At 66.1% G+C, this 44,126-nt stretch carries 57 protein-coding genes; 22 read left to right on the top strand and 35 right to left on the bottom strand.

The annotated features are described in order from the left end of the window. Positions 1 to 101 precede the first annotated feature (101 nt). The 16 genes from RTO53_RS06730 to RTO53_RS06655 all read right to left on the bottom strand — a co-directional run bounded on the left by RTO53_RS06730 (position 102) and on the right by RTO53_RS06655 (position 7,926). Positions 102 to 506, bottom strand: a complete 405-nt coding sequence (locus RTO53_RS06730; RefSeq protein WP_312237062.1) for a hypothetical protein — start codon at positions 504 to 506, stop codon at positions 102 to 104. A 203-nt stretch (positions 507 to 709) separates the two neighbouring features. Continuing rightward, entirely contained in the window at positions 710 to 1,048 is a 339-nt protein-coding gene (locus tag RTO53_RS06725; protein WP_312237061.1) for a hypothetical protein, read from the bottom strand. Further along, positions 1,048 to 1,338 carry a hypothetical protein gene (locus RTO53_RS06720; RefSeq protein WP_312237060.1) on the bottom strand — a complete coding sequence of 97 codons (291 nt, stop codon included), beginning with the start codon at positions 1,336 to 1,338 and terminating at the stop codon, positions 1,048 to 1,050. The genes RTO53_RS06725 and RTO53_RS06720 overlap by 1 nt, the downstream gene beginning before the upstream one ends. A gap of 162 nt (positions 1,339 to 1,500) precedes the next feature. After that, a complete protein-coding gene (locus RTO53_RS06715; RefSeq protein WP_312237059.1) occupies positions 1,501 to 1,800 on the bottom strand; it encodes a DUF1064 domain-containing protein in 300 nt (99 codons plus the stop codon). Between the two features lie 56 nt (positions 1,801 to 1,856). Beyond that, on the bottom strand, positions 1,857 to 2,327 hold the full coding sequence (locus RTO53_RS06710) for a lysis system i-spanin subunit Rz (RefSeq protein WP_312237058.1): 471 nt from the start codon (positions 2,325 to 2,327) through the stop codon (positions 1,857 to 1,859). Further along, positions 2,327 to 2,644, bottom strand: coding sequence for a hypothetical protein (locus tag RTO53_RS06705; protein WP_312237057.1), 318 nt, complete (start codon positions 2,642 to 2,644; stop codon positions 2,327 to 2,329). The genes RTO53_RS06710 and RTO53_RS06705 overlap by 1 nt, the downstream gene beginning before the upstream one ends. Next, positions 2,641 to 3,129: a glycoside hydrolase family 104 protein gene (locus RTO53_RS06700; protein WP_312237056.1), complete on the bottom strand. Its 489-nt coding sequence runs from the start codon at positions 3,127 to 3,129 to the stop codon at positions 2,641 to 2,643. Before RTO53_RS06700 ends, RTO53_RS06705 begins: the two co-directional genes overlap by 4 nt. Before the next feature lie 162 nt (positions 3,130 to 3,291). Further along, positions 3,292 to 4,068, bottom strand: coding sequence for a hypothetical protein (locus RTO53_RS06695; RefSeq protein ID WP_312237055.1), 777 nt, complete (start codon positions 4,066 to 4,068; stop codon positions 3,292 to 3,294). Between the two features lie 234 nt (positions 4,069 to 4,302). Next, positions 4,303 to 4,803 (bottom strand): hypothetical protein, encoded by a 501-nt coding sequence (locus tag RTO53_RS06690; RefSeq protein ID WP_312237054.1) that lies wholly within the window; start codon positions 4,801 to 4,803, stop codon positions 4,303 to 4,305. Next, complete coding sequence (locus RTO53_RS06685) at positions 4,800 to 5,168, bottom strand: Ref family recombination enhancement nuclease (RefSeq protein WP_312237053.1); 369 nt, start codon at positions 5,166 to 5,168, stop codon at positions 4,800 to 4,802. The genes RTO53_RS06690 and RTO53_RS06685 overlap by 4 nt, the downstream gene beginning before the upstream one ends. After that, a complete protein-coding gene (locus RTO53_RS06680; RefSeq protein WP_312237052.1) occupies positions 5,168 to 5,398 on the bottom strand; it encodes a hypothetical protein in 231 nt (76 codons plus the stop codon). The genes RTO53_RS06685 and RTO53_RS06680 overlap by 1 nt, the downstream gene beginning before the upstream one ends. 2 nt (positions 5,399 to 5,400) lie before the next feature. Beyond that, the gene (locus RTO53_RS06675) at positions 5,401 to 5,640 is read right to left on the bottom strand and encodes a hypothetical protein (protein ID WP_312237051.1); all 240 of its coding nucleotides are present in this window, start codon (positions 5,638 to 5,640) and stop codon (positions 5,401 to 5,403) included. Further along, positions 5,640 to 6,293 (bottom strand): hypothetical protein, encoded by a 654-nt coding sequence (locus tag RTO53_RS06670; RefSeq protein WP_312237050.1) that lies wholly within the window; start codon positions 6,291 to 6,293, stop codon positions 5,640 to 5,642. Before RTO53_RS06670 ends, RTO53_RS06675 begins: the two co-directional genes overlap by 1 nt. Further along, entirely contained in the window at positions 6,283 to 7,173 is an 891-nt protein-coding gene (locus RTO53_RS06665; protein ID WP_312237049.1) for a helix-turn-helix domain-containing protein, read from the bottom strand. Before RTO53_RS06665 ends, RTO53_RS06670 begins: the two co-directional genes overlap by 11 nt. Position 7,174: 1 nt before the next feature. Continuing rightward, positions 7,175 to 7,486: a winged helix-turn-helix domain-containing protein gene (locus tag RTO53_RS06660; protein ID WP_312237048.1), complete on the bottom strand. Its 312-nt coding sequence runs from the start codon at positions 7,484 to 7,486 to the stop codon at positions 7,175 to 7,177. Beyond that, entirely contained in the window at positions 7,483 to 7,926 is a 444-nt protein-coding gene (locus RTO53_RS06655) for a phage regulatory CII family protein (protein ID WP_312237047.1), read from the bottom strand. The genes RTO53_RS06660 and RTO53_RS06655 overlap by 4 nt, the downstream gene beginning before the upstream one ends. Before the next feature lie 142 nt (positions 7,927 to 8,068). On the opposite strand from RTO53_RS06655, the gene RTO53_RS06650 reads away from it, so the two are divergent. After that, positions 8,069 to 8,296, top strand: coding sequence for a hypothetical protein (locus RTO53_RS06650; RefSeq protein WP_312237046.1), 228 nt, complete (start codon positions 8,069 to 8,071; stop codon positions 8,294 to 8,296). A 155-nt stretch (positions 8,297 to 8,451) separates the two neighbouring features. Here RTO53_RS06650 and RTO53_RS06645 read toward each other — a convergent pair whose 3' ends face one another. Continuing rightward, entirely contained in the window at positions 8,452 to 8,931 is a 480-nt protein-coding gene (locus RTO53_RS06645; protein WP_312237045.1) for a YdaS family helix-turn-helix protein, read from the bottom strand. Positions 8,932 to 9,018: 87 nt separating this feature from the next. On the opposite strand from RTO53_RS06645, the gene RTO53_RS06640 reads away from it, so the two are divergent. Beyond that, entirely contained in the window at positions 9,019 to 9,717 is a 699-nt protein-coding gene (locus RTO53_RS06640; protein ID WP_312237044.1) for a S24 family peptidase, read from the top strand. 386 nt (positions 9,718 to 10,103) lie between these two features. On the opposite strand, the gene RTO53_RS06635 is transcribed toward RTO53_RS06640, so the two are convergent. Then, complete coding sequence (locus RTO53_RS06635; RefSeq protein ID WP_312237043.1) at positions 10,104 to 10,685, bottom strand: hypothetical protein; 582 nt, start codon at positions 10,683 to 10,685, stop codon at positions 10,104 to 10,106. Positions 10,686 to 10,920: 235 nt separating this feature from the next. On the opposite strand from RTO53_RS06635, the gene RTO53_RS06630 reads away from it, so the two are divergent. Genes RTO53_RS06630 through RTO53_RS06580 form a run of 11 tightly spaced genes read left to right on the top strand, consistent with a single transcriptional unit; the run spans position 10,921 to position 16,244 of the window. Next, a complete protein-coding gene (locus RTO53_RS06630) occupies positions 10,921 to 11,172 on the top strand; it encodes a hypothetical protein (RefSeq protein ID WP_312237042.1) in 252 nt (83 codons plus the stop codon). Then, a complete protein-coding gene (locus tag RTO53_RS06625) occupies positions 11,169 to 11,405 on the top strand; it encodes a hypothetical protein (RefSeq protein ID WP_312237041.1) in 237 nt (78 codons plus the stop codon). Before RTO53_RS06630 ends, RTO53_RS06625 begins: the two co-directional genes overlap by 4 nt. Further along, the gene (locus RTO53_RS06620; protein ID WP_312237040.1) at positions 11,402 to 11,572 is read left to right on the top strand and encodes a hypothetical protein; all 171 of its coding nucleotides are present in this window, start codon (positions 11,402 to 11,404) and stop codon (positions 11,570 to 11,572) included. Before RTO53_RS06625 ends, RTO53_RS06620 begins: the two co-directional genes overlap by 4 nt. After that, the gene (locus RTO53_RS06615) at positions 11,569 to 11,712 is read left to right on the top strand and encodes a hypothetical protein (RefSeq protein ID WP_312237039.1); all 144 of its coding nucleotides are present in this window, start codon (positions 11,569 to 11,571) and stop codon (positions 11,710 to 11,712) included. The genes RTO53_RS06620 and RTO53_RS06615 overlap by 4 nt, the downstream gene beginning before the upstream one ends. Further along, positions 11,709 to 12,260 (top strand): hypothetical protein, encoded by a 552-nt coding sequence (locus RTO53_RS06610; RefSeq protein WP_312237038.1) that lies wholly within the window; start codon positions 11,709 to 11,711, stop codon positions 12,258 to 12,260. Before RTO53_RS06615 ends, RTO53_RS06610 begins: the two co-directional genes overlap by 4 nt. Then, complete coding sequence (locus RTO53_RS06605) at positions 12,257 to 13,243, top strand: hypothetical protein (RefSeq protein ID WP_312237037.1); 987 nt, start codon at positions 12,257 to 12,259, stop codon at positions 13,241 to 13,243. Before RTO53_RS06610 ends, RTO53_RS06605 begins: the two co-directional genes overlap by 4 nt. Further along, the gene (locus RTO53_RS06600) at positions 13,236 to 13,631 is read left to right on the top strand and encodes a hypothetical protein (RefSeq protein WP_312237036.1); all 396 of its coding nucleotides are present in this window, start codon (positions 13,236 to 13,238) and stop codon (positions 13,629 to 13,631) included. The genes RTO53_RS06605 and RTO53_RS06600 overlap by 8 nt, the downstream gene beginning before the upstream one ends. Next, a complete protein-coding gene (locus RTO53_RS06595) occupies positions 13,624 to 14,556 on the top strand; it encodes a hypothetical protein (RefSeq protein WP_312237035.1) in 933 nt (310 codons plus the stop codon). Before RTO53_RS06600 ends, RTO53_RS06595 begins: the two co-directional genes overlap by 8 nt. Further along, positions 14,553 to 15,731, top strand: coding sequence for a phosphoadenosine phosphosulfate reductase family protein (locus tag RTO53_RS06590; RefSeq protein WP_312237034.1), 1,179 nt, complete (start codon positions 14,553 to 14,555; stop codon positions 15,729 to 15,731). Before RTO53_RS06595 ends, RTO53_RS06590 begins: the two co-directional genes overlap by 4 nt. Next, a complete protein-coding gene (locus tag RTO53_RS06585) occupies positions 15,728 to 16,015 on the top strand; it encodes a hypothetical protein (RefSeq protein ID WP_312237033.1) in 288 nt (95 codons plus the stop codon). The genes RTO53_RS06590 and RTO53_RS06585 overlap by 4 nt, the downstream gene beginning before the upstream one ends. A 13-nt stretch (positions 16,016 to 16,028) precedes the next feature. After that, entirely contained in the window at positions 16,029 to 16,244 is a 216-nt protein-coding gene (locus RTO53_RS06580) for an AlpA family transcriptional regulator (protein ID WP_312237032.1), read from the top strand. Positions 16,245 to 16,479: 235 nt separating this feature from the next. Here RTO53_RS06580 and RTO53_RS06575 read toward each other — a convergent pair whose 3' ends face one another. Together RTO53_RS06575 and RTO53_RS06570 are read right to left on the bottom strand one after the other, a co-directional pair. After that, complete coding sequence (locus RTO53_RS06575; protein WP_312237031.1) at positions 16,480 to 17,751, bottom strand: ricin-type beta-trefoil lectin domain protein; 1,272 nt, start codon at positions 17,749 to 17,751, stop codon at positions 16,480 to 16,482. Positions 17,752 to 17,976: 225 nt separating this feature from the next. Next, positions 17,977 to 18,288 carry a hypothetical protein gene (locus RTO53_RS06570; protein WP_312237030.1) on the bottom strand — a complete coding sequence of 104 codons (312 nt, stop codon included), beginning with the start codon at positions 18,286 to 18,288 and terminating at the stop codon, positions 17,977 to 17,979. A 168-nt stretch (positions 18,289 to 18,456) separates the two neighbouring features. Here RTO53_RS06570 and RTO53_RS06565 point away from each other — a divergent pair, with 168 nt between their 5' ends. The 3 genes from RTO53_RS06565 (at position 18,457) to RTO53_RS06555 (ending at position 20,580) form a co-directional block, all read left to right on the top strand. After that, a complete protein-coding gene (locus RTO53_RS06565) occupies positions 18,457 to 18,867 on the top strand; it encodes a g-type lysozyme inhibitor (protein ID WP_312237029.1) in 411 nt (136 codons plus the stop codon). 55 nt (positions 18,868 to 18,922) lie between these two features. Next, positions 18,923 to 19,591: a hypothetical protein gene (locus RTO53_RS06560; protein ID WP_312237028.1), complete on the top strand. Its 669-nt coding sequence runs from the start codon at positions 18,923 to 18,925 to the stop codon at positions 19,589 to 19,591. Positions 19,592 to 19,713: 122 nt separating this feature from the next. Next, on the top strand, positions 19,714 to 20,580 hold the full coding sequence (locus tag RTO53_RS06555) for an endonuclease/exonuclease/phosphatase family protein (RefSeq protein WP_312237027.1): 867 nt from the start codon (positions 19,714 to 19,716) through the stop codon (positions 20,578 to 20,580). A 24-nt stretch (positions 20,581 to 20,604) separates the two neighbouring features. Here the strand turns inward: RTO53_RS06555 and RTO53_RS06550 are convergent, their stop codons facing one another. The 8 genes from RTO53_RS06550 to RTO53_RS06515 all read right to left on the bottom strand — a co-directional run bounded on the left by RTO53_RS06550 (position 20,605) and on the right by RTO53_RS06515 (position 30,192). After that, complete coding sequence (locus RTO53_RS06550) at positions 20,605 to 21,861, bottom strand: sorbosone dehydrogenase family protein (protein WP_312237026.1); 1,257 nt, start codon at positions 21,859 to 21,861, stop codon at positions 20,605 to 20,607. Between the two features lie 100 nt (positions 21,862 to 21,961). Next, complete coding sequence (locus tag RTO53_RS06545; RefSeq protein ID WP_312237025.1) at positions 21,962 to 22,228, bottom strand: hypothetical protein; 267 nt, start codon at positions 22,226 to 22,228, stop codon at positions 21,962 to 21,964. Positions 22,229 to 22,382: 154 nt separating this feature from the next. Next, the gene (locus RTO53_RS06540) at positions 22,383 to 23,813 is read right to left on the bottom strand and encodes an efflux transporter outer membrane subunit (RefSeq protein ID WP_312237024.1); all 1,431 of its coding nucleotides are present in this window, start codon (positions 23,811 to 23,813) and stop codon (positions 22,383 to 22,385) included. Further along, entirely contained in the window at positions 23,807 to 24,544 is a 738-nt protein-coding gene (locus tag RTO53_RS06535; RefSeq protein ID WP_312237023.1) for an SDR family oxidoreductase, read from the bottom strand. Before RTO53_RS06535 ends, RTO53_RS06540 begins: the two co-directional genes overlap by 7 nt. Positions 24,545 to 24,569: 25 nt before the next feature. Next, positions 24,570 to 27,740 carry a multidrug efflux RND transporter permease subunit gene (locus RTO53_RS06530; protein WP_312237022.1) on the bottom strand — a complete coding sequence of 1,057 codons (3,171 nt, stop codon included), beginning with the start codon at positions 27,738 to 27,740 and terminating at the stop codon, positions 24,570 to 24,572. A gap of 160 nt (positions 27,741 to 27,900) precedes the next feature. After that, a complete protein-coding gene (locus RTO53_RS06525; protein WP_312237021.1) occupies positions 27,901 to 29,103 on the bottom strand; it encodes an efflux RND transporter periplasmic adaptor subunit in 1,203 nt (400 codons plus the stop codon). A 91-nt stretch (positions 29,104 to 29,194) separates the two neighbouring features. Then, positions 29,195 to 29,968, bottom strand: coding sequence for an SDR family NAD(P)-dependent oxidoreductase (locus RTO53_RS06520; RefSeq protein ID WP_312237020.1), 774 nt, complete (start codon positions 29,966 to 29,968; stop codon positions 29,195 to 29,197). Next, positions 29,965 to 30,192 (bottom strand): hypothetical protein, encoded by a 228-nt coding sequence (locus tag RTO53_RS06515; RefSeq protein ID WP_312237019.1) that lies wholly within the window; start codon positions 30,190 to 30,192, stop codon positions 29,965 to 29,967. Before RTO53_RS06515 ends, RTO53_RS06520 begins: the two co-directional genes overlap by 4 nt. A 143-nt stretch (positions 30,193 to 30,335) precedes the next feature. Here RTO53_RS06515 and RTO53_RS06510 point away from each other — a divergent pair, with 143 nt between their 5' ends. Beyond that, positions 30,336 to 31,358, top strand: a complete 1,023-nt coding sequence (locus RTO53_RS06510; RefSeq protein ID WP_312237018.1) for a LysR family transcriptional regulator — start codon at positions 30,336 to 30,338, stop codon at positions 31,356 to 31,358. A 544-nt stretch (positions 31,359 to 31,902) separates the two neighbouring features. Here the strand turns inward: RTO53_RS06510 and RTO53_RS06505 are convergent. Together RTO53_RS06505 and RTO53_RS06500 are read right to left on the bottom strand one after the other, a co-directional pair. Continuing rightward, on the bottom strand, positions 31,903 to 32,598 hold the full coding sequence (locus RTO53_RS06505) for an OmpA family protein (protein WP_312237017.1): 696 nt from the start codon (positions 32,596 to 32,598) through the stop codon (positions 31,903 to 31,905). A gap of 136 nt (positions 32,599 to 32,734) precedes the next feature. Then, positions 32,735 to 34,150: a deoxyribodipyrimidine photo-lyase gene (locus tag RTO53_RS06500; protein WP_312237016.1), complete on the bottom strand. Its 1,416-nt coding sequence runs from the start codon at positions 34,148 to 34,150 to the stop codon at positions 32,735 to 32,737. 143 nt (positions 34,151 to 34,293) lie between these two features. Between RTO53_RS06500 and RTO53_RS06495 the strand changes: the two genes are divergently transcribed. The 5 genes from RTO53_RS06495 (at position 34,294) to RTO53_RS06475 (ending at position 37,778) form a co-directional block, all read left to right on the top strand. After that, positions 34,294 to 34,872: a hypothetical protein gene (locus tag RTO53_RS06495; protein WP_312237015.1), complete on the top strand. Its 579-nt coding sequence runs from the start codon at positions 34,294 to 34,296 to the stop codon at positions 34,870 to 34,872. 126 nt (positions 34,873 to 34,998) lie between these two features. Then, positions 34,999 to 36,126 carry a catalase family protein gene (locus RTO53_RS06490; RefSeq protein WP_312237014.1) on the top strand — a complete coding sequence of 376 codons (1,128 nt, stop codon included), beginning with the start codon at positions 34,999 to 35,001 and terminating at the stop codon, positions 36,124 to 36,126. Between the two features lie 107 nt (positions 36,127 to 36,233). After that, positions 36,234 to 36,863, top strand: coding sequence for a superoxide dismutase (locus RTO53_RS06485; protein ID WP_312237013.1), 630 nt, complete (start codon positions 36,234 to 36,236; stop codon positions 36,861 to 36,863). Positions 36,864 to 36,898: 35 nt separating this feature from the next. Beyond that, positions 36,899 to 37,411, top strand: a complete 513-nt coding sequence (locus tag RTO53_RS06480; RefSeq protein ID WP_312237012.1) for a flavin reductase family protein — start codon at positions 36,899 to 36,901, stop codon at positions 37,409 to 37,411. Positions 37,412 to 37,451: 40 nt separating this feature from the next. After that, positions 37,452 to 37,778: a hypothetical protein gene (locus RTO53_RS06475; RefSeq protein WP_312237011.1), complete on the top strand. Its 327-nt coding sequence runs from the start codon at positions 37,452 to 37,454 to the stop codon at positions 37,776 to 37,778. Positions 37,779 to 37,784: 6 nt separating this feature from the next. Here RTO53_RS06475 and RTO53_RS06470 read toward each other — a convergent pair whose 3' ends face one another. The 5 genes from RTO53_RS06470 to RTO53_RS06450 form a co-directional block, all read right to left on the bottom strand. Next, positions 37,785 to 38,186: a hypothetical protein gene (locus RTO53_RS06470; RefSeq protein ID WP_312237010.1), complete on the bottom strand. Its 402-nt coding sequence runs from the start codon at positions 38,184 to 38,186 to the stop codon at positions 37,785 to 37,787. A gap of 79 nt (positions 38,187 to 38,265) precedes the next feature. Beyond that, complete coding sequence (locus RTO53_RS06465) at positions 38,266 to 38,901, bottom strand: inorganic diphosphatase (RefSeq protein WP_312237009.1); 636 nt, start codon at positions 38,899 to 38,901, stop codon at positions 38,266 to 38,268. A 49-nt stretch (positions 38,902 to 38,950) separates the two neighbouring features. Next, on the bottom strand, positions 38,951 to 40,303 hold the full coding sequence (locus RTO53_RS06460; protein ID WP_312237064.1) for a metallophosphoesterase family protein: 1,353 nt from the start codon (positions 40,301 to 40,303) through the stop codon (positions 38,951 to 38,953). A gap of 26 nt (positions 40,304 to 40,329) precedes the next feature. Then, positions 40,330 to 41,451, bottom strand: coding sequence for a phytase (locus RTO53_RS06455; protein ID WP_312237008.1), 1,122 nt, complete (start codon positions 41,449 to 41,451; stop codon positions 40,330 to 40,332). After that, the gene (locus RTO53_RS06450) at positions 41,451 to 43,952 is read right to left on the bottom strand and encodes a TonB-dependent receptor (protein ID WP_312237063.1); all 2,502 of its coding nucleotides are present in this window, start codon (positions 43,950 to 43,952) and stop codon (positions 41,451 to 41,453) included. The genes RTO53_RS06455 and RTO53_RS06450 overlap by 1 nt, the downstream gene beginning before the upstream one ends. Positions 43,953 to 44,126: the final 174 nt, after the last annotated feature.

Raw genomic sequence — 44,126 nt, 5'->3', positions numbered from 1 at the left:
TCTCGGGGCCCTGCATCAGGTCCTGGAGGTGGCGCCTGCAGGCGTTGCGGACGTGCGGCCCGGCCACAATGCGACCGGCGAGCACGTCCAAGGCGTAGGCCTTAGTGCGATCGACCGGCGCCGGCGCCCCCGAAGAACTCATCGTCGGGGTCGTCTTCGTCTGTGCCATGCGAAACCTTTGACTCATCCACCGGTGTGGCGCCCAGCTTCGAAAGGATCGAGCTAAGCGCTTGGGTCGCAGACACACCGAAATCAGCCTCGGGGTCGTCCATCTTGGCCGTCCAGAAACACGCCAGCCTGAGCAGGACACGGTGCGATGCGTTGAGCCATGGCATCTCCCGCTCGAACTCCGCCCATGCGCGCTTCTGCGCCGCCGTCATTGTTTTGTAGGGCTCGCCCAGCGCCCGCGTGCCTTTCGGCTTCTTCCTGCCGGCGTGGCGCCCTGGGTTCTTGACGGCCGCACCGCCGGTCGCGGCTTTTGCGACGGGCAATCGGGGCCTGGCCATGAAAAACCTCTGTAAATCCGCGCCTTTTCGACGGGTCGGGCGCCCCTCGCAGGGTCGTCCCGTGAATTGTGGATACGAAAGGAAAGGGGGGCGGTAGGTCTAGGAGGGCCAAAACCCCATAAAATCAGCCCCCCCCTACCTGAATGGGGGCTTTGTTCATGTTTCTGTGGATAAGTCCGCAGGGCGGCCTTCTAGCCCATGCGTCAGCTCCCGATGGGCCATCCGTCGCTGTCACAACCGCGAATGTGGATCGCACCCCGCTCCAGGCGCGCCTGATCGCTGCTGTGGCAGTTGGCGCACTGGCTATCAAAGGGGCCATTCCAGAACATTTCTTCGGTCTCTCCGGCCGGATGCCCATTGGTGTGGTTGCACACCGTCGCCACCGTGACGTGGCCTCGCGCCTTGCACTTGTTGCAAAGCGGCTCACGTTCCAGTTGCGCCTTTCGCGTGCGTTGCCAGCGCGCGGTGCCGTACAGGTGAGCGTAGGCACTGCCGCCGGTCTGTCGTGTCCTGCCGCGGCGCTGGGTGGGCGTTGCTACCATCAGTAAGGGTTCCCATCCAGGTCGACACGCTCAGGCTCGGTGCTTTCGTCCTGCGCTGGTGCACCCGCCTCCTCTCCCAACAGGAGCGCGACCGCTTGCACCAACATGCCGACATGCGTCACCAGTTCGGCGAGCTGCTTGCCCTGCTGCTCCACGATCCCGACCAGACGGTCAATGCGGGCGTCTGTGCTGCCATCGATGCGCGCGGCCAAGGCGGCGACTGCGGCAACGCGCGCAGCCTGCTCGGCGGCCAGTGCTGCCGCCACCTCTTCAATCCGTGCGACGTCCATCAGCAACCCTCGTCGTTCGCAGTATCAAGCCGCGGCGTATCCATCCCTCGACCCGTTCCCAGTCCGGCTCCATGCCCGTGGTCCTGGCAGACCACACCACCGTGGCCAGGCAGCAACGCAGCCACCAGCGCATGCGGACGGAAGCCGTCACTGCTCCAGCCATCAGAACTCCTCCACTGCCCAGCCGCCGCCATCCCGCTTGGGCTTCGCCCGGACAGCGAGGAAGCGCATGGGGTATTGGTCGGCGGCGACCTTGATCTTGACCCTGGCGTCATCGACCCAGAACCCTTTCACTTCGTGCAGCTCCATTACCCCGTCTCTTGCCAGCACGGCAAAGTCAGGGGTGTAGAACGTGTTGTCGGCCAGCCGGAGCTTGATGCCTTCGAATCGGAACCACTGGATCTCCCCGGCGTGCTGCAGTGCGCGCAAGCGCTCGGCATAGGCCGCCTCGGTCTTGTTCATCTGCCCTGACTTAAGCCTGCCCAGGGCCTGGAGGCGGCGGACCGCGGCGGCGGCCATCAGCGTCCTACCTCCGACCGGTCTGCTGTGATTACGGCTTGGCAGGCTCTGAGCTGGTCGTCGGCGTCTCGACCGATTCCAATAGCAGGGCCCGCAACCGTGACTCCGAGGTCGGCGGGCGCATCACGTTGGACGGCGCCGGCGGCAGCTTCGGACAGGCGACCGGTGTGGCAGGTGGCGAGGTCGTGGCGCAGCCGGGCAGTGCCAGCACGAAGCTCAGCCACAACAGCAGCAGGGACGGTCTTGGCCACAGCGCGGTCTTCTTCATGCTTCTCTCCAATAGCGGCCATCGTCTCAGCCTGCTCATGTTCGGTGGCGCGGGACTCGTTGACCTGGGCCAGCGCCGCGGTGGCTTGCTCGGATACGACAGCCGATGTCGCAGCAGCCGCGCGGTCACCGCGCCAAGCCCACCCGGCCCAAAACGACAGCGAGAGCGTCGCAACGGCGATCAGTGCATAGATTCGGATCATCACGTCATCTCCGGCGGGATCACCGCGCCCACCTGTCGCATGGCGGATTCCAGCGACATGACCCGCAGGCGGAGGCGGTGAGCCTCTTCCTGAGCAGTCATCCGCAGCCTGATTTCCTCGGCCAGCTGGAGGTTGGTTGCGGCCTGCGATTCCTCCAGCGACTTCACGCGCTGAACCAACCCGTTCAACAGGTCTACGTTCGCGTCTGTCTCGGTCCGCTCCTTGCGTCGGGACAGCAGCGCGCCCCAAGTCTCCCGTGCGATCCAGAAGGCGGCGACGCCGCCCGCCATCCACCATGGGACGGTTTCTTCACTCATGGCGCCACCACCCCGCCGGCCTTCCGGTAGACAGCGAGCAGATCCTCAACCTTGCGCTCATGCTGCCCATAGCCAGCGCCAGGCAGGCTTGCCCAGATATTGCGAACAGCGGCGATGGCTTCCGGGATTTTCCCCGCTTGGATCATAGACAGCGCGCGGCGCTCCCGGATCTGCTGCAGCGCGATCAGGTCTTGGCTCAGCGGAGAGAAGTCCGTCAGTCCCAGGCTCTTGCGGTAGGCGTCGTAGTACCGGCGCAGCAGCTGGTAGCGGCCTGCAGCGGTCGACTGAATGCCCAGCTTCGGGATTTCCACCAGCACGCGGGGATGGTCTGCATACCCAGTGAAGAGCTTGCCGCCGACGATTACGTCATACCCATGGTCTTTCGTGGGCTGCTTGCCGTTGTCCGTGCCCTCGGACCAGGCCAGCATGTCCAGGAAGGCAACGACATTGATGCCGCCTGCCAGTTGGGGAGTGATGCGCGCCATGGTCGCCTCGGGTTGGTCAGTAGGCGCCCGCCCCACTGCCGGCTCGGCACGAGGGTTAATCCGGTCTGGATGACGGGCAAAGAAAAAGCCCCGGCTTGGCCGGGGCTTGCGTCTGGATGGTGGGAAGATTGCCCGTCTTTTTGATGACCCAGCAAGTCATCATTACGCAGCGCGCGTCAGTGCCCTGCGGAACTCCGCCGCCGCACCTTCTTCCAAGGCCTGCATGCGGCGGAGCATCCACGTGTACACGGGTTGCCAGAACCGGCTATACGCCGAGCAATCAGCCCCAATGGCGGCGGCGCGCTTTCGTCCGCTCAATGGCTCAAAGCCACTGCCGCTGCACTCTTCGCACTTCATGACGCCGGAACCATGGGGATGCGGCTGGGTACGGTCGCCGTCGCACTTCTTGCACGTGCATGCGGACGCCATCTCGCTGAATACCGCGCCCGCCAATACCCCCAGCTGCTCCATGGTGTTGTTCGGCCACGTGTCAGCGCGCGCGGCCTCAAGCGCTACCTCCGTTCGGCGAAGCTCTCGCCGCTGGACGTCCGTAACCGTGCTGCCTCCCCACCCCATGCTTGCTTTGGCGATTCCGAACTCGGTCCTCGCCGTGCTTAGCGCGAACTGCTGACGGTTGAACTCCGGTGCCACCAGCGCGATCACACCCTGGCGCAGTTGGTCCCGGCGACGGGCCGCGCTCTCCGGCCACCACAAAGCCTCCAGCAACTCCCGCCCCAGCCCCTGTTGAACGTAAGCCAGCGCCGCCGCAATGTCCTGGGTGGTCAGCTCAGGCGTGCCGCCCCGGCCAGTGTCGAACTTGACGGTCGTTGGCCCCATCCGGCTGGACAACAGTTCACGTACGTTCCCCATGGCCTTTCCCCTTGTGCGTTCGTTGATTGAATTCACCGCTTTGACCACTTCCAGCGTTCGCTCACCCACCGGACACCTCACACTTGATTGGGGCGGCAAGTCGGTGGATCTCCCCCATCCGCAGGGCATTCCTGAGATAGGTGCACCGCGAAGCTCCGGGCGTACGGAACTCGAACATCTGGCCGTCCCGCTCCCACATGAAGTGGATTCGGCCACTCCTGTTGCGCATCGTCCTGATCTTCACTCGCGACGGGTGGGCAACCTTCGCAGCGAGCGCGACGACAAGGCAGTTTGCTGGGAACTTCATGCCGCGCGCTCCGTCTGCTCCCAGTGCGCCGTCAGGCGCTGCACCCGGCCACCGCGCGCCAGGAACTGCTCGACCGTCTCGCCTTGGGCAACAGTTTTGGACTTCGCCGGTGCCGGCGTATTCGCCGCCTGCATGTTCACCCGTGCAGCGCGCGATCGCTTGGGTGCTTTCACAGGTGCCGTGCGCGGCGGGCGGCGGGCTCTGATACGGCGCGCATCCCTCTCACGCTGGCGCTGTTTCCGCTCCGCATCGGTCAGCACAACACGTCGCATGCCCTGACCGGTGAGCTGGTACACGGGACCAATCTTCGTTTGGGTGCGGGCCAGGAACCCTGCGGCGACGCAGTAGCGAACCGCGTCCCGCACAGCCGAGCGTTGGTCGACCGTCTCAGCGCCGCAGCCCTCGCAGATTGCCAGCGATGTCCAGGGCGCGTCGATCGCGTTCTCGGTCAGCCATGCCCGCACAGTGGCCGGGGTCGGATTGGATTTGGTGGTCATGCTGCCTGTCTCTGTTCATTGACGAATGTCTGCTGGGCGATCAGTTCGTCGTCGGTGCCATACGTCTCGTGGAAGGTCCGCGAGCCATCCATCAGGCTCGGGCCCCATTTCTCGCGCATCTGCGCGAATGTGTTGTTCCCGAAGGGGTGCCGGCGGTGGTGCCACACGCACAGGCAGAAGCCGAACCAGTGGCCCCGCCGAATGTTTCCGGACTTGGTGTGCTGGTAGTCGCCGCCGACGAACACCTGCTCGATGTCCAGGAGCCCCTGCAGCACCAACGACAGGCACGCCATGCACGGCCCCACCTTGGATGCCTCGATGCGGGCGCCCTCGGCAGCGGTCGGCGGCGGTGCCTTCGACCACATCAGCGCGCGCCTCGCTTCTGGTCCTTGTCCGCCAGCCACCAGCCGTGCTGCCATGCATGCCCCTTGTCGCTCAGCGGCTGCAACTTGCGCGGCTCCAGCTCGTCGTCGCTGTCCACCCACACCAGGTGCGGGTTCGTGCCCAGGGCCGCGCTGTTCAAACGTGCCGAATACCCGGCATTGATCTCGGCGGCGTACTTGCTGCGGTTGCTGAAGGTGGCGAAGTCGATCACGGCTATGGGGCTCCTTTGGAACGGGTGCGGCGGCGAGCCGCGCGTTTGGCGTTACGGGCGTTGGCTTCAAGCCGTTCCGCCTCCGCTATGTAGTGGTCGTGCCGGTCCTTCCTCACCGAGGCACTGAACTGGTATTGCTTCAGGGCTTCGTCGGCCGACTCCCGGTAGGCCTTGGCCAGCCTCGGCGCCTGCAGGCGCGGGTCGTGCTCGAAAATGTCCAGTTGGTTGTTGTCCGAGCGCATCAGGCAGCCAGCTCCCGTGCCAGTTCCTCCAGCCGCGCGCGGATATTCGCGTTGGCGCCGGGCGCCGCCTCGACCTTGCCGGCCAGCAGCGCCACCGGGTTGAACGTCGGCGTCGGCGCGGCCAGCTGCAGGTGCTGGCTCACAGCCTCGTGCTGCAGCAGACCCTTTGTCACCGCATCCGTCAGCACCGCGCTGCGGCTGGCTGCGTCGAACCCGAGGGACGCGGCGTAGGTGGCAGCTTGGCGCTCAGCGCGCGCTTCCTTCAGCAACCGGGCGTACGCCTCTAGGAAGGCCGGCCGGGCCGCGATCTTGTCCCCCGCCTCCACCAGCGGCAGGGCAACGTTCCATGCCTGCTGGGTGATCGTCGTCCACACCAGCGTGGCGCGCTCATCGGCAGCTTGGATGGCCACCGCCCACGCCTCATTCGGCGCCGGATGGCCGTCGTCGATCCGCTCCAGCACCGCCGCCAGCGACAGTCGGCCCTTGAGTTCCCGACGGCAGCTGGCCAGCGCCTTATCCAGCACCGGCAGCGCGTAGCAGTCCAGGTCTTGCACCATGTACGCGGCGGCGGTCGGGCGCAGCTGGTCGCCGATCACCTCGGCTGTGGCCACCAGCAACTCAACCAATCGATCCTGCTCGTGGTCAGCCAGCATTGGCCACCCTCCCCTTGCGCAGGAGCGCCTTGGCCTCATCGGCCGCGCTGACGTTCGACTGGGTCTGGTCTGTGTGGCGGGCGCTGGTCTCGGTCACCTGGCGGTTCGTCGCCCACTGGGTCCGGTACGCCTCGCAGCGGGCCAGCAGCAGGCCAAGGTCGTGCATGCCCTGGACCACCATCCGCTCGTTGACCCGCAGGAACCATGCCGCCACCAGCGGTGCCTCGGCGTGACCCAGGCGCTGCACGATCTGCTTCACGTGGGCGTTGACCTTGGCGTTGCGCACCGGCGTTGCACCGTGGCGGTTCCGGTAGGCGACCGCGTAGGCCGCCCAGGTCGCCCGGCATGCGGCCTGCAGCTCGGTCTCGGAATCTGCCGCCGGCGGCGCGGCCGGCAGGCCCGCCGGAATTGGCGGTTCTCCTGACGGTTCAATGAGGGTTATATGACGGTTAGGCGGCACGGGGCGCACCTCCAGACCTGCGCCCGCTGCCTCACCCCCTGCGCCGGGCGCATCCCCGGGTGCATCGGGCGCACCCCCTGCATGGGGCGCAGCACCTGCGCCCGGTGCATCCCCCGCTTTTCCTGCCTTGCGCTTGCCCTTTGAGGCGACAGCGGCTGCGTTGAACTTGGCCGGAGTGACCACGTAGACGTTGCTGCTGTTGAATCGACGCTCTCGGGACAGCAGCCCGACTTCTTCCAGATGATCCATGGCGCTGCGCACAGCGCGCGCCGACATGCAGCAGCGCTTGGCGATCGTGCCAATGGCCGGCCAGCACACGCCGTCGTCGTTGGCCTGGTCAGCCAGGGAGATCAGCACCGCCTTCTGGGTGACGCTCAGGCTCTGCAACGGCCAGCACTGGCTCATGATGATGGTCGACATGTCAGAGCCCCAGCGGCAGGTTGTCGCCTGGGGGCACCGGCCACCAGGTGCAGCCGCTACGGCTGCTGACGGAGCAGGGCTTCTTCGGGCCGCGCCACACGCGACCCGTCTCCAGCAGCTCTGGCAGACGCCGGGCGAGCATGTAGCGGTCGTGGCCGGTAGCCTTGGCCAGCTCCATGCTGGTGAGGCCCGGATAAGCCTTCACTGCGGCAGCCGCCCGGTCCTGCTGCCACGCCTGCACGCCGCTGGACACCGCGTGCGCAGCGGCTTCGTGGCTGGTTCTGATATCTGTGGTCCGAGCCAGACTGGTCACGGGGCGTCCTTCGCGGCGGCGGCCGCAGCGTGCTGGGCCAACTCGGCGAAGATCGCCTGCAGCCGGGCACAGTGGTGGGCGATCGCAGAGGCTTCGTTCGGCGTAATGAGGTGATCGGCCATCGATTCGGCGATCAGGTCGGCCAGGTCACCCTTTGCGCCGCTCGCGGCCAAGAGCGAGCCGATCAGGCTGCCGCTGGTTGGCGCCTCGGCCTTCGCCAAGGTGTAGCCATGCTCAGCAGCGAGCGCATGCAGCACGCTGTCGTTGCCGGTCACCCCCATGATCTCGCTGGCCTCGACCAGGGTCAGGTGGTGCGTGGTGTTGTTCGGATTGACCTTGTTCCGCAGCACCGCCGCCGACATCCCGATTCGCGGGGCGAGCGACTCGCTGCCACCCGGGTAGGCGTGAACGGTCTTGTGGGCGGCGTCGATGATGTTCATTGGGGTGCTCGGTGAACGTGGTTTGCGGGAGCCGCGAGGCGCAAGATCAGCGCCATGGACGAATTCAACTCAGGGATCGAGGGCGCCGCCCTCCTTGCGTTACGCTTGATGCGCCAACAACGAAGCCCGCAAGGAGGGCGACATGGAAAAGCAGCCGACGTTTTTCCCGCTGGACGGATTCGAAACTGCTATCGACCGGGAGCACAACGTGGTCACGCTGTTGCTCCGGCAGGTCCGTCTGCAGACGGTTCCTGCTGTGCCGATTGCTTCGATGCTGTCCGCTCAGCAGGCAGAGACGATTGGGAATGCTCTGCTGGCAGCCGCGAAAGAACTACGCCGGCAGAGCGCAGGATCCGCACCGCGGCACTGAACTCGAACCAGCGAATATCCGTCGGCCCGTACGCCATCGCCCTGCGCTCGACCTGGGCGGCGGCGTTGATCCGCCCCGCCTCCACCTTCCCCGGCGTCGCCAACCAATCCCGCAGCCACAACCGGGCTTTGCGCGTATCCGGCAGCGCGCGCATATCAGGCGGCCTCCACGTTGACGATGCGGTCTGCGTCGGGATCCAGCGGGGCGGCCGCAGCGGCCGATTCTTCTGCCTGGACGCCCAGCAGCTGCAGCACCTGGGGCATCGCTGGCACTCCCTGCTCTTCCGGCCAAGCCTCGACTTCATCTACAGGCAGCTTCAGCACCTTCGCCAGGTGCGCGTCGCTGCTCAGTCCCAGCCGTGCGCGCAGCGCGCGCTTGCTCATCCGGCTATCGACCAAGGCATGAAGCTGCGTGGAGTTTGCGGAGGCCTGCTCCGGTGTTACGGGCTTACCGAACACGTCAGGCCGGAGCTCATGGCGGGAAACCCCAGTAACGGTCTCAATCGCGATGCAGCGCTCGGCCGGCACGCGTCGACGCTCATACCAGCCAGAGATCGATGGCGGCTTAATGCCAAGGAGTTGGGCCAAAGCCAGCTGACTGCCGGCGGCTTCTACAGCTTTGTCGAGAGCGGGCATGTTCATGACTCTATTAGCTCACAGCTAACGGACGTGCGCAAGTCGTCGGCTAACCAATTCAAATTAGTTACCAACTAACCTTGCGATATGGACATTGCCGAAATTCGCACCCGTAACTTCAAAGCTCTGATCGCCGGCCTCGAATCACGCGGAGTCACGCGGCGGCGCGATCAGGGTGCCAAGCTCGGTGGCTTCCTATCTGCCTCCTATGTCTCCCAACTGTTAGCCGGGAAGTACATAGGGGATGACGTCGCCAAAAAGATCAGCCTAGCCGTTGGAACCGATCACGGCTGGATGGATCGGCCCCATTGGGAACAGGACGCAACGACTTCTATCTCAACAGTCTTAGAGACTGAGACCCGGCCCGGCTATGTTCGCTTCGACGTTTTCGAAGGGGGCGCAGGGATGGGTGCAGGATTGGTGAACCAGGACTACCCCGAGGTGGTGCAAACGATCGAGGTGGCCGAGTGGGAGGTTCGCCGGAAACTGGGATACCTGCCAAAGCCTGGTCGGATCCAGCTGATCACCGGCCGCGGGCCGTCGATGAAGCCCAAGCTGGAAGATGGGGACATCATATGGATCGACACGAGCTGCAACTACTTTGATGGCGACGATTACTACCTGATCAACATAGGTGGCGAGACACAGATCAAGATGCTGCAGAAGCGCGGTGACGGCATGTACGTCGTTAGCATCAACCCGGACTTCCCCACGTACCGATCCGACGAAGGCGAAGTCAGCATCCTCGGGAAAGCCCTGATACACGCCGGACTTCGGCGCTTCTGACAGACCCGTCCAATTTGGGACAGGCATAAAAAAGCCCCGCCGAAGCGGGGCTTTCAGAGACGATACGGCGCGCGAATCACGCAGCTCGCTTAGCCTCAACGTATTCAGAAGCTACAGACGAGAACCAAGAGATCCCCTTTGCGTCGTCACCCATCTGGGATAGGCGGGCCTCAAACGCGCCAGCAAGGCTTTCAGTCAACTCGTCCTTAATGGCGAGAAAGCCCGCGTGGTCCATATGGACACAGCCGAACTTAGCCATGGCAATTCCTCTCTATGTAAATGTGAACTGGGGCGGAGGCCCGAAAAAATCTTGGGTACGATGCCTCCGGCGGTCCTTAGGGTAACCTAAGTAAAAATTCGTGTCAACCGGCCAGCCTATTCAGGCGTCAGCTTGCTGTTCCAACCAACTGAAGGTGGGCGCCGTCAGCGCCTGGCTTCTTAGACACCATGAGCCAGTTGCCGTGGCTTTTAACATCATAGTGTTCCGAGTACTTATCTACGCTGAAGATGGCAGTCGCCACCGCAGTCATAAATTGCGCATCCAGCGGGAAAGCAGTGTGAATTTTTAGTTGCCGCGACGGGAAGACACCGTACGTGAGGCCCAGACAACCAACGATCGCTGTAGCCGCAATCCAAGCCAGCGCCGCATAGTTTGGCTCTGAGTCGGCCAAGTTCAGATCCGGCTGAACGTAAACGTCCAACATACGGATTTCACTTTTTGCCTTTGCATGAGAGACGACGAGCAAGGCGGACGCGTACTCAACGCCCTCTTCTACTACTGCACACAGGCAGCCACCACCGTCACCCATGTTCACATCGCCGTGCACAGTTCGCTCGGTGTATTCGAGACCAGCGGTGTAATACGTGGCGCTGACGTTCTCTTGGTTGCTATTGATCTGCGAAAGCCAAGCGCCTTTCGTCACGTCGAAAAGAGCTGGCTGTACATGGTCAACAAACTTGTACTTCATGAATCCCCCCCTGGAAACCGCGCCTTCCTGGCGCGCGTAAAGAATACAAGACCGTTTTCCTTTGCGATGTAGGGATTTTCCTACCCGCCCCTACCTCCTAAATGAACGAAATTGATGACTGCTCATCTACTCCCCACTCTTTCATATATTAGCCGTTGACTAAACGTTAGCTGTTGACTAACGTAGCTCCGTCGCCCCAGTAACCGCCCATCCGGGCCGGGGCACGGAGACTTCCATGGCCTGCTTCATCGTCAGCGCGCGCGCCCACCCAGTCGTGGAAGCCCGCCCCAGTACCGCCACCGTCGTCATCAAAGCCGGTGACGTCACCGTCAGCCTCTCCCCCGATGAGGCCACCCAGCTCTGCAAAGACCTGGCACACGCCGCCATGGCGCTGAGCCGCACCGCCCGCGCGCGCCGCGGCATGGTTCCCGCCGGCGTCATCGAGATTGCCCGCGGCAACGCCGACCTGGTCGAGGCGCAGGCATGAGCGCCGTCATCCTCCAGTTCCCCACCAGCACCGCAGCGCGCGCCAACGGCGCCGGCCTGGCCGTGGCGATCGCCGCCAAGCGCATGGGCTACCGCCCCCACCACATCGCCCGCGCCGCAGCACTGGCACGCCGCGAGGTGCTGGACGGCCACAAGAGCGCAGCGCGCGCCGTCGCCGACATGACCCGCGACCTGTCATACGGCGCCCGCAGCCACGGGGGCGATGCCGCATGAGCGCCCCTGTAGATGTTCTGGATGGCTGCATCGTCGGAATCGATACCGATGGATCCTCGATTCTCTGGAATGCGGACACGCAGCGCGGTGAGAACAGCGGCGAGATCCCGACTGACGAAGAGCGTGCCGCCCTCGCCCTCGCCCGCGTCGAAGGCGATGCCGCATGAGCGTCGTCACCTTCTTCCTCGGCTTCCTCGCCGGCGCCTCCCTGGCCTCCGTCATCGCCACCACCTGGCTTGGCCGCTGCCAAACCGAACACTTCGCCCGGATGCTCGAACAGATCCGCTCGCTGGACCCGCGCGCATGACCGCAGCCGTCGCCGAGGAACCGACTGTGGCCGCCACCGTGCGCGCCATGCGCCGCGCTGGCGCTGCCATTGAGCCGGTGCCAGCGGAGACGGTGCGAGGGTGGGCAACCACGCTCATGGACCAGCTGTACGGCCTGCAGAAGCCGGTGCGCTACGAATGCCGCCCCCGCTACTCCTCGGAACCGTGGATTGCCGCGAACGAAGGCGACGTGGTCAATGCGCGGCGGCGTGACCTGGCGGTGCGGGCGCTCTACCTCCACCCGAAGGCTGACCGCCCAGCCAAAGCCCACCGGTTCCGCGACGGGGCATGCCAGGACTGCCACGAGAACGAATGGATGGCCGGGCCGGACTGCCGCCCACCGCCACCCACGATCGACAGCCGCGCCGCCCTCCCCTTCGACCCGTTCTGGTTCCGCGAACCCCTCCAGGCACTGCAGCAGATCGCCACGTCGAAGGTCATCAACCACTACGACACCCGCCGCTGGCAGACCGAAACCACCTACCTGCTCGAACGACTCGACCAGTACCTCAAGGACACCCAGGCATGAGCAACGAACAGCACGCCTCCACCGCCCCCGATATCGACGCCCTCGCGCTCGACGTGGCCCGTCGATTCACTGAGGAATGGGATCCGCAGCGTCGTGCGAGTCTGCAGGTAGCCATCATCCAGGCCATCCGCACCGCGCACGTGCAGCCCGCAGAGCTGACCGCAGCGCAGGGGGTGGAATTGCCGCCGCTGCCGGAGGCGTTCGAGGCTGAATTCGCCATCCCCGGCGCATCCCCTGTGTCGGTCTATAGCGCCGAGCAGATGCAGGACTACGCACGCGACGCCCTCGCCGCAACTGGCAAGCAGCAGGTTGGCGAGCTGCAGGGGGATGCACTGGATGTCGAATGGCTGAAAGAGCGCATTTCGAGCATTCACAGCACAGTTTCGCTAGGGCACCAAACCGGTCCGCATGCCTATGCCGGTGAGGATTTCGGGCGCTACTTGGCAGAAGCTGCCGGCGCCTGCCAACAGATCATGCGGGCGCTGGCCGCCCTCGCCGCCCGCCAGCCGGTGGCGCAAGAGCCCGTCGCCGTGGTCGGACCGGACTTCAACTTGTTCTGGGCAGGCTCTGGACCGATTGCGCCGCTGGTGAAGTGCCATGGGATTGTGCCTGGCTCACTGCTTTACGCCGCCCCGCCCGCGCAGGGCATCGACCTGGGGCCTGGCGTCCGCGCGATCGCCGATGAGCGCCAGCGGCAGGTTGACGCCGAAGGCTACAGCGCCGAGAGCGACGCGGAATACAAGGCCGGCGAACTGGCGAACGCGGCGTTGGCCTATGTCCAGGTGGCGGCGATGGACTTGGCCGCCGGCGGGCGCTCTCACGTGGCGACGCGGTCGCCGCCGGCGTGCTGGCCATGGCACCGGCTGTGGTGGAAGCCGAAGGACGCGCGCCGTGACCTGGTGCGCGCTGGTGCGCTGATCGCTGCACAGATTGACCTGATCGACAGCCAGCGCGATGCAGCGCCGGGGGTGTCCCATGGCTGACATTGAACAGCAGGCCCGCCAGATGCTGGCGGCAGAATACGCGCAGCTCGGCTACAGCAAGCGGCTTGCCGAGTCTCCCGGTGCATGCCGGATGAGCGAGGCTGCGGTGCGCGTTATCGCCACCGCTCTGTGCGCCGCGCCGGACTGCTACGCGGTTGTTCCCTTGGAACCGACTGACGATCAGGTCGAGCAGGGCGAACTACAGGTCCAAGCGGTTTTGGACGCCCTCGGGACGAATGCACGGGCCCAGACTTTGGCGATGGTCGCCTACGACGGGATGATTGCCGGCCGGCCAGCGCCCGTCACCCTGGCCACCGTCAAGCCGCCGCGCGACATGCGCGTGCGCGTCCCCGCCGTCGCGGAAATCAGGGAATGCACCAATGGCTGATAGCACCCTATCTTGCAACCTGCACCTACCGGACGACACGCCCTCAAAGATCGTCGCCCGCCTGACCGCCGCCTGCCATAGCCTGCTTGACCGCGCAGACGAAATCGACCGGGCTGCCATGGGGAGTGCCTGCGAGATGCCGCTACTGCTGTTCCTCGCCGATAACAAAGTTGGAATAGTCATACGCCGGGAGGCCAACAAACGCCCGGAACTCATTTGCCACTTGGATACTCTGGTTGCAGAACATCGCAACGTATCCGCGGTAGGAATTGATCGCGCCGGCCCGTGCGCCGTAGACCATTTCCGCGATCGCGGGAGGCTGGCCATCGGTCAGAGGTTGCAGGTGCTCGACGAGTGCGTCGCTGGTAGCCCTAAGCGTTCGGCTGTATCCGATCAACGTTGCGAGGTCGTCACCGAGACGGTCTGGAAGCGTGTGAATTCTGCTCTCGGATTTCTCAGCCCCCGGAAGCAATGGCCTTCGACTCTCCTGCAGTGCCTGTTCGATGTTGCTGACATCGAAGGTTCTGCCTACCTGTCCCGGAATGTGAAAGGTCAGGCGACCACTTCTAACGTGGATCGTGTAGAGACGCTGGGGCAGATCGCAAACCTCGTTCAACAGAAGCCGGCCAACAATTCGGGCATTTGCCTTGCGCAGGTTGACTGCCTCATCGTGCTGCTGCTGCGCAATCTGAGCGGCTTTGTCCGCAATCTCAGTAGCTCGCTGGGAGGTTCGGTGCGCAAGCATCGCAACCCACACCGTTGCTGCGGCGCCAGCGACACCCACCATTACGGCGATGGAAGCGATCAAAGCAGCCCATACAGCTACGGCTATAGCTGCCCAGTCGGCCACGGTTCCCATGCCGACCGCTGGAAGACAGAACGCAATCGCCATAACCCCTCCGTGTTGGAGCCGATTCTGCCATGAAAGCTACCAGCATCCAGCACTTGGTGAACGTTTCCGGCGGCAAAGACAGCACCGCCGTGTACCTACGCGCCATCGAGCTGGGGCGCCCGTTCCGGGCCGTGTTCGCCGACACCGGCAACGAAGACCAGCGCGTCTATGACTATATCGCTGAGCTGCCGAACCGCACTGGTGGGCCGGTGGTCGAAACCGTGCGCGCCGACTTCACACGGCAGCTGGCGCAGCACCGGGACTACCTGATAAAGGAATGGCCGGCGGAGCTGATTGCCGGCAGGCCGGGGAAATGGTCGTTCCGCAGGCGAAGGGAGACGCTAGCCGAGTTCGAAGAGCTTGCGGTAGCTGTCAGAACTGGCGGGACCATCTCCTGGACGCTCGAGCCTACGATTCCGAAGCCGGATGATGGGAACGTGTTTGACGGCTGGCGTGCGCCCGTCCCCGACCCCCACGGGGCTTGGGTTTGGTCTGCGGGCTTCCAGCCAATGTCGACGGAAGAAGCAGCAGAGGTGGTCCGCGTCGCCGCGGCTCTCCACGAGCCCACCGGAAACCCGTTCCTGGACCTGTGCATCAGCAAGGGACGCTTCCCGTCGCGCATGGCGCAGTTCTGCACCGAAGAGTTGAAGACCGTGCCCATCGTTGAGCAGGTGGTGCTGCCAATGCTCAAGGCTGGTCCAGTACTGCAATGGCTGGGCATTCGCGCAGACGAATCCGCCAACCGGGCGAAGCAGGCCCGTTTCAACCGGCATGAGTCGGGCTCGATGGTATGGCGGCCGATCTTCGACTGGTCCGTTGAACAGGTGTGGGCGCAGCACCGGAAGCACGGCATCGCCCCGAACCCGCTCTATGCCCTGGGAATGGGCCGCGTCGGATGCATGCCCTGCATCAACTGCCGGAAGAGCGAGCTGCGAAACATCGCCGATCTGTTCCCCGACCACATCGACCGGATCCGACAGTGGGAAGAGATCGTGGCCTCGGCCAACAAACGCCGCAGCGCGACGTTCTTCCCGGCTGTCACCGACCCGACCGACGCTGACCGGCCAGGCAGCTACTCCCGGATCGACACGTTGGTCGAATGGAGCCGAACCGCCCGAGGCGGCCGGCAGTTCGATCTCTTCTTCCAAGCCCAGGCCGGTGGAGGTTGCACGTCCGATCTCGGCCTCTGCGAAAGGAATGCAGCATGACCCAGCGACACATCAGCCACCCCGAGGGGCTGCCGGCCTGCGCCGCCGGACACAGCGCGCGCCACATCCACGACCTGCGCGGTCTCGCCGCCGGCGGTGGCCACCTGGTCGAGTGCAAATGCCGGATGACCAGCAAGCACGCCGAGCCGGATGCGGCTCTGGCCGAATGGCGCCGCATCGACCGCCCCGCACGACGCCCGCGCCAACCGCAGCAGCCGCAGCCCGCCGACATCGTGCAGTTACCCCTTCGTCTCGTGGCCAACGCCGCAGAGAACGCCGCCTGATCGCGAGGACCCCATGACCGAGAACTCCATCACCCCGCCGCGCTTGCTCCGCCTCAAGGAGGTACAGGACAGGGTCGGTATGTCCAAGACCACCATCTACGACCGCGTCAGAACCAAGAGCTTTCCCGCTCCCGTACACCTCGGCACCATGGCCGCGTGGGTCGAATCCGAAGTGGATGCGTGGATCTTGGACCGCATCAACGATCGGGACCATGGCAAGGCCGCATAAGGCGGGGGCACCGTTGGGGGCATCTGCCAGCCATATAGGCAAAATCCCACTCCTACTCAATGGGTTGCATGCGTGCTTTGGTAGAGCCCACCTCCACCATATGACCGGCCCTTCGGGGCCGGAAAGAAGCCGGAAGTTCCTGGTGACAGGACTTCCGGCTTTTTTATTGCCTTGAAGATGCCATCCAGCACTGTCGCGCTGAAGCGGGGCCCGCGATGCGAAGCCCCGCCGGCCCTCAGTAGGAGGAATACTCCCACGTCTGGTTTTCGTCATCCGAGCAATCCCAGATGTAGGTCTTCGCGCCATTCACGGCACCGCGACCCGGATCTGCGAGGCAACGGCCACTCGCCGGATTCTGGATATGACCGATCAGACGCCAGGACTGGTGCGGCTGTCCGTTGCACGTCCACATCCGGATGGGGTTGGTATTGGCGTCGCTGCCATTGGCCGATTCCAGGCACTTGCCGCCAATGCCACGAATCGTCCCGCCCTCCCCGAGCACAAACCGCTGCTGGGGTACGTTCGTGCAATCCCACAGCTGCACCAGCGCACCATCGGCAGTGGACCCTGCTTCAACATCGAGGCATTTGCCACCGGTGCCCGTAATCTGGCCGGTCACAGGATCGAAGTTCCATTTCTGGTTGTCCGTACCGGCGTTGGTATAAAGCTGGATGCGCGTGCCGTTCGCACTGGAAGCACTCACGGCGTCCAGAACCTTGTTGCCGATTCCGGTGATCGAGGTGTGCGTCAGCTTCCACGCCTGGTTGGGGCCATTGAGACCATCCCAAAGCTGTAGTCGGGTGCCATTGGAGGTGCCCAGGTCGACCACATCCAGCGTCCGTCCGCTGGGAACTCCCTTTATGTACGGTGAGCCTGCCGCGATGGTCCACAACTGTTGTGGGGCATTGCTGCAATCCCACACTTGAATCGCGGTGCCCGCGCCGGTGTTCGCACCTTCCGCGTCAAGGCATTTTCCTCCCATGCCGCGAATGGAGCCGAAGGTCGGAATGAAGTCGATCTTCGCCGGGGCCGAGGAAGAACCGGCGGAGAAATTACTGTCCCCGGTGAACGATGCCGTAAACGCCACCGACGTGAACTGGGCCGGCAGAGAATAATTGACCGACACGTTGGCTTCCCGTCCGTAGACGTAGCGGTATGTGCAGCGGTTCACGTCGCGTGTCGCAGCGTAGCAACCGTAATCAAGATCCGACTGCTGGCCGACTACGGCCGTGTTGCTTGCACTCACCCGAACCCGACCAATCGTTGCGCCGTTGGCGTAAAAATCGACGTAGCCGCCCAACGCTTCATTGCTCGGAATCAGATACAGGCCGAGTGCATTGGCCGTCACCTTTGCGCTTACCTGGATCGTCTGCCCGGGGGACGCATTCGGATTGGAGAGGGTGACACCGGTGCTGCTGGGAACGCTTGCGAATCGTGGCCCTACGGCACCAGCGGTTGCACAAACCGAGATAAGGCCGATAGCGAGCGTGCTTTGAAGGTATTTCATCCTTGCTTCCTACTCCATGGGTTGATGGGTGTCTCCGAGGAGTCCACAACCGGTGGCAACCGGACGTCCTGCCCGGCTTCATGTCGCACATTGAGTAGCCACCGTCCCTCGTCGACCGGCTGATCATTACACAATCAAACTGCGGTATTCAGCAGTTCGCCATATTTCGAACGCCGCGGCCCCGACGCATCGTTGTCGCTCTACCGAAAATCAGCGGCCCCGCCCTCACGGCAAGGTGAACTTCCGCGCCATCCGCAGCGGCCACACCGAGGTGAACTGCGCGCCGCCCACCAGCCGGTAGGCCGCCGAAACGCTGTGCAGGACGCCGAGCCGCTCCAGCACGTCCTTGGTCCGGCGGAAGGTCGGGCGCGGATCGGCGGTGAACATGAACAGGTTGATCTCCTTGGCGCTGACGTCGTAGCCGTCCAGCGTCGCCGCCTTGCCCAACGCACTGGTCAGCTCGGCCTCCAGCGTGGCCAGGAACGCCTCGTCGTCCAGCGACTTTCGCCAGAACTTGATCACAAGCTGGTAATCCATCGGCGCGGGCCTGTCGTTCAATAAGGGAACCGCCAAGGTTACCCCTCCTTGGCGGGTCATGCGCCTTCGACGCGGCCCCGGCTCCCCTCCGGCCACATCGACAACGCCTTGATGCGATGGCGATCATGCTGGGTGGGAAGCCCCCTGCCCGCTCCAGAGAGGATTGCCATGAAGCCGCTCCGCCTGCTGTTGCTGTCGTCCCTGCTCGCACTGGCCCCGACCCTGGCCACCGCCGCCGACAAGGTCACCACCACGCCGGTGCACTTCGTCAAGGGCGCCAGCAGCGCGACGCTGCGCGGCACGCTCTCGGGGTATGACACGGTCCAGTACACGGTGGCGGCACGCGCCGGCCAGACCATGACGGTAACGCTGGGCGGCAGCGCCAACGCCAACTTCAATGTGTTCGCCCCGGGCGTGGTACCCGGCGAGGGGGAGGCACTGGGCAGCAATGACGGCAAGCGGCGCTGGTCCGGCACCCTGCCCGCTTCGGGCACCTACGTGGTGCAGGTCTACCAGATGCGTGCGCAGGCGCGCCGTGGCGAGAAGGCCCCGCATACGCTGACCGTCGCCATCCGCTGAACGCAGGGCCGGGCCCGCCCGGCGCTGTCGGCGCCTTGATCGAAGGGACCCTCGGATGGACTTCCTCAAACTGCTTCGATCGCTGGAAGAGTTCCTCTACGAGCTCTGCACCTGGTTTCTGTTTTTCCCGCGCACGCTGTACCGGGTGATCGTGCATCCACGGCGGATGGCGCAGTACGTCAATACCGAGCTGACCCAGAAGCTGGACAAGCAGTTCGATGATGCGATCAGTCCACCAATGTTCCTGATGTTGGCGGTGCTGGTGGCGCACGGGGTGGAGTTGCTGATGCACCAGCAGATCGTCGGCATCGGGCAGTTGTCGCGCACGGTGTTCGGCAACGAGGAAAGCCTGCTGCTGTACCGCTCGATCACCTTCGCGGTGTGGCCATTGATCGCCACCGTGCACATGCTGCGGCGCAAGAAGACGCCGTTGACCCGCGAATCGCTGCGCCGCCCCTTCTTCATGCAGTGCTACCTCACCGCGCCCTTCGCGGTGGCCCTGTCGAGCAGCATGGTGTTCGTGCGTTTGCCTGGGGAGCTGTCGACCCGTATCGGCCTCACGGTGTCGGTGCTTGCCTTCCTCTGGTATGCGGCGGTGCAGGCCGGCTGGCTCAAGGTGGCGCTGCAGCGCTCCTGGCCCAACACGATCCTGTCCACGCTGTGGGTGCTGCTGCTCGGGATCGTGATCAACAGCGTGATCGGCTGGGCGCTGCTTGTGAATTGAAGTCGCATGCGCGTCGGCCGCGTACCTGCGCAGGGCCGGTCAACCGCCAATGAACGCAATTCCAGCCACGGCCATTCCATGCGACCCTTCGGCAAACGTTTTCATGGAATGGAGGGATTCCGATGTTGTCTCGTTTTCGTCGTACCGCACTGCTGGCGCTGATCGCCTTGTCCTTGCCCGCCGGCCACGCACTGGCCGAAACGTCCGCCCCGCTGCGGGTGATGTCCTTCAACGTACGCACGCCGGTGGATACCGAGCCCGGCCGGCGCTGGGAAGACCGTCGCGATGCGATGGTGACGCTGCTGCGCGAGCAGCACCCGGCGGTCTTTGGCACCCAGGAGCTGGTGGAGAAACAGGCGGACTACCTGGTCCAGCACCTGCCCGACTACCGCTGGTTCGGCGAAGGCCGTCGCGGCGGCCATGGCGATGAGCACATGGGCGTGTTCTACGACAGTGCGCAGCTGAAACTGGTGGAATCGGGCAATTTCTGGCTGTCTGATACGCCCGACGTGGTTGGCAGCTTCACCTGGGGCAACCTGATGCCGCGCATGGTCACCTGGGGGCTGTTCCAGCGCCAGGCCGACGGCCAGCGCTTCTACCTGCTCAATACCCACCTGCCCTACCGCGAGGAAGACGAGCCGCGCCGCGTGCTCGGCGCCAAGCTGATCGTCGAGCGTCTGGCCGCGCTGCCCAAGGACATCCCGGTGGTGGTCACCGGCGATTTCAACAGTGAACCGGGCAGCACCACCTACCAGGCATTCACCGCCGCGCTCGGCGATGCGCGCAAGCTTGCGGGCAAGGTCGACGGCCCGCGCCTGACCTTCCACGATTTCACCGGCAAGCCGACCGTGGAACTGGATTGGATCCTGGTGCGCGGCTTCAGCGTGGATCGCTTCAGCACGCTGGATGACAAACCCGGCGGCGTGCTGCCGTCGGACCACTACCCGGTGCAGGCCGAACTGGTGTTCCCGACCGCGCCCAGGCGCTGAGCCCGGGCGCGATGGGCCACCGCCTCAGTGCGCGGCGGTGGCCTTGGGTGCGTGGCTGACCCGCCAGACCGTGTTGCCCGCGTCGTCACTGACCAGCACGCTGCCGTCCTCGAGCACCAGGCTGGCCACCGGCCGGCCATGGACCTCGTTCCTGCTGCCCTCGACCACGAAGCCACTGAGGAAGTCCTCGACCTGGCCGCTGGGTTTGTCGCCCTTGAAGGGAACAAACAGCACCTTGTAGCCGGACAGCGTCGCGCGGTTCCATGACCCGTGCAGACCGACCAGCGCACCGCCCTGGTACCGGGCCGGGAACGCCTTGCCGTCATAGAAGGTGATGTCCATCGCCGCCACGTGCGGGCCTACCGCGAAATCCGGCACGCGGGTGGCCTTGACCCGTTCCGGCGCCTTGCCGGCCAGGCGCGGATCTTCGTTGGCGCCGTAATACGCGTAGGGCCAACCGTAGAAACCGTCCGGGTGCACTTCGGTGATGTAGTCCGGCACCAGGTTGTCGCCCAGTTCGTCGCGCTCGTTGACCGCCGTCCACATGCGACCGTTCTTGAAGGCGATACCGTTGGGATTGCGCAGGCCGGCGGCGAAGATGGTTTCGCCGCTGCCGTCGGGGCGGATGCGCAGGATGTTGGCGCGGCGCGCCTCGTTCTCCAGGCCGTATTCGCCGTTGTTGCTGGCCGAACCGACGGTCACGTACAGGTACTGGCCATCGGGGCTGGCGACGATGTTGCGCGTCCAGTGATTGTTGTAGCCGCCGGCGGGCAGCGACAGGATCTTGCGGCCCTTGGCGGTGATCTTTGTCTGCCCGCTCTGGTACGGGTACACCCACACGCCATCGGTGTTGGCCACATACAGCTGGTTGCCGCGCTGGAGCATGCCGAACGGTTGGTTCAAGCCCGCCAGCAACGTGCTGCGCAGTTCCGGTACGCCATCGCCATTGGCGTCGCGCAGCAGGGTGATGCGATTGGCGCTGTTCTTGCCCGTCTTTGCCTCGGAGACCAGCACGTCGCCGTTGTCGAGCAGGACCATCCAACGCGGGTTGTCGAAATCACGCGCGTACGCGCTTACTTGGAAACCGGCGGGCGCTTTCGGGGTGCGGCCTTCCGGCCAGCCGATCACCTTGGAGTTGAGCTGGGCAGACCGGGTGGCATACGGTTTGGGCAACTGCTTTGCGATCTGTTCGCCGGGACCGACCAGGGGATCGGCGGCGTGTGCGGTGGCAGCGGCGGCCAGTGCCAGCAGGCAGGCGGCGGCGAGCGATGTCGGGCGCATCGGCGGTTCTCGTCGTCAGGTAAGGGAATGGGCAGCGTCGCGCAGCCTGTGTGACCGTTGCGTCACGCCGCCCCGCCACCGCGGACGACCGCGGCGCGACTCAAGGCCTGCGTTGCGCGTGACCTTCGCCGAGCATTCGACACAACGCCAGGTGCTGGTCACGGGCCTGGCAGATGCGGGCGCCGACGGCGATGAACAGCCCGACCACGACCACGCCGATATCCAGCAGGGTGTCGGGAAGCCGGGCGAACCCCAGCGCCACCACCAGTGCCGCCAGTATCAACAGCACCAATGCACTGGGTGACAGCGCCGACTGGGCGCCGCGTGCCGCTGTCGAGGCGGGCCGCCACTGGTCACGTTCGATCATCGGGTGTCTCCCTGGAAAGGGGAGTTTTGTACCACCCGGGTTGGTGGAGAAGTCAGTGGCAAAGACGCCAATGGCCGCTTCACTGATCTCGCATGACGGCAAATTCTGACGGAGAGCACACGGGAGGACGGTTTGGCCGCCCTCCCGTGCCGGATCAGCGCAGCGTGCCGGCCACCGCCGGCGGTGCTGCATCCTGCTGCTGGCCCCAACCGCCCAGGGCTTTGTACACACCGACCACGCTGACGTTGACCGTGGACTCGGCCGCAGCCAGTGCGTCATCGGCCGCCAGCTGCGTGCGCTGGGCGTCCAACAGGGTCAGGAAGTCTTCCGAACCCTCGCGGTAGCGGATCTGCGCCAGCTGCTCGGCACGCCGCGCGGCCTGCGCCTGCTCGGCGACGATGCCCAGCCGCGCCTGCTGCTTGGCATAGCGGGTCAACGCATTCTCGGTGTCTTCCAATGCCAGCAGCACCGCCTTTTCGTACTCGGCGGCCACGCCATCGGCCTGCGCCTTGCTCGCCCGCAGGCGCGCCTTGACGGTGCCGAAGTCGAACGCGGCCCAGCTGATCGACGGGGTCATCGACCATGCCTTGTTGTTGCCGTTGACCAGGCCACTGGCATCGCCGGACAGGAAGCCGACGAAACCGGTGAGGCTGATGCGCGGGAACAGGTCGGCCGTAGCCACGCCGACGCGTGCGGTGGCTGCCGCCAGGCGACGCTCGGCACTGCGTACGTCGGCGCGCTGGCGCAGCAGGTCGGTGGTGTCACCCAACGGCAGCTGCTTGGCATAGGCCGGTACTTCGCGTGGCTGCAGCAGTGCATCCAGCGCATCCGGACGCTGCCCCAGCAGCACGGCAAGACGATGCCGCGACTGGACTTCGGACACTTCCAGCAGCGGGATGTCGGCTTCGATCGCCTTCAATCGCGCGCGGCTGCTCTGCACGTCCAGCTCGCTGCCTGCCCCGAGTTCCCAGCGCGCTTCGGTCAGGCGCTGGGTATCACGCAGGTTGACCAGGGTGCGCTTGGCGACCGCGATGCGCTTCTGGGTGCCGCGCAGCTCGAAGTAGTTGCGCGCCACCTCGGCGGCCACTGTCACCTGCGCATCGGCGAGGTTGTCCTGCTCGGCGCCGAGGTCGGCACGCGCCGCCTCGGAAGCACGGCGCTGGCGACCGAACAGGTCCAGCTCCCAGCCGGCATCGAAGCCGAGCTGGTAGGTCTCGCTGAATACCCGCTCGCCGCCGACGGTGGCGTCGGGCTGCTTGCGGCGGTCGTAGCTGCCGTCGGCGGTGACGTGCGGCAACTGGTCCAGGCGCTGTTCGACGAACACCGCGCGCGCTTCACGCACGCGGGCCATCGCAATGCGCAGGTCCAGGTTGTCGCCCAGTGCGTCATGCACCAGCTGCTCCAGCACCGGGTCATCGAACTGCGCCCACCAGCTGGCGACCGGCGAGGCGGTGGTGAACACCGGCGCGGCGGCGCCCTGCAGGGTCACCGGCTGTGCCGGCGGCGCCTGGTAGTTGGGGCCGACGCTGACGCAGCCGGCCAGCAGCGCGCTGGTCACGGCCACGGTCAACAGGCGGATCACCATGGCAGCACCTCACCGAGATAGGTGAAGCTGCCGTTCGGGCCGTCGGCGCCGATCAGCGCCATGCCCACGCTGGAGCGTGCGCCTTCGCTGATTTCGATCTCGCCCTCGCCACCGTTCATGTCGGTTTTGACGTAGCCCGGATGCACGGTATTGACCTTGGTGGTGCTCTCGCGCAGCTCATAGGCCAGCTGCACGGTCCAGGCGTTCACCGCGCTCTTGGAGGCGTTGTAGGCCGGCACGGCGAAACCGTAGATCGGCGAGCCCGGCTGGCTGTGCAGGGTCAGCGAGCCCAGGATGCTGGACACGTTGACGATGCGGCCGGCCGGCGAGGCGTTGATCAGCGGCAGGAACCCCTGGGTAACGGCGATCACCGCGAACACGTTGGTGTCGAAGGTGGTGCGCCAGGTTTCCAGGGTCTGCGCCGACGGCGCCAGCTTAGGATCGTCGAGCAGGATGCCGGCGTTGTTGACCAGGATGTCCAGGCGCCCATGGCGCTCGGTGACGGTCTGCACGGCGGCGGCGATGCTGGCGGCATCACCGACGTCGAGCTGGATCGCTTCCACCGGCAGGCCTTCCGCCTGCAGCTTCAGTGCCTCGGCCACGGCGACGTCGCGCTTGCGCCCGGCCAGCAGCGTATGCACGCCGGCCTGGGCCAGCTGGCGGACGGTTTCCAGGCCGATGCCGCGGGTGGCACCGGTGACCAGGGCGATCTTTTGGGTAGCGGTATTCATGTGAAAAACCTCGCGGGGGAAGGAATCAATGGTGGATGGTCGGTTCGCCGTGGGTGACCAGCTGCCCGCCGCCATTACGGCTGACGAACTTGCGCAGCGCCACGTAGAACACGGGTGTCAGGAACAGGCCGAACAGGGTCACGCCCAGCATGCCGGCGAACACGGTGATGCCGGTCACCGAGCGGACTTCCGCACCGGCGCCATGCGACAGCACCAGCGGCACGGTGCCGGCGATGAAGGCGATGGAGGTCATCACGATCGGACGCAGACGCAGGCGGCAGGCTTCCAGCGCGGCTTCCACGATCCCCTTGCCGCCCATTTCCAGCTCGCGGGCGAACTCGACGATCAGGATCGCGTTCTTGCACGCCAGGCCCATCAGCACCACCAGGCCGACCTGTACGAACACGTTGTTGTCGCCACCGGTCAACCATACGCCGAACAACGCCGACAGCAGGGTCATCGGGACGATCAGGATCACCGCCAGCGGCAGCGACCAGCTTTCATACAGCGCGGCCAGTACCAGGAACGCCAGCAGGATCGCCACCGGGAACACGATGAAGGCTGCCTTGCCCTGGGTGGCCTGCTGGTAGCTCAGGTCGGTCCATTCGGTGGTCATGCCCACCGGCAGCACCTTGGCGGCGATGGCGGTCAGGTTGTTCATCGCTTCGGCCGAGGACAGCATGCGCGGGTCGGCTTCGCCGGCCAGGTCGGCCGCCGGGTAACCGTTGAAGCGCAGCACCGGGTCCGGACCGAAGGTTTCCTTGACGGTGACCATCGAACCGATCGGCACCATCTCGCCGCGAGCATTGCGGGTGCGCAGCTTGCCGATGTCCTCCACGTTGTTGCGGAACTGGCCGTCGGCCTGGGCGATCACCTGCCAGGTACGTCCGAACTGGTTGAAGTCGTTGACGTAGGACGAGCCGAGGTAGGTCTGCAGGGTGTCGAACAGCTCAGTCAGCTGCACGCCCTGGGCCTTGGCCTTGACCCGGTCCACTTCCGCATCCAGCTGCGGCACGTTGGCCTGGTAGCTGGTGATCGGGAAGGCCATGCCCGGGGTCTGCGCCACCGCACCCTGCATCGCCTGGACGGCATTCTGCAGCGCGCCGTAACCCAGGTTGCCACGGTCTTCGATGAACATCTGGTAGCCGTTGCCATTACCCAACCCGAGGATCGGCGGCGGCATCATCGCGAACGCGAAGCCTTCCTGCAGGCCGGCGATCTTCTGGTTGATCTCGGCGTTGATCTGCGCGGCGGTGCGGCCATGGCGCTCGCTGAACGGCTTGAGCGGAATGAACGCCACACCGGTGTTGGGCGTGTTGGTGAACTGCAGCGCGTTCAAGCCGGGGAACGAGATCGTGTGGGCCACGCCCTCGGTTTCCTGGGCGATCTTGGCAACCTTGCGCAGCATTTCATCGGTACGCGCGATCGAAGAGCCTTCCGGCAGCTTCACACCGGCGATCAGGTACAGCTTGTCCTGGGTCGGGATGAAGCCCGGCGGCACCACCTTGAAGATGAAACCGGTGGCGACCAGCAGTACCGCATAGACCACGAACACCGCGCCACGACGACCGAGGATCTTCGACACGCCGCGCTCGTACTTCTCCGAGCTGGACTTGAAGAAGCGGTTGAACGGACGGAACACCCAGCCGAACAGACGGTCGATCAGACGGCTCGGGCCATCCTTCGGCGCGCCATGCGGCTTGAGCAGGCGCGCGGCCAGGGCCGGCGACAGGGTCAGCGAGTTGATCGCCGAGATCACCGTGGAAATGGCGATGGTGACGGCGAACTGCTTGTAGAACTGACCGGTGACGCCGGACAGGAACGCCATCGGCACGAACACCGCACACAGCACCAGCGCGATGGCGATGATCGGCCCGGACACTTCGCGCATCGCCTGGTGGGCGGCGGCCAGCGGGGTGAGGCCTTCTTCGATGTTGCGCTCGACGTTTTCCACCACCACGATCGCGTCATCGACCACGATGCCGATCGCCAGCACCAGGCCGAACAGGCTCAGCGTGTTGATCGAGAAGCCCAGCAGGTACAGCGCGGCGAACGTACCCACGATGGACACCGGCACGGCGATCAACGGAATGATCGAGGCGCGCCAGGTCTGCAGGAACAGGATCACCACCAGCACGACCAGCGCGATGGCTTCGAGCAGGGTGGAGACCACGGCCTTGATCGAGTCGCGCACGAAGATGGTGGTGTCATACACCGCCTCGTACTTGACGTCGTCCGGCATGGTCTTCTGCATTTCGTCCATGCTGGCCATCACCGCGTCGCGGATGTCCAGCGCGTTGGCGCCGGGGGCCTGGAAGATGCCGATGCCCACCGCGTTCTTGCCGTCCAGCTGCGAACGCAGGGTGTAGTCGCCGGCGCCCAGTTCCACGCGGGCCACATCGGACAGGCGCACCACTTCACCATCGGTACCGCTCTTGAGCACGATGTCGCCGAATTCCTTTTCGCTGCGCAGGCGGCCCTGGGCGTTGATCAGGGTCAGGAACTGGCTGTTGGGCATCGGCTCGGCGCCGAGCTGGCCGGCCGAGACCTGCACGTTCTGCTCGCGCATGGCGCCGACCACGTCGCTGGCGGTCAGGCCGCGCGCGGCAACCTTGTCCGGGTCCAGCCACGCACGCATGGCGTAGTCGCCACCGCCGAAGATCTGCGCGTCGCCCACGCCCTGGATGCGCGCGAGCGCGTCCTTGACGTGCAGGCGTGCGTAGTTGCGCAGGTACAGGGTGTCGTACTTGCCCTTCGGCGAGGTCAGGTGCACCACCATCAGGAAGGTCGGCGACTGCTTCTGGGTGGTGACACCCTGTCGACGCACGTCCTCGGGCAGGCGCGCCTGCGCCTGGGCGACGCGGTTCTGCACCTTCACCGCCGCATCGTCCGGGTCGGTGCCCGGGCGGAAGGTGATGGTCATCTGCAGCACGCCGTCGGAGCCGGCCACCGACTTGAGGTACATCATGCCCTCGACGCCGTTGATCGCCTCTTCCAGCGGGGTGGCCACGGTTTCGGCGATCACCTTGGGGTTGGCGCCGGGATACACGGTGCGCACCACCACCGACGGCGGCACCACTTCCGGGTACTCACCGATGGGCAGCATCGGAATGGAGATCAGGCCGGCGGCGAAGATCACGATCGACAACACCGCCGCGAAAATCGGCCTGTCGATGAAGAAACGGGAAAAGTCCATGGGTGGATTCCTGGGGTTTCACCAGCGCCGGCGTGCACGACTCCGGCCGCTGTCGCAGGCGACAGCGGTGACGGGCTCCCCTGCACGGGGCGATGGCAGACACGGTAGAGCCGACGGTCAGCCGGCTGCTATGTAGAGCCGACGGTCAGTCGGCTGCTCTTCAATTCTGTGCAACAATCGGAGCGGCAACGGGCTGCATGGCGACGACCTTGGCCTGCACCGGCATGCCGGGCATGAAGACCTTCTGCACGCCGTCGATGATCACCCGGTCCCCGGCCTTGAGGCCCTGCTGCACGATGCGCAGCCCGTCGGCGCTGCGGCCCAGGGTGATGTCCTGGCGCTGCGCCTTGCCGTCCTTGTCGACCACGTACACGTACTTGCGGTCCTGGTCGGTAAGCACGGCCTTCTCGTCGATCAGCATGGCCTGGAACTGGCCGCTGCCGAGCAGCTGCACGCGGGCGAACAGGCCCGGGGTGAAGGTGCGGTCGGCGTTGTCCAGCAGCGCGCGGACGCGGATGGTGCCGGTGCTGCGGGTGACCTGGTTGTCGAGGAAGTCGACCTTGCCCTCATGCGGGTAGCCGTCTTCGCCGGACAGGCCGACCTTGACCGGCAGATCGCTGTCGCGCTCGCTCGGGCGCTCGCCCTTGCGCGCCATCTGCGCGTAGCGCAGGAAGGTGCCTTCGTCGGCATCGAAGTACACGAACACCTTGTCCAGCGAGACCAGCGTGGTCAGCACGCTGGCGCTGTCGCCGGCGGTGACCAGGTTGCCGGCGGTGACCATCGCGCGACCGGCACGGCCGTTGATCGGGGCACGCACCTTGGTGAATTCCAGGTTCAGTGCCGCCGCATCCAGCGCGGCCTGCGCGGCCTGCACGCTGGCACCGGCCTGATCGGCCGCGGCGCGGCGCTGCTCCCAGGTCTCGGTGGAGATGGCCTGCTGGTCGGACAGCTTCTTGGCGCGCTCGGACTCGCTGCGGGCCAGCGTGGACTGGGTGCGGGCGCGGGCGAGTTCGGCGCGGGCGCGGTCGTACTCGGCCTGGTAGCTGCGCGCATCGATGGTGAACAGCACATCGCCCTTCTTCACCTCCTCGCCTTCGACGTAGTTGACCTTGTCGATGTAGCCGGACACGCGCGGACGCAGCTCGACGCTCTGCACGGCTTCGACGCGACCGCTGAAGTCATCCCACTGACTGACCGGCTTGATCAGCACCGGCGCGGCGCTGACCGACGGCGGCGGCGGCATGCCGGCTTCTTCGGCGTGACCGCCACTGCAGGCGGCCAGCACGGCCGCGGCGAGGATCGACACGCCGGCCATGGCCAGCCGTCGGGTGATACGGGAGGGGGTGGAATTCTGGGAGGTCATGACATGCATCCGTACGGAGGGGGTGGTGATACGAAATCTGGGAGCGGGGCGACGTGGGTGGCGTAGCCTGGGACCTGAACCTTGGTAGAGGTCAAGCGGTGCCGGCGACGTTGCGCGACGGTGGGGGAGGCCAATCCAGGTGCAGCAGGCCGCGCGGCAGTTCCGCATCGCGGGCGTCGCAGCGGACGATGGCGCGGTTGTCCGTACAGTTGTCCAGCAACGACACCAGCCGGCGCCCGACCAGCAGCGCACTGGGCCATTCGATGCAGGCGTTGGCCGCGTTGGTGGGCGTGCACACCGGGCTGCACACTTCCAGCATCTGCGCGCGTACACCCAGCGCCTGCGCTTCCTGGTGCAGCACCTGCGCGTACATGCGCGTGGTGGACATGGTGATGGACGACTCGCCGTGCCCGGCCCACGGCTTGAAACCGGCCGGGCCGCCGACCAGTACGTAACGCAGGGTGTGTGCGCCGCCGCGCAGCAGCGGCAGCAGGTGGCGCCCGGCATGCACGTGCGGCATCACGTCGGCCTGCAGCGCCTGCAGCAAGGCATCGCCGGTGCGGTCGGTCACCCGGCCGCGGTTGTAGGGGCCGCCCATCGCATCGACCACGGCCGCCAGCCTGCGGCGCCGCACGCCGATGCGCTCGGCCACGGTGCGGGCCGACGCATCGTCGCCGAGTGACCCGAGCAGCGTTTCCAGCCCGGGCTCATCGGCGAACTGTTCCTGCAGGGCAGCCAGCCGGCCGGGGTCGCGGCCGACCACCAGGACCGGGCTGCCGGCCTCCAGCAGCGCGGCCACGATGCCCTGGCCGACACTCCCCGTGCCGCCCAGGACCAACACCTCGGGGGCCAGCGTCCCACTCATGGGACTTTCACTCCCGCCGCCGGGATAATCCCAATCCGGCCCAGTCGGTCGCCATGACGGGCGCCCAGCTGCAGGCTGCCGCCGCGCTGCAGGTTGGCCGGTGGGGTGAACTCACGGAAAGCCTTGTGGGAGAAGCCGGAGGGGCGCTTCTCTACGGTCATCGCCAGTTCCAGCGGGGCCTTGCGGCCGCTGAGCACGCGGCCAAGAATGTTCCGCAACCACATGGTTGACGTCCTTCGTTTCGGGAATGGCGCCAGATTAGTCCTCAAATTGCTACTTGATTAGTCCGGATTAAGGGGAATAATCATCCCGTTCCCGGCACAATCTTTCGGGCACCCTACCTCCTCCCCCGACTTCGGACCCCGTCATGGCACACGATCTCAACGACACGCTGATCTTCGTCAAAGTGGTCGAGCAAGGCAGCTTCATTGCCGCAGCCACTGCACTTGGCCTGCCCAAGACCACCGTCAGCCGCAAGGTGCAGGAACTGGAAACGCGGCTCGGCGCGCGCCTGCTGCACCGGACCACCCGCCGGCTGGGCCTGACCGAGGCCGGGTCGGTCTACCACGAGCATTGCCAGCGCATCGCACGCGAGCTGGAAGAAGCAGAGGGCGCAGTCAACCAGTTGCAGTCCGGTCCGCGTGGCTGGCTGCGCTTCACCGTGCCGTATTCGATCGGCATCACCTGGATCGCGCCGCTGCTGGGCGAATTCCATGCGCAATACCCGGAAATCCAGCTGGACATGCACTTGGGCAACGAGAAGCTGGATCTGATCGCCGGCGAAGCCGACCTCGCCCTGCGCGTGGGTACCCTGCCCGATTCCAACCTGGTGGCGCGCAAGCTCGGCAGCCTGCGCACGCAGGTGTTCGCCAGCCCGGCCTACATCGAGCGCTACGGCGAGCCGCTGCATCCGGATGAATTGCAGTTCCACCGCATTCTGGCGATGCGCAAGGCGCGCAACCTCAACAACAACCGGTTCTTCTGGCAACTGGGCGAAAACGGCGGCGACCTGCGCGATTTCCCGGTCAATCCGCTGCTGGTGGCCAATGACCCCTCGGCCTTGAACGGCGCGCTGGTCTGCGGCGAAGGCTTGCTGCTGACCGGTGATGTGATGGCAAAACCCTTCGTCGAATCGGGCATGGTGCGGCGCGTGCTGGCCGGCTGGACCGGGCCGGAAGTGGACTTCAACGCAGTGTTCGCCGGCGGCCGGCTGGTGTCGCCGAAGGTGCGCGCGTTCGTCGACTTCCTGGTCGCCAAGCTCGACTTCGATGCCAACTACATGCTGGCCCAGTGCCCCAACGCCAAGTACGCCAAGCAGCACAACGCGCAGGCCGAAGAGGAACTGCAGGCCACCGGCAAGCGGATCCTGGAGACGGTTACTGCCGGTTGACCGCGCCGCCTGGTGCGGTCGAGCCACGCTTGACGACGCCGCCTCCGGGCGGCGTTGTCGTACGCCCTGCGCGATATCGCGCCCGTTCCCTTGCGCACCAGTAGCAGCATGCCGGGTTCGGGAGCGTCCTGTTGCAAGGGCCTTGGCAGATGGCGCGGCACGATATGCGTGTAGCCAGGCAGTCCGGACGCCATGTCGATCGGTGCCGCCTTCGTTCTGGCTTGTCGCGCGCGTGAGCGCCCCCGTAGCGGCTTGCGGTACGCAGGTGGAAGACGCGCTTTTCCGACGGTGGTCGATGTCGGGCGTTGGGCTCGCATGGGTAGTGCCGAGCCATGCTCGGCAACTCGCAGGAGGCCGCCGAAACAAGGAAGGAGGCGGGGCCGCAGGGCGTCGCCGGAAAGGAACCCACCGACCGCCGCATCTGAAAAGGCTTACGGCGCACATCGTGCTTGCGACAGCGATGGAAAGAGAAACAAAAAAAATGCCGCCTGCAAAGGCGGCATTCTGCTCCGGCGCATGGCCGGAGCGTCGACAACGCGCGAGGTTACTGACGCAGCGGAATCACGCGGATTTCCACGCGACGGTTCTGTGCGCGGCCAGCGTCGGTGCTGTTGTCGGCGATCGGATACGCCTTGCCGGCGCCGAGGGTTTCGATGCGCGCACCCTGCACGCCCTGGGCGGTCAGGTAGGCGGCCACCGAATCGGCGCGCTCCTTGGACAGGCGGTTGTTGACCGCGTCGCTGCCGATGCTGTCGGTGTGGCCGACCACTTCGATCATGGTCTGGTTGTATTCGGCCAGCGTGCTGGCCACGCCGTTGAGCGAGCTGTAGAACTGCGGCTTCAGCGTGGACTTGCCGAAATCGAAGGTGATGCCGTCCGGCAGGTTCAGGGTCAGGTTGTCGCCATCGCGCGACACGTCGATACCGGTGTTGGCGGTACGCTCGCGCAGTGCGCGTTCCTGGCGGTCCTGGTACTGGCCGATCGCCGCGCCGCTGAGCGCGCCGATGCCGGCACCGATCATCGCGTGCTGGCGGCGCTCGGTAGCGCTGTTGCCACTGAGCAGGCCAGCGGCCACGCCCACCGCAGTACCGATCAGCGCGTTGCGGCCGGTCTTGTTCTGCTGCTGGGTCGGATTGCCGTACTGGTCGGACTGGACGTACGAGCCGCCGGTGGCGCAGGCCGACAAAGCGGCGGCGGTCATCAGGGCCAGGGCCACGTTACGGGTTGCGGGTCGGATCATGATGTTCTCCTTGGTTACCGGTCTATCGGCGTGCGAGCGGCACAGAGCATAAACAGCCTGACGCGATGCCGACATGACGACACGCGCCGCCATCTCCTCCACGTTCAGGTTTCTGAGCCCACCTGTCGGGCGCTGCTCATGCCCCGCCCGTATGCCGATATGCCGCCAGTGCCGCATCGCGCCCGGCAGCCAGATCCACCAGCGGCAGGGTCGGATAGGACGGTGCATGTTCGGCCAGCAGGTGCGGATGCTGCCAGGGCGCGAAGCGCGCCTTGACCGGCATTGCCGCCAGCTCAGGCACCCAGCGGGTGATGTAGCGCGCCTGCGGATCGAACTTCTCCGACTGGGTCACTGGATTGAAGATGCGGAAGTACGGTGCCGCATCCGCCCCGGTCCCGGCCACCCACTGCCAGCCCATGGTGTTGTTGGCCAGATCGGCATCCACCAGCGTGTCCCAGAACCAGCGCGCGCCCTCCCGCCAGTGCTGGCGCAGGTGCTTGCACAGGAAGCTGGCCACCAGCATGCGCACCCGGTTGTGCATGTAGCCGGTGGCCCACAGCTCGCGCATGCCTGCATCGATGATCGGAATGCCGGTGCGCCCCTGCTGCCAGGCCTGCAGTTGCGTCGCGTTGGGCGCGGCCCAGCGGAAGCCGTCGAAACGCGGGTTGAGGTTGTGGTCGGTGGTCTGCGGGAAGTGATGCAGCAGGTGGTAGGAAAACTCACGCCAGCCCAGCTCGCGGATGTAGCCGTCGATGTCGGCATCGCGGCTGGCGCTGCGCTCCGGTTGCAGCCGGTGCACGACCTGCCACGGCGCGATCTCGCCGAAATGCAGGTGCGGGGACAGCAGCGAGGTCCCCACCCGGTCCGGCAGGTCACGCTGCTGACGATAGCCGTTGAGCGCCCCGTCGATGAACACCGTCAACGCTTCCTGCGCGCCCGCCTCGCCCGGCTGCCAGTGCGTCCAGAATTCGGTATCCCACGACAACGGTGCCGCCAGGCCGAGTGTGTCCAGCGCCTCGCCCTGCAGCGGATGGGCAGGCAGCGACGCCGGTGCATGCACGGGCGCGGGCAGCTGCAGGCGGGTCAATGCGTTACGCCAGTACGGGGTGAACACCTTGTACGGGCCGCCCTGCAGCGTGGTGATATCCCACGGCTCCAGCATCAGGCTGCCGTTGTGGCTCTGCGCCTCGATGCCCTGCTCGCGCAGCTCGCGCTTGATCTTCGCATCGCGCGGCTGGGTGGCCGGTTCGTACTTGCGGTTCCAGTACACCGCCACGGCACCGGACGCTGCGATCAACCGCTCTAGCTCGGCCTGACTGTCGCCGCGACACAGCACCAGCGACGAGCCACGGGCACGCAGATCTGCATCGAGCGCGGCCAGCGAACGGTGCAGCCAGGCATTGGAGGCGCCACCGGGTGCCCAATCGCCTTCCTCGTGCGGCGCGTGGATGTAGACCGGCACCGGCACGTGTCCGGCGTCCAGCGCGGCCTGCAACGCCGGGTTGTCCTGCAGACGAAGATCACGGCGGAACCACACCAGCGCTAGCGACACGACGACCGTCCTGAGGAAAGGAAACAGGACGCATGATAGCCAGCACGCGTGAAAGACGGTGCCGGTCGCGGCCGCGCCGATACGGTTGTACCTTGCCGAGGCGATGGCTAGTCTTCGCCTCCTTCCCTGCACCGACATCGGCCATGCACACCCTGTACGCATCCTTCGCCCGCTTCGGCCCGCTGCATGCCCAGTCGGCGGCGCTGTGGCGTGGCGAGATAGCGCTGCCCAGCGAGTTGGCGGCGTTCTACGCGCAGATTGGCCCGTGGGGCGAGACCATGCACGCCCACGTGGGACCGGTCGGCATCGACATCCCGGGCGTCAACGTGTGTTTCCCGCCCCTGCAGCGGTTGTGGTCCCTGCAGGCCGGCTATCGGTGGCAAGGCAACAGCGGTGAGCGGCTGACCGATTGGCCGGACGCTTGGCTGGTGATCGCCGAGCAGAATGCCGACCCCTTCATCTTCGACCGCGACAGCGGCCAGATCCTGTTTGCCTTCCATGGTGCGGGCCGCTGGGAGGCCTCGGTGCTGACGCAGGACCTGGCGACGTTCCTTGCCGCCCTCGCCGCCATCGGCACGGTGTACCTCGACGCCGGGGACGACCTGGAGGACGACGATGGCGCGCTGCGCCCGGCGCACCGGGACGCGGCGCTGCGGGCGCTGGCCACGGTGCTCGGCGATGAGGACGCCGCCGAACGCTTCTTCGAGACGCTGGAGTGGTGAACGCGCCGCGCCGCGTCTTCGCGCGGACGCCATGCGCCCTGCACCCACCCTGCACGCCGCACCCGCCAAGGTGGTGCCCTGCCCCGCCCCAGCCGGCTGTTGCCAAGGCGTAAGCACGGTCATGTCATGCGCCGGCTCCCTGCCCTGACCCACGAGGATGCCGCCATGGCCACGTTCGCGCCTGCTGTTGTCTATTCGCCCGACATTGAACATCGCCAGCCCGACGAGGAGGACACCATCGCCGAGCTGGCGACGGTGTTCACCGGTATGGCCCGCACCGTGGCCGAGCACGAAGGCCATGCACACCGCGCGGTACACGCCAAAGGCCACGCCCTGCTGAAAGGCCGCTTCCAGGTGCTCGATGGGCTCCCGGCCGAGCTCGCACAGGGCCTGTTCGCCGCCGCCGGCACCTACAACGCGCTGGTGCGCCTGTCCTCACCGCCCGCCGAGCAGTTGCCCGATACCGTGTCCACGCCCCGCGCGATGGCAGTGAAGCTGCTGGACGTCCCCGGTGCGCGCGTGGAGGGCGGCGATGAACAGCACAGCCAGGACTTCCTGATGGTCAACGGCCCGGCCTTCAGCACGCCGGGCATCCAGGGCTTCCTGCGCTCGGCCAAGCTGCTGGCATCCACCACCGAACGCATGCCGCGGACCAAACAGGTGCTGTCGGCCACGCTGCGCGGCACCGAAGCGGTGCTGGAAGCGGTAGGCGGCCAAAGTGCGACGTTGAAGGCGCTGGGCGGTGAACCCCAGCACCATCCGCTGGGCGAAACCTTCTTCACCCAGGTCCCGTTCCTGTATGGCCCGTACATGGCCAAGTTCTCCTGGGTGCCGGTCTCGCCCGCGCTGCTCGCGCTGACCGGTCAGCCGCTGGCATCGACGGCCGATACGCAGCGCGAGGCGATCGGCGCCTTCTTTGAACACCTCGATGCGCCGGTCGAGTGGGAGCTGCGGGTGCAGCTGTGCCGTGATCTGGAACAGATGCCGATCGAGGATGCCTCGGTGGTCTGGCCCGAAGCGCTCAGTCCGTTCGTGGCGGTCGGGCGCCTGGTGGTCGGCGCGCAGCCGGCGTGGAGCGCCGATGCCGAAGCTCGCGAAGACGGCCTTGCCTTCGCGCCGTGGCACGCCCTGGCGGCGCACCGCCCGCTGGGCAGCCTCAACCGTGCCCGCCGCATCGTGATGGCGGCATCGCGGCAGTTCCGCGCACAGTTCAACCGCTGCCCAATCCATGAGCCGTCGGGCACGGTCGGTTGAGGCAGGCCGCACGCGCTGTCGGATCATGAATCGAACGCATCACCGTGCTTGACCTCAACCATGCTTCAGGTCCGATCATGACCGCTCTTTCCACGGAGTTGTCTGCGATGTCCTACACCCTCCCCGCCCTGCCGTATGCCTACGACGCCCTCGAGCCGCACTTCGATGCGCAGACGATGGAAATCCACCACGCGCGCCATCACCAGGCCTACGTCACCAACCTCAACGCCGCGCTGGCCGATGCGGGCATCGAGGCAACGCCGATCGAGCAGTTGATTGCCGACATCGCAGCGCTGCCGGAGGGCGTACGCAACGCCGTGCGCAACAACGGCGGCGGGCATGCCAACCACAGCCTGTTCTGGACCGTGCTCGGCACCGACGGCGGCACGCCGGAGGGCGCGCTGGCAGCCGCCATCGAGCGTGACCTCGGCGGCTACGACGCCTTCAAGGACGCCTTCACCAAGGCGGCGCAGACCCGTTTCGGCAGCGGCTGGGCGTGGCTGACGCTGGGGCGTGACGGCAAGCTGCTGGTCGAGAGCAGCCCCAACCAGGACAGCCCGCTGATGGGCGCTTACGCCAACCTGTCCGGCGGCGTGCCGATCCTCGGGCTGGATGTGTGGGAGCACGCCTATTACCTGCACTACCAAAACCGTCGGCCCGACTATATCGCCGCCTTCTTCAACCTGATCGACTGGGCCGAAGTGACGCGCCGTTTCCAGGCCGCTGGCGGCCGCTGATGAAACCGGGTCCGGTCCGCGACGCGGAGGCCACGATGGCAGCATCCCCGGTCGCCACCGGGCCCGATACGGCTGCACTGCGCCACGTCTTCGGGCAATACCCGACCGGCGTGGCGGTTGCCACGGCACGCGATGTAGAGGGCCGCGTCGTCGCCATGACGATCAATTCGTTTACCTCACTGTCGCTGGATCCGCCGCTGGTCGCGTGGAGCATCGGCGCCCGTTCGGCCGACCTGCCGGTTTTCGCTGCAGCGCGCTGGTTCGGCATCAACGTGCTGTCCGCCGCGCAGGAGGCGCTCGCGCGGCGTTTCGCCGATCCGCTGCTGAGACGTGATGCGGCCAACGTGGCCCTGCTGGATCTGAGCGGCGAGGCGCCGCGGGTTCCCGATGCGGTGGGCTGGCTGCTGTGCGCGGTGGACCGCACGGTGGCACTGGGCGACCATCTGCTGATCGTCGGGCGCGTCGAGCATTTCGACGCAGCACCCGGCGAAGCCCTGGCCTACCATCGCGGCCGCTACGCACGCATCGATGGTCGCGCGACGCCGTGACGCCTGCCTGCCCTGGTCGCCAAGACACGAAAACACCGCCATGGACATAGCCGCCCTGCAGCGCATGCTCGACAGCGGACGCGACAACGCGCTGCTGCGTTTCAGCCTGGGCAAGGGCCTGCTCGATGCAGGCGATCCGCAAGGGGCGACATCGCACCTGCTCCAATGCGTGGCGCAGGACCCGGGTTACTCCGCCGGCTGGAAGCTGCTGGGCAAGGCGTGGCTGGCCGCCGGCGACGCGCATGCGGCGGCACGGGCGTGGCAGCAGGGTATCGAGGTGGCCCGCCGCAACGGCGACAAGCAGGCGGAGAAGGAAATGACGGTGTTCAAACGCCGTGCGGACAAGGCCGTCGCAGCGCGCGAGTGACGCCGCTCACGGCAAGGGCGGTGGCGTCGGCTGGCCCCGGGATACTGCCAGCATATGCCCCAGCGGCACCAGCACCGGCAGGCCGAAAACCCCCACCAGCGCCCAGGCGGTGAACCGGTCGAAAAGGGCGGCCACCAGCAGGGCGAGCAGGCACAGCAACGCGCCGCTGCCGGTACTCCAGCGCGCCCAGGCCGGGACGCGCTTCAGGCTGAGGCCATCGAGCAGGAAGCTGAAGGTCAGCCGCCAGAAGCCGATCAGCGCCACCGTGGCCACCACCACCCCCACAAGCATCGGCGCGTGGTCCGGATGCGCGTTCGGATAAGCCAGCACCAGCAGGCCGAAACCATCGAGCACGGTGACCGGCACGGCCAGCAACAGCAGTTCCAGCACCAGCAAGGTGACCCCCATTCCCTCTACCCAGCGCGCCTTCGCCATTGCTGCGTTCCCCCGAACCCGAAGCGCGGATCATACAACGCCCGCGCGGCGCTCAATCGCCCTTCTGGCGCTGCTGCTTGAGGTCGAAACGCTGCATCGACGCGCGCATCAGCGCCTTCGCCTCGGCCGCATTGCCCCAGCCATTGAGCTGCACCGGATTGCGCCCTTCGGGCAGGTCCTTGTAGACCCGGAAAAACGCCTCGATGCGCTGGCGTTCGATCAGCGGCAGATCCTTCAGGTCGCGGATGTTGGCGTAGGTGGGGTCGAGTTTGTCGGTGGGCACGCCGATGACTTTTTCGTCGTGCTCGCCGCCATCGACCATCTTCAGGAAGCCGATCGGGCGGAAGCGCACGATCACCCCGGGGTGCAGCGGTTCGCGGGTGAGTACCAGCGCATCCAGGGGATCGTTGTCGCCAGCAAGCGTGCGGGGCATCGAGCCGTAATTGGCCGGATAGGCCACCGGCATCGACTGGAAGCGATCCACATGGACCAGGCCATCCTCCTTGATTTCATACTTGGTGAAGCTGCCGGCCGGGATCTCCACCGCCAGGTTGGCCTCTTCCGGTGCTTCCCGGGGTTGGGCCGCCAGGAACGGGTGCAGGACCGCATTGGTGGCGGCACTGGCGCCCGCCAGCAGCAATGCGGCGGCGATGGCAGCCAGGGGAATTACGCGTCGCGTGTCGATCATCATGGTCTCCGGCAGCGGCCGGGCGCGTGGAGGCGGCCCGGCCCGGGGGTCATTCCCAGCAACGGTCGGCGCGGCCCTTGAGGGTCTGCGCCCGCGTGCAGTCACGGGGGGCGATGCGTCCCTGCGTCAGCTCCGTCTTGTGCTTGCGGCCATCGGAGCCGCGGGTCAGCTCGAAGCCATCATAGAGCCGCCCGGTGACGGTGCGCGCTTCATAGCGCAGGTGCCGCGGGTCGATGTTCAGCACCTGGAACAACTGGGTGTCCTCGCCCACCGGCGCCATGCTGGCACGTGCGGCATCGGACAACCGGTACTGCTTCGGCCCGGCCACGGTGACGATGAACTGCGGGGTTGCGCCCTGCCCTTCGCCACGACGACCATAGGTGTGGTCGTGCCCCTGCAGCACCAGATCGACCTGGTGGCGGCGCACCACCGGCAGCAGCACGTCACGCAGTTCGGCGTTCTCGCGACCTTCGCGCGGCGAGTAGAACGGCTGGTGCAGCAGCACGATGCTCCACGGGTGCGGGTTGTCGGCCAAGACCTTGTCCAGCCAGACCGCCTGCGCCTGCGCGGTGCCCAGGTCCAGTGCCGAGGTGCCATCCAGCACCGCGATGCGCACGCCCTGGTAGTCGAACCAGTAGGTACTGCTATCGGCCGCGTCCACGCCGTTGCGCGGCAGCGCGAAGCTCACCGGCCAATGCCGACCGAGCACCCGGCGCTCCTGCGGGGTGTCTTCGAACTCCTCGAAATACTCGTGGTTGCCGATCGCCGGAGCGACGGCGGTCTCCTGCGGCAGCCAGCCCGCGGCGGCGAACCACTCGCCCCACTCGCTGTCGTCCTGGCCGTCGCCGCCGCTGACCAGGTCACCGGCGAACAGGCTCAGGCGCGCCTGCGGGGCGGCCTTCAAGCCGGCGCGCAGCACCCGCGAGACATGGCTCAGGTTCTTGTTCTGGGTGTCGCCGAAGTACAGCAGGGTCAGCGGTTGGGTGGCGCTGCCGGCGGTGCGCAGCTGGTTCCAGGCGCTCCACGTGCCCTGCCCCTGCACGCGCCACAGGTACAGCGTGTCCGGCTGCAGGCCGCTGACATCGGCGCGGTGGTAATGCGCGCTGCCGTTCTCGGTGTCCAGCGCGCGGGTGCTGGCGGTGATGCGCGTGGCGCGGCCGACGTCGGGCGAATCACCGGCCGGCACCCACTCCAGCACCGGCGCGCCGACTGTCGTGTCGGTCCGCCAGGACACGCCGAAACCGCGCGCGGCGTCCTGCGCCGGCGAGGCCACGATCCGGTCCGGGAAGCCGGTAGCGGCGTAATGGCGGTTGCCCGCCGGCACCTGCGTGTTCGGTTCGGCGGCGGTGTCCGCATTCCTCGCAATCACCGTCGCGCTGCCGAGCAGCAGCGCCAGCAGCACGGCCGCGCTGGCCAAGGGCGCGCGCCTCACGGTGCGCACTCCAGCGGCAACGACAGCTGCCTGGCCACGCTGGCCCAGTCGAAGGCGACTACCCCCTGGTCATCGTGCACCGCGTACAGCACGCCGTGCGGGAAGCGCGTGGAGGCGTGCTGGTCCAGCCAGATGCCGTCGGTGTTGGCCACCGTATTGCCCTGGAACGCGCCGACGTGCCTGAAGGTATGCCGGTCGAACAGGTGGAACACGCTGCGCTGCCTGCCCTGCTCGGTGGTGATCCACCAGCCGTCCTTGCCGCAGGTACGCAGCATCACGCCTTCGGCCTGCGCCTTGAACGCGTCGCGGCCGAAGGTCGTGCCGGTGAACCGGCCTTCCAGCGTGTAGACCTTGATTTCGCTGGCGTAGGTTTCGTCTTCCTCGGCGATCAGCAGGCGGTCGTTGGCCGGATCGCCCCAGATCGATTCGACCACGCGCAGCGCACCCGCCTCGCTGGTGTCGCCGATGTTGGACACCAGGCTCGCGTCGATCCTGCCGCCGCCCACCTTGAGCGAATAGCGGCGGACGCGCTTGTCCAGTTCGGCCAGCGGCGGCAGCACGTCGTTGCCCTGCGCATCCTCGCCGGCGTCGTAGGAGTCGGTCACGTAAACGTCGTAACCCTCGCGCTGCTTGTTGACCCACAGCCCGTAGGGCTTGCGCAGGTCGGCGGCGGCGAACACGCCCAGCGGCGTGAAGTCTGGCAGTTGCAGCACCTGCACGCGATGGTTGTCACGCTCGACGACCAGCACCAGGTCGTCGATCACGGCAATCCCGTTGGGACGGTCGAACTGCCCGGGCGCGGTGCCGGTACTGCCCACGTCGCGCAGATGCACGCCGGTCTGGCCATCGTAGACCACCAGTTTGTCGGTGGCCTTGGCCGTGGCGATCAGCCATTGCCGGCCATCGGCGGTGGTCCAGCTGGCCGGCGAGTCGATGTTGTCGGCCGGCGTCATCGGGGTCAGGAAGGCTTCGGCCACGGTCGCCACCGCGCGCGGCGCTTCCGCGGAGACGGCCGCCTTGCCGCCGGAGGCGGGCGTGACCGCTGCCGGCACATCCCCGTGACGGCAGGCCGACAGCAGGGCCAGGCTCAACAGGCCGATGGCGTGGCGCACGCGCATCACAGGGCCACCTTCAGGCCGAGCGCATAGGTGCGACCGTATTCTTCCATCTGCAACGTGCGCGAGCGCGTGCCCTGGTACAACTCCAGCGGCTTGTCGAGCAGGTTCTGCGCCTCGAAATAGACGCTCACGTTCGGGGTGAACTTGTAGTCCAGGCTGAAATCCAGCTGGGTGTTGGGCGCCACGTAGATGTCGTAGGCGCGGCTGTCGCCAAGCGTGTCGAGATACTCGCTGCGATATACCGCGGCGAGGCGGGTGCTGAAGGCGTCCTTCTCGTAGCCGATGTGCGCGCTGTACACATGCTTGGACGCACGCGGCAGCATGAAGTCGTCACGCTCGCGACCGGCCAGGCCCGGATCGAAATCGGTGTCCAGCCAGGTGCCGCTGGCACCGACCAGCAGCCCGTCCCAGCCGGCCGGCAGGAACGCCAGCTGCTGCTGCCAGTTGAACTCGGCGCCGTTGACCTTGGCCTTCTCGCCGTTGATCACGCGGGTGACCTCGTAACCCGGATACGCCGGATCCGTGTTGCTCACGGTGTTGACGATGTACCCGTCGATCGACTTGTGGAACAGGCCCAGCGAGATGATGCCGGTGCTGCCGAGGTACTTCTCGATCGACAGATCGAGGTTGTTGGATTCGTACGGGTCCAGCTGCGGATTGCCGATCCGCACTTCCTCATCGCCCCGGCTCAGGCCGACGCGCGGCGCGATGTCGCCGAAGGACGGCCGCGACACGGTCTTGTTGGCGGCCGCGCGCAGCACCCAGTCGTCACCGGCGTCGTAGCGCAGGTGCAGGCCGGGCAGCACGTTGGTGTAGCTGCGGCTCACGCTGAGCGGGGTGACCGTGTAGCTGCGGCCGTTGCTGGCCACATCGACACTGTTGCCGGTGGCGGTGAACTGGGTGTTTTCCACGCGGACGCCGCCGATGATGCGCAGCGCGCCGATATCCCAGGTGCCCATCGCATAGCTGGCGAAGATGTTCTCGCTGGCGGAGTAGTCCTCTTCCAGCGAGGTAAGCGCGTTGCCGCCGGCGTCCTGCGGGCGCGCACTGTACTGGGCGCCGTGCTGGGCCCAGTAACGGCGCATGGCGTCCGAACTCATGCCCTGGCCGAGACTGCCGCCGCGATGGTCCGGGCTTGCAGTGGTCCAGTCCGACAACGCGATGTCCGGACCGACCCGCAGTTCGCGCTCGTCGGTATCCACGTCGCGGTCGCGCCACCGGCCGAGCAGCCCGAACTTGTAACTGGCGTTGTCGCCGTCGAAACGGATATTGACCTGTGCACTGCGTTCCTCGTCGTCCACGCGCTTGGGCGAAAGCACGATGCGGTCGAAGTCGTAGTTGCCGTTGTCCATCCAGCCGGCATCGCCGAGGGTGAAGCCGGGGACGCGGCTGCGCTGGTCGACGGTTGCGCCGGTGTCATCGCCGGCGTACTCGAAGCGCGCTTCCATTTCGTCGTTGACCCGCTCTTCGGTGCGGGTATAACCGACCTTGTAATCGAGCACGGCACCGCTCAGGCGGTTCTCGCCGCCCAGGCTGGCGGCGAAGGTATTTTCCTTCTTGGTGCGATAGCGCATGCGCTTCTGGATCGCATCGGCCGGCAGGTCATCGATGCGGTACTGATGGTTGCCCAGTGCGGTCACCTCGCCGTCGCCGAAGTTGAAAATGGTGCGCTGGCGGGTTTCGGCGTCGTCGAACTGGCTGTACAGCGTGCGCAGATAGTAGCGGCTGTCCTCGTTCGGGCGCCAGTCCAGGTTGAGGTTGGCGCCGATGCGCTTGCGCTCGATCTCGTACTTGCGGCGCTGCAGGCTGTTGGCGAACAGGTCATCGTCGGCGCCGCCATCGAACGCGCCGTACTCCACTTCGGTGTTGTCCGATTCGAACTTGCGGTTCTGGTAGTTCACCCCGAGCGCCACGCCGAAGGTGTCGGCGAACACTTCGCTGTAGTTGATGGCCGCTTTCGGGCTGGTGTTGCCGGACAGCTGCTGGTGGCTGGCTTCGATCTTGCCGCGCAGGTTGCGCCCCTCGCGATCAAAGGCCGACGCCGACTCGACCAGGATCGCACCGCCGATGGCATCGCCGGGCATGTCCGGCGTGGGCGACTTGACCACGCGCAGGCGTTCGGTCGAATCGGAGGGAATCACGTCCAGTGGCGCGGCGCGGCTGGAATCCTCGGGGGTGCCGATGGCGATACCATCGACACTGACGCTGTTGAGGTTGGCATCCAGCCCGCGGATGACCACGAAGCGGCCTTCGCCCTGGTCGCGGGTGACGCTGACGCCGGGCAGGCGCTGCAGCGATTCGGCCACGTTCTTGTCCGGGTAGACGCCCATCGCATCGGACGATACGGCGTCTTCGATGGCATCGCTGCTGCGCTTGAGGTCGACCGCGCGGGTCTGCGACTCCAGCTGCGGGCGCACCTCGACCCGGTCCAGATCGATCGCCCCGGCGCCAACGGCGCTGGCCTCGACGGCCTCGACCGCAAACACGGACGGGCTGGCGATCACCAGCAACGACAGGCTGATCGCCTGGCCCAACGCACGCTTCTTCTGCACAGCTATCCCCAACGGTGTAAAGATTGGGTCAGCACGGTATGTCCGCGACGTTGCATGGGCATGACACCGGGGGACGAAGCGGGATTGGGGATTGGGGATTGGGGATTGGGGAATCGGGGAATC

Source organism: Stenotrophomonas sp. (assembly GCF_031995405.1).
Classification (GTDB): domain Bacteria; phylum Pseudomonadota; class Gammaproteobacteria; order Xanthomonadales; family Xanthomonadaceae; genus Stenotrophomonas.
This window is presented reverse-complemented; position numbering and strand designations above follow the sequence as displayed.

Bases quoted from the DNA above. Each gene is read 5' to 3' on its own strand.
- RTO53_RS06730 (WP_312237062.1), bottom strand. From the start codon at position 506: ATGGCCAGGCCCCGATTGCCCGTCGCAAAAGCCGCGACCGGCGGTGCG.
- RTO53_RS06725 (WP_312237061.1), bottom strand. From the start codon at position 1,048: ATGGTAGCAACGCCCACCCAGCGCCGCGGCAGGACACGACAGACCGGC.
- RTO53_RS06720 (WP_312237060.1), bottom strand. From the start codon at position 1,338: ATGGACGTCGCACGGATTGAAGAGGTGGCGGCAGCACTGGCCGCCGAG.
- RTO53_RS06715 (WP_312237059.1), bottom strand. From the start codon at position 1,800: ATGAACAAGACCGAGGCGGCCTATGCCGAGCGCTTGCGCGCACTGCAG.
- RTO53_RS06710 (WP_312237058.1), bottom strand. From the start codon at position 2,327: ATGATCCGAATCTATGCACTGATCGCCGTTGCGACGCTCTCGCTGTCG.
- RTO53_RS06705 (WP_312237057.1), bottom strand. From the start codon at position 2,644: ATGAGTGAAGAAACCGTCCCATGGTGGATGGCGGGCGGCGTCGCCGCC.
- RTO53_RS06700 (WP_312237056.1), bottom strand. From the start codon at position 3,129: ATGGCGCGCATCACTCCCCAACTGGCAGGCGGCATCAATGTCGTTGCC.
- RTO53_RS06690 (WP_312237054.1), bottom strand. From the start codon at position 4,803: ATGACCACCAAATCCAATCCGACCCCGGCCACTGTGCGGGCATGGCTG.
- RTO53_RS06685 (WP_312237053.1), bottom strand. From the start codon at position 5,168: ATGTGGTCGAAGGCACCGCCGCCGACCGCTGCCGAGGGCGCCCGCATC.
- RTO53_RS06675 (WP_312237051.1), bottom strand. From the start codon at position 5,640: ATGCGCTCGGACAACAACCAACTGGACATTTTCGAGCACGACCCGCGC.
- RTO53_RS06670 (WP_312237050.1), bottom strand. From the start codon at position 6,293: ATGCTGGCTGACCACGAGCAGGATCGATTGGTTGAGTTGCTGGTGGCC.
- RTO53_RS06665 (WP_312237049.1), bottom strand. From the start codon at position 7,173: ATGTCGACCATCATCATGAGCCAGTGCTGGCCGTTGCAGAGCCTGAGC.
- RTO53_RS06655 (WP_312237047.1), bottom strand. From the start codon at position 7,926: ATGAACATCATCGACGCCGCCCACAAGACCGTTCACGCCTACCCGGGT.
- RTO53_RS06650 (WP_312237046.1), top strand. From the start codon at position 8,069: ATGGAAAAGCAGCCGACGTTTTTCCCGCTGGACGGATTCGAAACTGCT.
- RTO53_RS06645 (WP_312237045.1), bottom strand. From the start codon at position 8,931: ATGCCCGCTCTCGACAAAGCTGTAGAAGCCGCCGGCAGTCAGCTGGCT.
- RTO53_RS06640 (WP_312237044.1), top strand. From the start codon at position 9,019: ATGGACATTGCCGAAATTCGCACCCGTAACTTCAAAGCTCTGATCGCC.
- RTO53_RS06635 (WP_312237043.1), bottom strand. From the start codon at position 10,685: ATGAAGTACAAGTTTGTTGACCATGTACAGCCAGCTCTTTTCGACGTG.
- RTO53_RS06630 (WP_312237042.1), top strand. From the start codon at position 10,921: ATGGCCTGCTTCATCGTCAGCGCGCGCGCCCACCCAGTCGTGGAAGCC.
- RTO53_RS06625 (WP_312237041.1), top strand. From the start codon at position 11,169: ATGAGCGCCGTCATCCTCCAGTTCCCCACCAGCACCGCAGCGCGCGCC.
- RTO53_RS06620 (WP_312237040.1), top strand. From the start codon at position 11,402: ATGAGCGCCCCTGTAGATGTTCTGGATGGCTGCATCGTCGGAATCGAT.
- RTO53_RS06615 (WP_312237039.1), top strand. From the start codon at position 11,569: ATGAGCGTCGTCACCTTCTTCCTCGGCTTCCTCGCCGGCGCCTCCCTG.
- RTO53_RS06610 (WP_312237038.1), top strand. From the start codon at position 11,709: ATGACCGCAGCCGTCGCCGAGGAACCGACTGTGGCCGCCACCGTGCGC.
- RTO53_RS06605 (WP_312237037.1), top strand. From the start codon at position 12,257: ATGAGCAACGAACAGCACGCCTCCACCGCCCCCGATATCGACGCCCTC.
- RTO53_RS06600 (WP_312237036.1), top strand. From the start codon at position 13,236: ATGGCTGACATTGAACAGCAGGCCCGCCAGATGCTGGCGGCAGAATAC.
- RTO53_RS06595 (WP_312237035.1), top strand. From the start codon at position 13,624: ATGGCTGATAGCACCCTATCTTGCAACCTGCACCTACCGGACGACACG.
- RTO53_RS06590 (WP_312237034.1), top strand. From the start codon at position 14,553: ATGAAAGCTACCAGCATCCAGCACTTGGTGAACGTTTCCGGCGGCAAA.
- RTO53_RS06585 (WP_312237033.1), top strand. From the start codon at position 15,728: ATGACCCAGCGACACATCAGCCACCCCGAGGGGCTGCCGGCCTGCGCC.
- RTO53_RS06580 (WP_312237032.1), top strand. From the start codon at position 16,029: ATGACCGAGAACTCCATCACCCCGCCGCGCTTGCTCCGCCTCAAGGAG.
- RTO53_RS06575 (WP_312237031.1), bottom strand. From the start codon at position 17,751: ATGAAATACCTTCAAAGCACGCTCGCTATCGGCCTTATCTCGGTTTGT.
- RTO53_RS06570 (WP_312237030.1), bottom strand. From the start codon at position 18,288: ATGGATTACCAGCTTGTGATCAAGTTCTGGCGAAAGTCGCTGGACGAC.
- RTO53_RS06565 (WP_312237029.1), top strand. From the start codon at position 18,457: ATGAAGCCGCTCCGCCTGCTGTTGCTGTCGTCCCTGCTCGCACTGGCC.
- RTO53_RS06560 (WP_312237028.1), top strand. From the start codon at position 18,923: ATGGACTTCCTCAAACTGCTTCGATCGCTGGAAGAGTTCCTCTACGAG.
- RTO53_RS06555 (WP_312237027.1), top strand. From the start codon at position 19,714: ATGTTGTCTCGTTTTCGTCGTACCGCACTGCTGGCGCTGATCGCCTTG.
- RTO53_RS06550 (WP_312237026.1), bottom strand. From the start codon at position 21,861: ATGCGCCCGACATCGCTCGCCGCCGCCTGCCTGCTGGCACTGGCCGCC.
- RTO53_RS06545 (WP_312237025.1), bottom strand. From the start codon at position 22,228: ATGATCGAACGTGACCAGTGGCGGCCCGCCTCGACAGCGGCACGCGGC.
- RTO53_RS06540 (WP_312237024.1), bottom strand. From the start codon at position 23,813: ATGGTGATCCGCCTGTTGACCGTGGCCGTGACCAGCGCGCTGCTGGCC.
- RTO53_RS06535 (WP_312237023.1), bottom strand. From the start codon at position 24,544: ATGAATACCGCTACCCAAAAGATCGCCCTGGTCACCGGTGCCACCCGC.
- RTO53_RS06530 (WP_312237022.1), bottom strand. From the start codon at position 27,740: ATGGACTTTTCCCGTTTCTTCATCGACAGGCCGATTTTCGCGGCGGTG.
- RTO53_RS06525 (WP_312237021.1), bottom strand. From the start codon at position 29,103: ATGACCTCCCAGAATTCCACCCCCTCCCGTATCACCCGACGGCTGGCC.
- RTO53_RS06520 (WP_312237020.1), bottom strand. From the start codon at position 29,968: ATGAGTGGGACGCTGGCCCCCGAGGTGTTGGTCCTGGGCGGCACGGGG.
- RTO53_RS06515 (WP_312237019.1), bottom strand. From the start codon at position 30,192: ATGTGGTTGCGGAACATTCTTGGCCGCGTGCTCAGCGGCCGCAAGGCC.
- RTO53_RS06510 (WP_312237018.1), top strand. From the start codon at position 30,336: ATGGCACACGATCTCAACGACACGCTGATCTTCGTCAAAGTGGTCGAG.
- RTO53_RS06505 (WP_312237017.1), bottom strand. From the start codon at position 32,598: ATGATCCGACCCGCAACCCGTAACGTGGCCCTGGCCCTGATGACCGCC.
- RTO53_RS06495 (WP_312237015.1), top strand. From the start codon at position 34,294: ATGCACACCCTGTACGCATCCTTCGCCCGCTTCGGCCCGCTGCATGCC.
- RTO53_RS06490 (WP_312237014.1), top strand. From the start codon at position 34,999: ATGCGCCGGCTCCCTGCCCTGACCCACGAGGATGCCGCCATGGCCACG.
- RTO53_RS06485 (WP_312237013.1), top strand. From the start codon at position 36,234: ATGTCCTACACCCTCCCCGCCCTGCCGTATGCCTACGACGCCCTCGAG.
- RTO53_RS06480 (WP_312237012.1), top strand. From the start codon at position 36,899: ATGGCAGCATCCCCGGTCGCCACCGGGCCCGATACGGCTGCACTGCGC.
- RTO53_RS06475 (WP_312237011.1), top strand. From the start codon at position 37,452: ATGGACATAGCCGCCCTGCAGCGCATGCTCGACAGCGGACGCGACAAC.
- RTO53_RS06470 (WP_312237010.1), bottom strand. From the start codon at position 38,186: ATGGGGGTCACCTTGCTGGTGCTGGAACTGCTGTTGCTGGCCGTGCCG.
- RTO53_RS06465 (WP_312237009.1), bottom strand. From the start codon at position 38,901: ATGATCGACACGCGACGCGTAATTCCCCTGGCTGCCATCGCCGCCGCA.
- RTO53_RS06455 (WP_312237008.1), bottom strand. From the start codon at position 41,451: ATGCGCGTGCGCCACGCCATCGGCCTGTTGAGCCTGGCCCTGCTGTCG.